The sequence below is a fragment of the Bacteroides sp. QWL-09 genome, from assembly GCF_058683585.1.
In genome coordinates this window covers 2537082-2594752 of the sequence record NZ_CM178748.1, presented here as the reverse complement: position 1 = coordinate 2594752, position 57671 = coordinate 2537082, and the positions used below count along the sequence as shown (strand labels likewise).

The following is a 57671-nucleotide window of genomic DNA, read 5'->3' as shown; positions in this document are numbered from 1 at the left end:
ATCGAAAGGTTATCAACATTCTTATTATGGTTCACCTGTTTATAACTCATTTAAATATCATTTTAGATATTCTGACCATCTTTACTTAGGATGGACGGCTGAGAAAGATAAAGGTGAACCGTTTGGGAAGATGGTTAATAGGAGTGGATTTGATTATAACTCTTTCCATTTGTTGATCCAAAATGTGGGGCGATTAAAAAGTCTTTGTTTGGGAAATTATAAGTTAGCTTTCGGCCAAGGATTAGTTATAGGAAATTGTTTTTTCAATGAGAAGGGAATGCCGCTGACTTTTTTTGATTTGAAAAAGGAAGGGATCAATAAACACGCTTCAACAGATGAGTATAATTATCATTCGGGAATAGCGACTTCTTATCAGCTAACTTCAAAAATAGATCTGTCAAGTTTTTATTCCAATCGGCTGTTAGATGCTACAATTGATAATTGTAATATAATTTCTATATCAAAGACCGGACTTCATCGTACCTTGAGTGAGATGGATCATAAAGAGAAAGCTCGTTTACAATTATTAGGTTTTCATTGTGGATTTAAGAGGAATAAAGTAGGGGTGGGGCTGACTGGCATTTATTATTGGTTTAACGCTCCTTATGCCCCCGCTATCAGAGATTATTCGCGATATAATCTTCGTGGACGTAACTTTTATAACTTGGGAGCAAATTACAATTATCGTTTTCGCCGTCTTTCTTTACGTGGAGAATTGGCTTGTGGAAAAGAAGGAATAGCAACCCTGAATTTGATGAAGTACTCTGCGATAAGTGGATGGGAATTGATGATTTTACATCGTTATTATGCTTATAATTATTGGGGATGGTTTGCTCATTCTTTCAGTGAAGGAGGAAATATACAGAATGAAAACGGCTGGTATTTGGCTTTAGAATGTGATCCTTTAAGAAATATACACGTTTTTGTTGCTGTTGATTGCTTTGCTTTTCCTTGGAAAAAAGCATACATTAATAAACCCTCAAAAGGAAATGATGCAATAGTAAAATTACATTACTATGTATCAAAGAGAATTGGAATTGATCTGAAATATCGATTTAAGAAAAAAGAGAGAAATTGTACTTTAGAAAAAGAAAAAATAACCTCACCTACATACCATCATCAGTTGAGAGGACAGTTTGATTATTCTTTACTACATGAGTTGGAGTTGCGTACGCTCATTAATTGGAACTGTTTTTCTGATCAGCGAGATTCTTTTAAGCAAGGTTGTATGATCACCCAAAGATTATCGTATCAATTTGCAAGATTACCTTTAAATATGAAAGGACAATTTGCCTATTTTAATACCGATGATTACGACACGAGGATATACGCTTTTGAACCGGGGTTATTATATCAATGGTCTATACCTTCTTCTTCCGGAAGAGGAATAAGATGGACTGCTGTGGTCAGATGGGACTTGAATAAACATTGGATGTTTGCAGCCAAGATTGGTCAAACCATTTATGATGATCGTCGCTCCATTGGCGTTGGTCGCGATTTAATTAACGGAAATAAAAAAGCGGAACTTCAGATGCAGCTTCGTATAAAATTTTGAGTTATCTTTGAATACAATAAAAACAAAAAATTATGTCTGTTACATTTCCTTCGCCCATTTTTGGACCCATTCATTCACGCCGTTTAGGAATATCTTTGGGAATAAACCTATTGCCCGGAGATGGTAAACTCTGTTCGTTCGATTGTATTTATTGCGAATGCGGCTTTAATCACGATCACCGTACTCGTCAGGCTTTGCCAACACGAGAAGAGGTTTACACTGCTTTAGAAAAGAAACTGAAAGAGATGAGAGTTGACGGAACGGCTCCTAATGTTCTGACTTTTGCCGGTAATGGGGAGCCGACTGCACATCCCTCTTTTGATCTGATTATAGAGGATACGATAGAACTTCGAAATAAATATTTTCCGGAAGCTAAGGTTAGTGTGTTGAGTAATTCAACCTTTTTGCATCGTCGAGCGGTGATTGAAGCTTTAAAGAAGGTTGATAATAATATACTCAAGCTGGATACGGTCGACTTAGACTACATTAAAATGGTGGATAGACCTGTCGGGTCGTATGATGTGGATAAAATAATTGATTATATCAAAGAGTTTAATGGTAAGTGCATTATTCAAACCATGTTTATGAAGGGCACATTCGATGGACAGTCTGTCGACAATACGACGGATAAATATGTGTTGCCTTGGATCAGTAGAATAAAAGAGATTGCTCCTCAACAAGTCATGATCTATACGATTGACCGTGAGACTCCGGGGCGTCATCTTGAAAAAGCCACTCACGCGGATCTTGATCGGATTGTCCGATTGTTGGAACAAGAAGGTATCCAAGCTTCAGCTTCATATTAGGAAGGCTACCAAGATAAAAAAAATCCCATTTCAATCCTGCGACTGAAATGGGATTCAAATATATAATAGGTTTGAAAAGATAGTTTAAACTAACTCCTGTGCTCGTTTGAGCGCTTCATTTATATTCGGACAGATATCTTTCTCGTCCAAAATATTGTAAAAGCCCGATTTTTCTAATGTCTCATGCACTTTGCTGTTAACTCCGGATAGGATAACATTTATCTTCTCCTTTTTCGACATCTGGCACAAGGTCGTTAAGTTGTGAATACCGGTCGAGTCAATGAAAGGAACATGCCGCATGCGGATGATGCGCGTCTTAGGGCGATCGTTTAAGATTGCCATGGTTTCTTCAAATTTCGTGGCAATTCCAAAGAAATAAGGGCCGTTTATTTCGTAGACTTCTACATCCTTAGGAATAGAAAGATGCTCCTCGCTAGTTACCATATCTGTTTCTTGATCGAACCGTAATTGATTTTTGATCACTGAAATTTCTGTCGTCTCCATGACACGTCTCATAAAGAGTAAGCAAGCAATCACAAGTCCAACCTCTATGGCTATCGTTAAGTCGAAGATGACGGTTAAGGAAAAAGTGATGAGTAGGACAGCAACATCCGACTTCGGACTTTTAAGTAGAGCATGGAACACTCTCCAGCCACTCATATTATAAGATACAATCACCAATATTCCGGCTAAGCAAGCCATCGGAATGTATTGTGCCAGTGGCATCAAGAATAATAGGATGAGTAAAAGTACGATTGCATGAATAATTCCTGCAACAGGAGTTTTACCACCATTATTAATATTAGTCATTGTACGCGCAATAGCTCCTGTGGCAGGGATACCACCAAATAATGGAGTGGCTATGTTGGCTACTCCTTGAGCAATAAGTTCCGTGTTAGAGTTGTGGCGGTCCCCAATTACACCATCGGCAACGGTAGCGGATAATAACGACTCAATAGCTCCGAGCACGGCGATGGTAACTGCTACCGGGAATAAGTTTCTAATGGCTTCCCAATCCAGGGCCGGAAATGCAGCTTCCGGTATTTGTGATTGAATTGTAAAACGATCACCAATAGTCGGTATGCTGTCGATCCCGCCATATTGTTTCATTAAATAGACAACGATGGTGATGACAATGATTGAAATTAATGATCCCGGAATCTTTTTTAGAAACTTAGGAGTGATGATGATAATCCCAATACTCGCTAAACTGATGATGGTATTCCACCAATTAATCGTATCAAAGTGCTGAAAGTAGATCATCCATTTGCCTATAAAATCTCCCGGAACCTTTTCACCTCCGAAAGATAATCCAAAGATGTCGGCGATTTGGGTTGTAAAAATAGTGACGGCAATACCACTTGTAAATCCCACAACGATAGGATAGGGTATAAATTTGATGACGGCTCCCAACTTGAATATTCCGAGAAGTATCAGTATGACTCCGGCCATTAAGGTGGCTGCTATCAATCCGGATTCGCCATATTGTTGGATGATACCATAAATAATTACAATGAATGCTCCGGTCGGTCCACCAATTTGGATTTTACTTCCTCCGAGTAAAGAGATGATAAATCCTGCAATAATAGCAGTGATAATACCTTTTTCTGGTGATACTCCGGACGCAATTCCAAAGGCGATGGCTAGTGGTAGGGCAACTATACCGACGATTACTCCCGCCATTACATCTGAAATAAACAGATCTCTTGAATAGTTTGTTAAACAAGAAATGAGCTTGGGTTTGAATTCGAAAAGTTTCATGTTGTTATATCAATCTTTTATATGTTATTCTGCAATGTAGAGATTGCAAAATTACAAATAAAAAAGCACAAAGCATGTTTTGTGGCAGGTTATTTGCTTGTTATTGATTTTATCTATTGGGAGATGGATATTCTTAATCGCTTTTTTTCGGTTATTCTCCACGAAAAAAGTATTTTTGTAAATAAAGTTAGATCATTTTTTTAACTATTATATTCTCTTAATTATGACTAAAAGTATTAAAGGAACTCAGACAGAGAAGAATCTGCTGACTTCATTTGCCGGTGAATCACAAGCAAGAATGCGTTACACTTATTTTGCTAGCGCAGCTAAGAAAGAAGGTTACGAACAGATCTCGGCCATTTTTATGGAAACAGCCGAACAAGAGAAAGAACACGCGAAACGAATGTTTAAGTTTCTAGAAGGCGGTATGGTTGAAATAACAGCCACTTATCCTGCCGGAGTGATCGGGTCGACTTTGGAGAATCTTTTGGCAGCAGCTGAAGGTGAGCATGAAGAGTGGTCTTTAGATTATCCTCACTTTGCAGACGTTGCCGATCAAGAGGGTTTCCATTCTATCGCTGCCATGTATAGAAATATTGCGATTGCAGAGAAGGCTCACGAAGAACGGTATCGTGCTTTTGTGAACAACATCGAAAATGCTTCGGTCTTTGCTAAAGAGGGTGAAGTGATCTGGCAGTGTCGTAACTGTGGTTATGTGCATGTTGGCAAGGAAGCTCCTACGGTTTGTCCGGCTTGTCTCCATCCACAAGCTCATTTTGAAGTGATGAAGCAGAATTTCTAAAAGGAGGTTCTAAAGACAACAAATGCCCGAGATCAGTCGATCTCGGGCATTTGTTAGTTATAATCTGATCATGGTCTATTTTTTAGTAGAGTGGGGGTAGTCTATGGTATAGTGTAACCCTCTGCTTTCCTTTCGTTCCATGGCTTGACGCATGATGAGGTATCCCACATTAATCATGTTGCGTAACTCGCAAATCTCTTTTGAGGCCACACTCCGTTTAAATAAACTTTCGGTCTCTTCATACAAGATATCCAGACGATCCCAAGCCCGTTTAAGTCGCAAGTCGCTTCGGACAATGCCGACATAACTACTCATGATCTGATTCACCTCTTTCATGCTTTGGGTCACCAATACCATCTCTTCCGGCGAACGTGTTCCTTCATCGTTCCATTCCGGAATGTTTTCATTATACGTATATTGATCGATGGCTTTCAAGCTATGTTTTGCGGCTGCATCTGCATATACAACGGCTTCAATCAATGAATTTGAAGCCAATCGGTTGCCGCCATGCAAACCGGTACAAGCACATTCTCCTATGGCATAGAGGCGTTCGATGGAAGATTGAGCATCAAGGTCGACTTTAATTCCACCACACAGATAGTGGGCAGCCGGAGCCACCGGAATATACTCCTTCGTAATATCGATCCCCAAGCTCAAGCACTTCTCGTATATATTCGGAAAATGTTTCTTGGTCTCTTCCGCATTTTTATGGGTAACATCGAGATAAACATGCTCATCCCCACGGTTCTTCATCTCATTGTCAATCGCCCTAGCGACAATGTCTCTGGGGGCTAATGAGAGACGTGGATCGTATTTCTGCATGAACTCCTGACCGTCAAGGGTGCGGAGCACCCCACCATAACCGCGCATGGCTTCGGTGATTAGGAATGACGGACGATCGCCCGGATGATAGAGAGCCGTCGGGTGGAACTGAACAAATTCCATATCCTTCACGGTACCTTTAGCGCGATAAACCATTGCTATTCCGTCTCCTGTAGCCACTAATGGGTTGGTGGTCGTCTGATATACCGCACCGACTCCACCGGTTGCCATTAACGTGACTTTGGCCAGATAGGTATCGACTTTGCCATTAGAGGGGTCTAGGATATAGGCACCATAACACTTAATGTCGGGGGTCTGCCGGGTTACGGTAACGCCCAGATGGTGTTGGGTGAGTATTTCCACCGCAAAATGATTTTCAATAACGGTGATATTGGGATGTTTTTGAACCGCTTGGATCAAGCTGTCCTGGATCTCAGCTCCGGTATTATCTTTATGATGTAGAATACGAAACTCGGAATGTCCGCCTTCTCGATGAAGATCAAACTCCCCTTTCTCATTTTTGTCGAAGTTTACTCCCCAGTTAATCAGGGCTTTTATCTGCTCCGGAGCCTCGCGAATCACTTTCTCAACCGCATCTCTGTCGCTGATCCAGTCGCCCGCAATCATGGTATCCTCAATGTGTTTCTCAAAATTATCGACCAGCAGATTGGTCACCGAAGCTACTCCACCTTGAGCGAAATAGGTATTGGCTTCCTCTAATCCACTTTTGCAAATCAGGGCCACTGTCCCTTTGTGTGCAACTTTGAGAGCGAAGCTCATACCGGCTATTCCTGAGCCGATCACAAGAAAATCAAATTTTTTGATCATAACGCTAATTGTTTCTCGTCGCAAAACTACAAAATAAGTGACTTCGTTGTGCATTTGATTGTCATTAATTGATAAAATTATTACCTTGCACACCAAAATAAGTACTGAGAATCGGGCGTTTTCGTTTCTGATGATGAGATAGAGAAATCGTTTCTCAGTCTTCTGTTTTTTGATGAGTATGCATCAGAAAACGTCCCCCTTTAATCTAGAAAACCATTAATGAAAATACTATTAGACCATGAAAAACTATCAACTTATTATTATTGGCGGAGGACCGGCCGGATATACGGCTGCTGAAGCTGCCGGAAAAGCCGGATTGAGCGTATTGCTCATTGAAAAGAAAAACTTAGGCGGAGTTTGTTTAAACGAGGGATGTATCCCGACGAAGACGTTGCTTTACTCTGCCAAAACGTATGATGCGGCTAAGCATGCCTCAAAATATGCAGTGACGGTGACGGAAGTCACCTACGATCTTCCTAAGATCATTGCCCGTAAGAGTAAGGTTGTACGGAAACTGGTTTTGGGTGTAAAGGGGAAGTTGACAGCTCACCAAGTCGATATCCTCAATGGTGAGGCACATATCGTCGACAAGCAGACCGTTCGGTGTGGTGAAGAAGAATATGGTTGTGAGCACCTGTTGATTTGTACCGGGTCGGAAACGTTTATCCCGCCGATTCCCGGAGTCGATCAGGTCAGCTATTGGACGCATCGTGAGGCACTCGACAATAAAGAAGTTCCACAATCTCTAGTTATTGTGGGCGGAGGAGTGATCGGGATGGAGTTTGCTTCATTCTTTAACTCCTTAGGCGTTGAAGTGACCGTTGTTGAAATGCTGGATGAGATCCTTGGAGGGATGGATAAAGAATTATCCGGTTTGTTACGACTGGAATATGCAAAACGTGGAATAAAGTTCTTGTTAAGCACGAAGGTGACTCATCTGTCGGAAGCCGAAGGGCAGTCGACCGTTTCCTTTGAGAATGCCGAAGGACCGGGTTCGGTGGTAGCCGACAAGCTGTTGTTGAGCGTGGGGCGTCGACCGGTCACCAAAGGGTTTGGCTTAGAAACGTTAGGCTTACAAACCACAGAGCGCGGATCGATTGTGGTGGATGAGCATTTGCAAACCTCTGTTCCGGGCGTTTATGTCTGTGGCGATTTAACCGGCTTCTCTTTGTTGGCTCATACGGCTGTTCGTGAAGCGGAAGTTGCTGTCAATCATATTCTTGGCAAGGAAGACGCGATGAGCTATCGGGCGATTCCGGGCGTGGTTTATACGAACCCTGAGATTGCCGGAGTCGGAGAGACCGAGGAATCGGCTTCAAACAAACAGTTGGATTTTACTGTTGTTAAGCTACCCATGGCTTACTCCGGACGTTTTGTTGCTGAGAATGAAGGGGTCAATGGGGTTTGTAAACTGTTGATCGATCATCATGGAGTGATCCTTGGAGCTCATGTGTTAGGTAATCCGGCTTCTGAGATTATTACTCTGGCCGGAATGGCTATTGAAAAGCAGTGGACTGCCGAAGAGTGGAAGAAGATTGTTTTCCCTCATCCGACAGTGAGTGAAATATTTAGAGAAGCGTTGTAAAGGTTCATCTGATGAACTGATCGACCGCTCTCTTTGAACGAAAAAATAAGAGATGAAGAAATTTATTTTAGTGGTGATTTTATCTGCCTGTTTTTCTCAGATCTGGGGACAGGCAGATCATCAAGAGATCGGTTCATTAGTGACTCATATGCTTCCTCAGTCGTCGGAAGTCGGGGTTTATGCATACGATCTGACAGCCGATAAGGTGGTCTGTGCCTATCAGCACCAAAAGCTTTGTCGCCCGGCTTCGACCCTAAAACTGTTGACGGCAGTTACGGCACTTTCGGAATTGGACGATGATAAAAAGCCGTTTCGTACGGAAGTGTGGACCAATGGGGTGATTCGTAACGATACGCTTTACGGCAATTTGCATGTGGTGGGTGGCTTCGACCCGGAGTTCGACGACCAAGCGATGGATCTCTTGGTTCGTGATCTCTCTACCCTTTCTTTCTCGGTGATCACCGGGAAGGTGTATGCGGATATCAGCATGAAGGACTCTTTGTATTGGGGCAGTGGTTGGGCTTGGGACGATAATCCTGAAGCCTTTCAGCCCTATCTTTCACCGTTAATGTTCAATAAGGGAGTGGTTAAGGTGACTGCTATGCCTTCTGCGGTGAGCGGGCGCCCGGCAAAGCTTCGTTGTGTTCCTCAATCGTCTTATTATGTGGTGCGCAATCGTACCTTGACACAATCGCCCGATGCCGGACGGTTTACTGTTTCGCGCGATTGGTTGAAAAACGGCAATACCATTACCGTCTCCGGTAATGTGGATCGACCAACGGTCGGGTGGGTGAATGTGTATTCTTCTTCCGATTTTTTTATGGAGACGCTTCTCGAGCGCTTACGTGCTAAGGGCATTCGGGTACCTTCGTCGTTTGTTTACGCCCCATTGGGGCGACGTGACCATATTCGTTGCCTAGCTTCACACGACACCTCACTGCAAGAGGTGGTCAACCAGTTGATGAAAGAGAGCGATAATTTGAATGGACAGGCTTTGCTTTGTCGTTTAGGTGTAGAGGGAAGTCGCAAGAAAGGGGTGAGTGATAAGGATGGGATTGTGGAACTGCAGAAAATGATTCGTCTTTTAGGGCATGATCCGGCCGATTACCAAGTGGTCGATGGCTGTGGACTGTCGAACTACAACTATATCACTCCGCAGTTATTAGTCGATTTATTGCGATACGCCTATTCTCGTGAAGAGTTGTTTGCCCGATTATCTCTTTCTTTACCCATAGCCGGAGTGGATGGAACGTTGAAGAATCGGATGAAAAACAGTCCCGCTTATAACAATGTACGTGCCAAAACCGGTTCTTTTACGGCGATCAACACGTTAGCCGGTTATCTGAAAAGGGGGGATGGGCATGTGATTGCTTTTGCTATCATGAACCAAAACATCCTTTCGGCGGCTAAAGCGAGAGCTTTTCAAGATCGGGTGTGTATCTCCTTGTGTAAATAAGTCCGAGAGAATTGACTATTTCTTCCTCCTAGATGTTTGATTTTGAAAAAGATCTACCATCTGTCACCAAAAGAGCGTTAGGCGACTGATTATCAGCCTAAAGGTGGGGTTGCAGATCGTGTTGCAGATCGATGGTAGATCGGAACATCTATCACCTGCCGTTGATCGTTTTGGGGAGGATTGTTCTTCTTATTAAGCGTAGATCGGTTTCATATTCAAAAAGGCTTATCTGAGATTTGTTGAAGCACGGTCGCCTTTCTAGTTTCCACGGTGGAGACTTTTGTGCCACTGTACGACACTCTAGTTATTACTGTGCGGCACTTTAGTTGCGACCGTACGCCACTCTAGTTGCGACTGTACGGCACTCTAGTTATTCCTTGCCACTTGAGTTGCGACCGTTTGAAACTCACCTTACGACATTGCATGAGAAAAATGGTAGCTGACTATTGTCATCGGTTATGCCTCATTTCATTAATAAGCCCTTTGTGATCCGCATGCTCTTTAGTGATAAATAAAAAAGGCACTCTTTCAAGAGCGCCTTTTTTATAACGATGTAAGTGGAGTCATCGATTATTTAGTATAATCTGCCCAATTAACGTTCTTCATATCTCCGCTTTTGCCAAGTTCGACATGCATTCCCAAAGCTGCTTGTAGAGCATGAGGCGTTTGAGCTTTATGTCCGGCTAAGTTGAGGTATTCTCTTAAGATCGGTCTGTAGTCCGGATGTGCGCAGTTTTCGATAATAGCTTCTGCGCGTTCTTTTGGACTCTTACCACGTAAATCAGCCACACCTTGTTCGGTGATGACCACATTAACAGAGTGCTCGCTGTGATCTTGGTGAGAAACCATTGGGACGATGGCACTGATCTTACCTTCTTTAGCTACAGAAGGACAAGTGAAGATGGAGATATAAGCGTTACGAGTGAAGTCGCCCGATCCGCCAATACCGTTCATCATTTTTGTTCCACTAATATGTGTAGAGTTCACGTTACCATAAAGATCGACCTCAATAGCTGTGTTGATGGCAACAACACCTAAACGGCGTATCACCTCAGGGTTGTTTGAGATTTCTGATGGACGTAACACTAATTTATCTTGGAAGAAATCCATATCATCATAGATACCTTGTAGACAGTCGTTGGTGACAGTCAACGAACAAGCACTACCAAATTTGATACGACCTTCACGAATAAGATCGATAACCGAATTCTGGATCACTTCAGTATACATTTCAAAGGCAGGGATGGTCTTATCACGGCCAAGTGCACCTAATACTGCATTTGCAATATTACCCACTCCCGATTGTAAGGGTAAGAATGAAGAAGGGATGATGCCGCGTTTCATATCGCTTGCCAAAAAGTCGGCTACGTTTTGTCCAATCTGATCAGTCAACGGATCTGAATCGGCAAATGAACGAGCTTCATCCGGCCAGTTCGTTTCTACGACGCCAATAATCTTTTTCGGATCCACTTGGATATAAGGTAATCCGATGCGGTCACTTGCTTTGTATATTGGTATCTCACGACGGTATGGAGGGTCTTGCAGTTCGTAAACATCGTGCATACCCATCATTCTTTTGCTGTGAGCACTATTGAGTTCGACAATAATTTGGTCGGCAAGGTGACAAACGGTTGGAGAGATTCCTCCGGCAGCAGTTAAATAGATCTTGCCGTCAGGAGTCACTTCGCAAGCTTCGATGATGGCCACATTGACTTTACCCATAAAGCCGTAGCGTACTTCTTGAGCCATTTGTGATAAATGGATATCATTGTAAGCGATCTCACCATTATTTACCGCCTTACGGAAATCGGAGTTTGTGGTGTAAGGAGCACGGTAGCGAATCGCTTTTGCACGTGTGAGTATACCATCACAAGAATCTCCGGTAGAGGCTCCGGTGAAGATTCCGATTTGGAAAGGATTGCCTTTTGCATGTTCTGCTTCTGCAATTTTTGCAAGTTCGGCGGTTACGGCTTTTGCTGTTCCTGCCGGTGTAAATCCACTCACACCGATATTATAGCCGTTTTTGATGAGGCTTGCAGCTTCTGCTGCTGAAATTAAATTGAATGACATAAAATGATTTTCGTGTTAAAAAACAGGTTAATATTTTCGTTGTAGTATTTCTCCTAATATAATCGCTTGACGCGCTTCTTCAATGGATTGAATTTTGAAATCTTGTTCCACTTCTTCCGGATTGGAGAGTGTAGCATTCGTTTTATCGTCTTTTTTTTGTCCTGTTTGTTTTGTTTCTGAAACGACTGTCCTTTCCGGTTCTTTTGAAGCCGGAGTGAATCTATTGAGCAATCGATCTTTCATATCGGTATGATTCATCTTCTGAAGAGGTTCTTTAGACAGGGGGGTGCTTTTGTTTAGATTGGGAGTGGTCTGAGGTATCGGGCGAGGTTGAATATCTCTTGGCTTTAAGTCCTCAAATGCTTTTTTCTTATTCGCCTTTTTGTTTGATTCTCTGACAATTCCAATAATAATAATTCCCACTATAAAAAGAATTCTTAAAAAGTCTTCCATAACTTTTTTTATTAAAATGTTTTCGCCAAAGGTATAAATTAAATCCGAATTCAGGCCAAAATTTTGATATGAAAAAAGGGCAGCTTCACAGCTCCCCTTGTTTTTTAACCTAAACCTTAACTATGAAAAAATCTAATGTTTCTTTCATTTCACAAAAATCTTCATTTAAATCATAAGTAGCAAGTTTTAATCTTTTTTTTATTTTGTCTATTAACATTTATTATGAGTTTTATTTTCTTAAATGGCTTTTTATGTGATTTAAAGGTTTGATTTATGATCATTTGGAATCAATGACGTATCTTTGTGGCCTGAAAACAAGACTAACTCTTTTATTCTTAGGCGCAATATTGGCGGAACAGAGACGATGGAGGGAGTCATCAAATGAATAATAATTTAATTTATGGGAAATGAATTAACAGGAGCGGACTTTAAATCCGTAACTGCAGAAGAAAACAAGAAATTGTTTATCGAGACTTATGGTTGCCAAATGAATGTGGCCGATAGTGAAGTGATTGCATCTGTTATGGGAATTGCCGGTTATGAAATGGCGGATTCTATAGACGAGGCTGATGCTGTCTTTATGAATACCTGTTCTATTCGTGATAATGCCGAACAGAAGATCTTTAATCGTCTGGAGTTTTTTCATTCGTTGAAGAAGAAAAAGAAACACCTCATTATTGGTGTGTTGGGCTGTATGGCTGAGCGTGTTAGAGAAGACTTGATTGAAAATCATCATGTCGATCTTGTGGCCGGTCCGGATGCTTACTTAACCCTCCCGGAACTTATTGCTTCGGTTGAAGCCGGACAGAAAGCGATGAATGTTGAGCTTTCGACGACTGAGACCTATCGGGAAGTGATCCCGGCACGTATTTGCGGTAATCATATCTCTGGATTTGTATCGATTATGCGAGGTTGCAATAATTTTTGCACGTATTGCATTGTGCCTTACACTCGGGGGCGTGAACGAAGCCGTGATGTTGAAAGTATCCTGAATGAGGTTGCCGATCTTGTGAATAAGGGGTATAAGGAGATTACGTTGTTAGGACAGAATGTGAATTCTTACTGTTTCGAGAAGGAATCGGGCGAAAAGATCACTTTCCCGATGTTGCTCCGTATGGTGGCTTTATCGGCTCCTAAGGTTCGTATTCGGTTTACGACTTCTCATCCGAAGGATATGAGTGATGAGACGTTGCAAGTTATTGCAGAGGTACCCAATGTCTGTAAGCATATTCACTTACCGGTTCAGAGCGGTAGCTCACGGATCTTAAAGTTGATGAATCGTAAATATACACGTGAGTGGTATTTAGACCGTGTCGCCGCGATTAAACGTATTGTTCCCGATTGTGGGTTGTCGACCGATATCTTTTCCGGTTTTCACTCTGAGACCGAGGAGGATCATCAGGAGTCGCTTTCTTTGATGGAGGTTTGTGGCTACGATGCGGCTTTCATGTTTAAATATTCCGAACGTCCGGGTACTTATGCGTCGAAGCATTTAGTGGATGACATCTCTGAGGAGATTAAGGTCCGTCGTTTGAACGAGATCATCGCTCTTCAGAATCGATTGTCGTTGGAAGCTAACCAGCGTTGCATTGGCTCAACTTATGAAGTCTTGGTCGAGGGTGTTTCTAAACGGTCGCGTGATCAACTCTTCGGACGAACAGAACAGAATCGTGTGGTGGTGTTTGATAAGGGAAATCATAAGATTGGTGATTTTGTTCCTGTCCGTATCACTGAGGCTAGCTCAGCGACTCTCAAAGGAGAAGAGGTGCTATAAGCGTTATCTCATAATTTACCATAGGCGTTGTTTGCGAGTCTTAGAATGAGCAAACAGCGCTTTTTTTGTGTAAAGAGTATGGTGTGGGCGATAAAAAAAGCAGGAGAGAGTTGATCTCTCTTCCTGCTTGGGGGGTATTCTAAAGTTGTCAACTGACTGTTTCTAGAAAACTATTGTAATCGTGTTTGTGTTATTTGTCAATGCTAATCTTTAATGGCTTACGCAATTGTTCTGAGAAACTGGTTAAGTACTCTTCCCAAGCGTTGAATGTCTTAATTTTAGCCTTATTCCATGCTGAGCCCCAATAATAGGTATAGGTTTTTTTTGGGTGATAAGTCCCGATAGCTAGGACATGTCCGTAGGCTCCGCCGCGTAATTCTTTTCTTTCTTTTTCGCTGAATAAATCGACTTTGGTTTCCTTTAGTTTTTTAGGGAAAACAGCACCGATATAGATCTTCCCATTATCCCCCTTAGGGTTTGTGGTCGGATCTTCGTAAGCAATGAAACGCTTTTGGGTGTTTGTGCTGCTCTTTCCGTCGGCCTCGTGTAACACCAGTCCGGTTGCTATGGGGGTCTTCCGATCTAAATGAGTATAGGTTATCTCTGTCTTATTTAGATAAGAACCGGCATCTAATGTGATGATGCGTGTTTCAATGACATCCGATGAAGGGCCAACGACCAATGGGGTAAAGACGAGCTTCACAGTGAATCGTAATGGGCCATTGTCAAGGATCTCATAGCTCTTATAGCAATACGGATAAACGATGGTGTCGTTATGCATTAAAGCAGAGGTTCCTCCACCTAGTGTCGGACCTACAGCATAGCAGTCCATTCCATTTCCGTGATCCACATGATAAGAAATCTCTTTGGCCAATCGATCGGCTTCTGCCGGATCGGTCTTCTTTAACTCCGCAATTTTTGCCCGTTTTTCTTTGCTGGTTTCATTAGCATACCGAGCTTCGAGTACGGGGTCCGGGGTGTTGTATTTGGTAAAGACATCATAGCCAAAAGCTTTTTCTCCGCGTGTCTGTAAGGTGGGACCGTATGCCCGGAAAGCGACTAAATCATTTTCCCAAGCCATATCGTCCATACGTTCGGGGAATTGTCGTCCATAAGCCCTTGTAGGGAATTGGGCGGGAGTTCCCGTTTTTATGGTATACTTTTGAGTGCTTTTAGCCTTTACAGTTACAGGGAAAATCAATTTCTGATCATAAGTGATTTGATAAGGAACTTGTTGATCCTGATCATTCAAAATCACGAGTTTAGAAGTGTCGGTGAGCCGTAATTCCTTTTTTATTTGGCTTAATTCTATTTCGCCCATTTCCGAATGGCGTTCTATCGAAAGAGAATTGTGGACGTTTACGGTCATAACCGTCTGCCCTCTCATGGGTAATGAGAAAGAGGTGAGGACGACTAATAGCGTGATGAGTAGTTGTTTCATGATCGATAACTTTAATACATCAATGTGCTGAAAACTCTTTATGTCATAAGGTGACCCAAGAGCTGTCAGCACATGGTGATTAATGATTTATTTAGGTTGTTTGCCGATATAAGCTAAGATACCGCCGTCAACGTATAATACGTGACCGTTAACGAAATCTGATGCTTCTGATGCTAAGAATACAGCTGGTCCCATCAAATCTTCTGGCGTTCCCCAACGAGCTGCCGGAGTTTTAGCAATGATGAACTGATCGAATGGATGGCGAGAGCCGTCTTCTTGAAGTTCACGTAAAGGAGCGGTTTGTGGAGTCGCGATATAACCTGGGCCAATACCATTACATTGGATGTTGTGTTCGCCATATTCAGAAGCGATATTGCGAGTTAACATCTTTAAACCACCCTTAGCAGCAGCATAAGCTGATACGGTTTCGCGGCCAAGTTCACTCATCATTGAACAGATGTTGATGATTTTACCGTGGCCTTTTTTAATCATTGCAGGGATCACCGCTTTAGCTACGATGAATGGTGCGTTCAAGTCTACGTCGATCACTTGACGGAATTCTGCTGCGCTCATCTCGTGCATTGGGACACGTTTGATGATTCCGGCATTATTAACTAAGATATCAACGGTTCCGACTTCTTTTTCGATTTGAGCAATCATACCATTTACTTGATCTTCGTTGGTAACATCGCAAACATAACCTTTAGCTTCAATACCATCGGCTTTGTAAGCTTCAATACCTTTGTCCACCAATTCTTGTTTGATATCGTTGAATACAATTCTTGCTCCGGCTTTAGCAAAAGCACTGGCGATTGCATAACCGATTCCGTAAGATGCGCCTGTTACAAGTGCGACTTTACCTTCTAATGAAAAGTTTACCATATGATTAAAATTTTAAGCTTGCTGCCCGACTGATCTTTTTTTTTGAATCTGTTGGACGGCAGATGTTCACTAATTGTTTCATGTCTGTTCGACAAACCCAATAGAGCGATTGTCCTTTGGTTTTGTCTACGTCTCGCAAAGAGCTTTTGGGTCTTAATTGGGGTTTCGTTTTGGACGATTACCTCATTTGAACGACTCTGTTTGCGTACACAATGCAAAAATACGAAAATGTATTGGTGAAGGATTGCAATTTTGTTCTAATTATCCGTCAAAATTGTCCATTATCTTGGTTTGCCTTTCTTTTTAAGGGAGGAATCCGATAAATGGAAGCTGAATAGCTGCTTGTTATTATTACATAAGAAGTGGGTGATTTAAGCGAGGAAACACAACCTGTATTTGAGAGTGTAGGGTGTCTTCTGATGAGAGTCGATTCGAGTTTTGAAATTCCTACTCTAGCAGATTGGATCGAATGATTAAAAATGACTGCTCCTGGTTGCTTATCTTTTAATTGGTTGTAGCAACGAAATAGAAAAAGATAAATGGGCTCCGCTGTTTTTCTTTGGGCACCTAAAATGGCACCTAATAGGTGTCAAAGTATGAGAAGTGTATCCCCTTAGCAAATAAAAAAATCCCGCTAAATAGATCATTTAACGGGATTTCTGTTTCATCTAATTCTTAGATTTGTTGGGCTACCAGGATTCGAACCTGGACAAACAGAACCAAAACCTGTTGTGCTACCATTACACCATAGTCCAAACTTGAATTGCTTTCTCTTAAAAAGCGGTGCAAAGATATGGTTTGTTTTCCATACTTGCAAGTAATTCCTTAGTTTTTTTTAGATTTTCTTGATCTGAAATCTTCCAATCTAAAGAAAACTAAGGAGTATTTTGTTTCAATTATTTGATAATGAGTAAATAATAGTTCTTCTTTCCACGTTGAACTAATAAGTACTTATTATTAAGTAAATCGGCATCAGTGATCACTTGATCGAAAGTGCCAAGTTTTTCTTTGTTTAGAGAAACACCGCCGCCTTGAACAAGTTTACGCATTTCGCCTTTCGATGGGAATACTGCAGCGTGATCAACAAGCAGATCTACGGCTTTAACGCCTTCCTTTAAAAGGTCTTGTGAAACCTCAAACTGAGGTACTCCTTCAAATACAGCCAATAGAGTGTCTTCGTCTAGTTTGTGTAGCATCTCGGAAGTCGCATTACCAAATAGAATGTTTGAAGCATCTACAGCGGCATTATAGTCTTCTTCTGAGTGTACCATGATGGTTACCTCTTTGGCTAAGCGTTTTTGAAGGGTGCGTAAGTGTGGAGCAGCTTGATGTTCGCTGATTAAGGCGTCGATCTCTTCTTTCTCAATAGAAGTAAAGATCTTGATGTAGCGTTCTGCATCGGAATCACTTACGTTCAACCAGAACTGGTAGAACTTGTAAGGAGTGGTGTAGCGGGCATCAAGCCACACGTTTCCTGATTCGGTCTTTCCGAACTTTCCACCGTCGGCTTTAGTGATTAACGGACAAGTTAAAGCAAAGGCTTCTCCTCCGTTGGTACGGCGTATAAGTTCGGTACCGGTGGTGATGTTACCCCATTGGTCGGAACCACCCATTTGTAGTTTACAGCCTTTGGTGTCGTAGAGATGAAGGAAGTCGTATCCTTGCAGCAACTGATAGGTAAACTCGGTAAAAGATAGACCATCGCGTGCTTCGCCGTTCAAACGTCTTTTTACAGAGTCTTTCGCCATCATATAATTCACTGTGATGTGTTTGCCGACTTCGCGTGCGAAATCGAGAAACGTAAATTCTTTCATCCAATCGTAGTTGTTGACCAACTCTGCGCGATTAGGAACTTCTGATTCAAAATCAAGGAATTTAGCCAATTGCTTCTTGATGCATTCTTGGTTATGATGGAGGGTTTCCTCGTCAAGAAGATTACGTTCTGCTGATTTTCCGGATGGGTCTCCAATCATACCTGTAGCGCCTCCGATCAAAGCCAATGGCTTGTGTCCACAACGTTGTAAATGACGCAACATCATTACGCCGCAAAGGTGGCCGATATGAAGCGAATCGGCTGTTGGGTCAATCCCAACATAAGCGGTGACCTGCTCTTTGTTTAATAACTCTTCTGTTCCCGGCATGATGTCATGCAACATACCTCGCCATTTTAATTCTTCTACAAAATTCATCGTATTATGTTGTTTTAGTTTTTATTATCTATTTAGAATGTTAGTCGGTGATTGACCGGTTGCTCTCTTGTGAGAGCCGGCAGAGCCAAAAGGCAAAATTACGACTCTTTATTTGAAGAAGCAACTCTTATCTCTTAAAAAAGACTTTTAAGATGTTATCTTCTAATTTGGATCGTAGTTCGTCAATCTCTATAGCTTTAATTTTTGCAGCCTTTCCTAGTAACTCGTTGATGTTGATATCGGCTTCGTCGGTCTCTAAAAAAAGCCGGTCGATTGGGATTTCTTTCATACAGTCTTCATGGTAGCGGACTCCGAAAGATAGATAGAATCCATGCTTGAGAAGCTGTTCCATTTGAGGTTTTTTACCTCTGAAGCCGTGTATGATCCATGGGGTCTGAGAAAGATTCTCTTTTTTTAGGCTTAAAAGTTCGTCTATGGCTTTAACGCAGTGTATCATTAATGGAAGTTTGAGTCGGTTAGCCAAGTCGACTGTCGCTTTGTAAACGTCTATTTGAAGAGATAGGGGGGAGTTAACTCGTTTGTCCAATCCTGATTCGCCAATGGCTATGATAGAACTGTGGGAAGCAACAATGCTTAGCCGTTCGAGTTGCTTTTGTGAGTCTTTCTCATTAATGTCTTTGGGATGTATGCCAACGGAATAATAATAGTTCCCGTCTAAAAAGGGTTCCTCCGTATAGCTTAGTGCTTCCGGTGGTAGATTTAGGATGGCCTCTTGAGTCGGCTTTCCTTTTTTGGAGTGTGTATGTATGTCTAGTAAAGTCATAATGGAATGACTAAGGTACCGGATCATAACCTGATCCTCCCCATGGATGGCATCTGAGGATTCTTCGGATGGTGAGATAAAGTCCTTTGAAGGGACCATGCTTTTTTAGGGCTTCTACGGCATAAGCCGAACAGGTTGGCGTAAATCGGCAAGAAGGAGGTAAAGCTGGAGATATAGCCATTCTGTAGATGTAAATGGGCACAAGCAGAATATAAGATAGAAGCTGCTTTAATGCTTTCCAGCCCAGAATGATATAGTTCTTCATGCGGTTCATTCCATCTTCTCTTTAATGCGGGTTAATGCCATCTTTACTTTTTCCTCTAGTATATCGCTTTTTGTTAGATCGTTCGATAAGTAGATAAAAGCAATGGCTAAGTGTTCCGATTTTGTTTGGAGTAGGTCGGTTAAATCGTGTTTGTTCTTGCGGTAGGCTTCCCGTATCTGTCGTTTGACTCGATTACGCTTTACCGCTCGTTTGAAGTGTCGTTTTGATACGCTAATGAGAATGGATGCAGGGGCATCGTTTGCGCTAATTGGCATATATACTATGCGTAACGGAAAGATGGAAAACGATTTGGATTGTCCGTTTTCAAACATCTTTCCGATAATAAGTTTTTTATTCAGCCTTTCGGCTTTACACAAAGTGTTATGCACCTTTATTTGTTATTTTCCTTTATAAATAGTTCCAATGCAGCTGTCATTGAAGGCGCTTTTACCGTTGGAGCTTCTAGGTCCAATCGGAATCCGGCATCGCGAACAGCTTGTGCGGTAGTTGAACCAAATGTGCCTATTCTGATGTCTTGTTGATCAAAATTAGGGAAATTCTTTAATAATGATTGCACACCTGAAGGGCTAAAAAACAATAACATATCATAATCAAAAGCTTCATCGGCAGCAAAGTCGTTGCTGACTGTCCGATACATAACCGCTTCAGTGTGTTGAATGTTGTTTTTATCTAATAGATTCTTAATATCATCATTATGTACATCAGACATTGGAATGATATATTTTTCATTCTTATGTTTGGTGATAGATGGCACTAAATCTTCTATTTTTCCTGTTCCACCAAAGAATATTTTCCGTTTACGATATTGCACATATTTCTGTATATAGTGGGCTACAGCCTCTGTGATGCAGAAATATTTCATCGTTTCAGGGATTGTTACACGTAATTCTGTGCACAAATGGAAGAAATGATCAATAGCATGGCGTGAAGTAAATATCACGGCTGTATGATCCAGAATAGATATTTTCTGCTGCCTAAACTCCTTCGCAGAAAGGCTTTCGACCTTTATAAACGGGCGGAAATCTATTTTTACGCCATACTTTGTGGCAATATCGTAATAGGGAGATTTCTCAGAGGCAGGCTTGGGCTGCGATACAAGTACTTTCTTTATTTCCAATGTCCTAAAGTTTTATTAGCAATATTTTGTTGATTTGAAATAAACCTTGATATAGTAATAAACAAGGTACTATTTCAAGGGCACAAAAATACAAAATTAAAAAGAAAAGACCATGAGTTTGTCTGAAAAAAAACCTAAACCATTTGTAAAGCATCAATATTTTTGTCGATAGGATCAAAAACAAAGAAAATATAATGCATTGAAACGTGCTTAAATTTAAATAAATCAAAAGTAAAGAGAGCAAAAATAATAGAAAACCTAAGTAATAAATGAGGGTAAAATAGGATTCTAGGTAACTTCTTACCACTGTTTTGTTGAAAAAAATCCATCCAATAAAATGATACATTAACCACTTTATGAGAATATATCCTAAGCAAACGCCAATATAGGTCAATAGAATGGTTTGCGGTGGGGAATAGTCGATTAATTGTGGTGAGGTTTTTAGAAAGAAGTAGAAAAAGACGACTCCTGCCAATATGGAGGTTTGAACCGTTAAGGCAATGGAAAAACGAATGTCACTTATAGTTGAGGTATTGAAAATGCTACTTCGTTCCCTATGGTAAAAGAAATCTTTGATTCGTTGCGATAAAAACTTTTTCTCCTTTGATAAGATATACGAGGTGATCAAGAAACAAAGTAATAAGATCACTCCTATTGCATTGTCCTTTTCTAACGAATAGGGCCTGGCTACTCCATCCACTTCATGAGAGTTGGCCTGTGAAGTGTGAAGCGCAGAAAAGTCAATTTCTCCTTTAGGAGCGTAATGCTCTTTATAAAATAGGGGTAATATGGTGCTTTTTTCTGTGGTCATATAGCAGCAAACTTGCGAATAGAGGCATCCCAAATTGGAGTAGAGTGAATTAATGAAATCGCTTCTTCAGGGGTTTGGGCAACTTGCCATATTTTAGCATGCTGAGGGCGCATAAAGTTCTCTTCAATGGCTTTTTCAAGCATCTCTAGTAAAGAGTCGAAAAAGTGATTCGTGTTTAGGATGATAATGGGGTTGAAATATAATCCAAGTTGTTTCCAAGTGATGATTTCCAATAACTCTTCTAGGGTGCCACATCCTCCCGGTAGGGCTATGACAGCATCGCTTAAATCGGCCATTAGTTGTTTGCGTTCATGCATCGAATCTACTGTGATCAACTTGGTTAATCCTGAGTGATGCCAATTTTGTTCGATCATGAAGTGTGGGATGACCCCTGTGACTTCACCGCCATTGGCTAGTACTGCATCGGCTATGGATTGCATCAAACCGATTTTCCCTGCTCCATTAATGAGCCGAATGTGATGTTCGGCTAATAAGCCACCTAAAGTTTGTGCGGCTTCAAAATAAATGGGAGCTATTTGGGTGCTTGATGCGCTATAGACGCATACAGAATTGATTTGATTCATTGCTTTTTGACGTTTATCCATTATTGGTGTGCAAAATTACAAAAATAAACCTTTTGCCTATGGATAAATAGGGCTTTTTACTTTTTTAAGACGTGATTTAAATATTCTGCAAATAATCGGTCAGATCTTCTTCTGACGATAAGTTCAATGCTTTACGTAGCCGATATCGGTTCATATTGACTGTTTTAGGGATGGTACCTGTCAACATGGAGATGTCTTTCGTCGATAAATTGGCTCTTAATAGGGTGGCGAGATGCTTTTCTCCTTGTGTCAGATTGGGATGAAGCTCGGATAGCCGTTGTAAGAAGGCTTGATTTTTCTCCTCCACATTGAGCAGAAAGGTGCTGTTGGTCTTATCGTTGCTCTGGCACTGTCCGATAAATGCATTGATCTTTTTAAGATGCAAGACGAGATCTTGTTCTTTCATCTTGTACCCTTGTTTGATCATTTCTCTGATTTTTTCGAGGAGATCATTGCGGCTCTGTAAGAAAATGGCGAAACTTACTGCTTCTTGCCGACTGTCGCTCAGTGCGTTTTGAGTGGCTTTTAGTTCGAGTTCTTGCTGTCGAACTTTTAACTCTACAAGTTTATGCTCCGATTGTTCCAATTGATATTGGGCACTCATCAATTGCATGTTCTTTTTGCGTTTGTACCATTGACTGAAAAGGGCTATAAATACAATGAGCGATAGGAGTATGATAAGAGTTAATATGAAGTTACGTTTAAACAGTTCGGCTCGATAGGCTTGCTCTTTCGATTCCGTTATTCGTTGTTGCTCACGAATTTTCTTGTAAGAGATCTCTTGTTCAATGTTACGTAGTTTACTTCCGTTTTGTAGATCTTTACTCAGAGTGTACAACTGTTGTAAGCAGTGATAAGCCTCTTTATGTCGTCCTAAAGCAGCATAGACCCAGGACGAATATTCATAGTTGTCGCAGATAAGCTCTTTAGCTCCAATTTGAGTTGCGATCTCGTAAGCCGTTTTTAAGGCGTTTAGGGCATTCTGGTAGTGTTTGGCATAATAGGACTGTTTAGCCATATTATTATAATTCTCTGCCAAGGACCAATTTGATTTTAAGTTTTTATTGATGATAATCGCTTCATTGATATAGCCTAGTTTCTCTTCACTGTTTCCTTCATATAGGCATAGATTGTTAAGATTGGCGGCTACTTTTTTTAAATTTTTGAGCGACCGGTTAATTTTAAGTGCTTGTTGGAAGAATTGCTCGGCCGTGTTAAACTCATTCAGATAGCAATGAATGATCCCTCTATCATTGAGACAGATGGCTAATGCAGCGGAATCACCTGAAGCTTTAAAAATGGAAGTGCCTTTCTCGTTTAATTCAATAGCTTTATTATAATCGGTCAGGCTACAATAGAGCATACTCATAAGGCTGTACAGTTCACCTCTGAGCATTTTGTTGTCTGGGGTGATGTATTTTAAAGCATCGAAGGCGATGTTGATGCTTAAGTCGAAGTTGCCAAGCAGTTTTTCGGACTGGCTATAGGCCAACATTGCTCTTGCTTTTAGATCGTTTGGTTGTTCCTCCGGAAAAAGTTCAATGGCTTTTGACGCATAAAACGAGGCTTGTTTGGGATGACTATAAAGTAAGTCGAACGACTTATCGATATACTCTTGTGCTTCTTTTTCTTTGTTTTGGGCGACAACCGTTGAACTTGAAAACAGGCCGTTTAAAATAAAGAATATGAATAGGAGGTTTTTCATAGGTTTACTTCTTTACCTGCAAAAATAGCATTTTTTTTTCATAAGTCTGTTATGATGTTCTCGGGAACCATCATCGGCTTTCTGATTGGTTGCATGAATAAAGGCATTGCAAAACGCAATGCCTTTATTTCCGAACAGATGTTAATTGTTTTTTAGTTGTTTCCCGTAGTCCTGATAAAGCATCAAGAGGTGTGACGAGCTCCAGCTAAAGTGTGGAGCTTTGAGCCGTTCGCCGGTATGAGTACCATAGTTTTCGTGAATGGGGGCACCATTTTTTAGCCCTTGAAGTCGGTCAAAAACTTGTAAGGTGTACTGGTCAGCTAAGTCATGATAGCCATAATTCCTCAATCCTCGGATGGCGAAATAAGTTTGGTCGAGCCAGATTGGTCCTCTCCAATATCCCTTTGGATTATATTTAGGATTATTTGCTGCTATGGTAGGGAACGGAATATAAGTTGAAAAGGTCGTACTGTCGGTCAGCAATGGCAACATCTGTTTCACTTGCTCAGGGCTAGCTATTTGTGTCCATAACGGAGTATAGGCTTCACATCCGGGTTCTTCTATGAAATGACCGTTTGAAAGTTTCCGGTCGAAAAAGAAGCCTTTCTGACGATCAAAGAAATAGTTCGCAACTTGTTCTCTATGATCCGGTCCATCGAATGGAACGTTTAAAAGTTTGGCGAACTTTTTTAATAACGTACATTCTAAAGCGAGATAAGCATTCAAATCTACACTCTCTTGATCCATGCTCCAAGCATCGTTGAATCCTTCGTTCTTTAACATTTTTGTGTCATCAAACCGAATGGCATTGTCCATACCGCTTTCCCATGCTGCCGCTTCCAATGTGCCATCGGTCGAACCATATTCGCAGATTCCATTGCGGTTATGATCGCGCTTAACATACCACCAACGGTAATAAGCCATGAGCTGTGGATACATCTCACTGACGAAAGCGGTATCGTTGGTATGTTCGAATATTTCGTTTACAGCCCATGATACGAGGGGAGGTTTACTGTCTCTGGCATTATTCTCTGCCGGGTCAGTGTAGATGCAATCGATAATCATGCCGTCCGGCTGTTGATAATCGAACATCGCCCGAATATTATCTTTAGCAAGTTCTGGATCAAAAAGTGCAAGGGCTGCTGAGAACCGCCAGCTATCCCAAGCCCAAAAACCAACAAAATAACCTACGGCATGACTGGGAACAACACCGGCATGAAGTAACCCTCCACGATGAGTTCGCCAATTGCTGATAAGCGTCACAATGGCTTTTACGGCAATTCGATCATATTCGGGTTTCATGTCTTGTCGCAACGCTTTGTTGAGATAGGTCTCCCAGCGCTGAGCATTCGCGTCAAGCGCCTCTTGCGGCCGATTGAGTAGGCTCAATGTTCTTTGTTGTCCCGCTAATAACTCTTTCTCCGAAGTGAAAAATGATAGGGCAACGGTGACTTCTTTGTGTTTAGGTGTACAAATGGCCTGATAATTATTTCCTTGTTGGGTGATTGTGGCATCCGGGCTGAAAGTTAGCATGACAATCTCTCCCGAGGGATGACGCGCGATAACCATATTTTGTTCTACAGAAAGGCGGATCGTTTCCACCCATTTTTCTCCGTGAAAACTCAATGGCTCATTATGGTCCGATCTAACAGATAATAGAGTGGTGGAAGCATCTATAAAATGAAGACGTTGAATGAGTTTTCCTTCTTTAGAGTGAGACGATAGAAAAAGTTCTCCGGGGAAATAGGCTGTGGAGTCGGGGGTGAACGTGCTTTGTGGGTGATTAGCGTAACCAACCACTGTAGCCGACTGAGCCATCCACTCCCGACGTTTCATATCGAGACTGAACGGACCACAAAACCCATTTATCCAGTGCTGTGTCTCGGGTAGAGTAAATCCCATCCACGATCCGGCATCTGTAAACCACCCAGAGCATCGATGTGTAGAATCGGGAGTATAGGAGACCTCTAATATGCGGGCAAACTGGTATCTTTTTTGCGAGAGAAAAGGTTCCTCTTTAGGTTTACAAGCACTTAAAGTAATTATAAAAATGCTTAAGAAAGAAAGGATTCCAATAATTTGTTTCATAGTCTATCTGTTTTAGTCAAACCAATGTTGATGTGATTGTTTCGCAGGATCATCTTTGCTACTGAGGGGAAGAATCATGAAGCTGTATTGACTCTTTTGCGGAGTAATTGTGTATTCGGGATGAACCTGAGCTCCCCAAGTGTTATCTCCTCCGACTCCCATAAGTTGATGATCGATGTTGAGCCAGATCATCTCTTTAGGTGCGATACTTCCTCCGTGGCGACGTTCACTGTTGAATGGGATATAATCAATATCTTCTTGTGGAAAATTCCAAGCACTGATATTGAGCGGCTGTTCTCCTTTGACCATTAAGCCATCGCCCGAAGCATCACGTAGGGTGACCCAACGCACATCACATTTATTTCCGCTCTCTTGAGCCCGTACATAAGGATGAAATTGCTCCCATACGGTCGACTGATAGAGTCCGATGAGTGCACTTGATTTTCGATCGGCATAATTCTCATGCGGTCCTCTTCCCAACCAACTCATCTGGTTGTAGGTCTCATTCAGAATCAGACGTAATCCTAAACGTGGCAGTTCGGGTAATGCTTTTTTCCCTGGTGTAAAAGTGAAGTTGACTTTTATTGCTCCGTTTGAGGCCAAGCGATAAACGATCTGAAGATCACAATCTTGTTCTTCTAATCGATAATTGGTGGTGACAATGGCCTGTTGATGATTAGCGGTTTCTTCGACAGTGATCTGTTTTAGTTTAGCCTTCTCTCCGGCCTGCTTCCATGTGGCGCATCGTTTCAGATGTCCGTTGGGAACGTCGTTATCCGTTAGCGGACGCCAAAAGTTTGGTCTTAACCCTTCTTTAATCATCGGTTTACGGTTGTAAACCAATTTGGTCATTTCTCCCGTAGCCATTGAGAAAGAGGTCTCGAAGGTTTCATTGCTAATGGTTACGATTTCCGGAGAACGATCGAGTCTGAGGCTCTTTTCTAGCGCTTCAATGTGCTGTGTGGTTGATTGGGTCGGTAATAACCACTGTTCAACTGCCACAATGTGGCCTTGTGGTACGAGAGGACTCTCTTTTCGGGTTATGGCTTCCAAGGTTAGGAAATACTCCCGACCATCGTTGGGACAAGGCTGAAAAGGAAGATCCATGCATCCTGAGGTACGAGCTTCTATAGTAGGGAAAGGCTGTTGACCTTCTTGCACCACCTGCCCGTCGACTTCTATTCTCCAACGAAGATCATAATCGTTTAAGGCGATAAAGTCGTGTCGGTTGGTCACCTTAATCCGGTTAGTTGTCAGCGGAAGTGCAGTGAATTGTAGAGGTTGATAAACCTTTTTGACTTCCCAGATATGCGGGTGAAGAGAACGATCGGCGGCTACCAATCCATTCGCACAGAAGTTGGAATCGTTTGGAATGCCGACAAATCCCATGTCGCCGCCATACGCCCAAATGTCACGTCCTTTTTTATCTTTTTTTCTAAAAGTTTGGTCGACCCAGTCCCAGATAAATCCTCCTTGGAGTTGGTCGTATTTGTAGATCAGTTCCCAATAGTCGGCGAGATTACCCACACTGTTCCCCATCGCATGCGCATATTCACATAAGATGAGTGGACGAGCTTCACGTTGATTGACATGTCGGCGCAGCATCCATACTCGAGCATACATTGGACAGTAGATGTCGGATAACCCTTCGTAACCACCGCCTTCATACTGTACGGGACGGGTTGGATCCATGGCTTTGGTCCAGTGATACAAGGTCTCAAAATGTTTTCCGTAACCCGATTCATTGCCTAACGACCAAGTGACGATTGCTGTGATGTTGCGGTCGCGCATCACCATGCGACTCATGCGCTGCATAAACGGAATCTCCCAGTCGGGATGATTGGCCAAGGTTCCGTCGGGATGAGCTTGCATACCGTGGCTTTCAATGTTGGCCTCATCAACAAGATACAACCCGTATTCGTTGCATAAGGCATACCATTCATAACGGTTAGGGTAGTGGCAGGTACGTACTGCGTTAATGTTGAACTGCTTCATCAAACGGATATCTTTCACCATGCTTTCTACCGTGATCGTACGACCGTTTTTAGGGTCATGTTCGTGGCGGTTAACTCCCTTGAATAGAACCGGAACGCCGTTGATGAGTTGCATGCCGTTCTTCATTTCTACGGTACGGAAGCCGAAAGGTTGAGTGAATGATTCCAATGGGTTTCCTTTAGCATCGAATGTATTGATGACTAAAGTGTATAGATAAGGCGATTCTGCGCTCCAAGGGTGAACCTTAGGATAGACGTGCTCTTGGGTGAAGATGGAGTCTGTAAGATCTTTAATCACTTTCTCTTGATACTCGATAACGGTCGCCCCATCCATGAGTTTCGTTTCTATCCGATAACCCAATTGGGCATGGTTGGTCTTCACCTGAAGTTGAAACTTCCCGTGTTGATAATTCTCTATCAGATCGGCGGTGAGCTTAAAGTCTTTTACCCGAAAATTTGGGCGTGCATAAAGGTAAACACTACGTTCTATCCCGCTATATTTCCAATAGTCTTGATCTTCCAAATAGGAACCGTCACTATATCTAAAGACTTTGACAGCCAACTTATTATTTCCTTTTTTCAAGAGCGAGTTGATCTTGAAATGAGCCGGTAGACGACTATCCTCGCTGTAACCGGCCAGCTGACCATTTACCCAAACATAAAAAGCCGATTCGACGCCTTCGAAATCGAGAAAGATGTCCATGTCTTTCCACTCGTTGGGAATGGTGAATGTCCGGATATATGCCCCAACAGGATTGTAATCGGTGGGAACATGAGGAGGGTTGGCCGGAAACGGGTAAGCCACATCGGTATAGATGGGGGCATCAAAACCTTGTAATTCCCAGCTACCGGGTACTTGAATTTCTTTCCATCCTTTGGGATGATACTCTTTGAGGTGAAAGGTTGGTGGACACTCCTTCGGAGTCTTCGAATAAAGGAACAACCATTTTCCGTCTAGAGAACGTCGACGCTCGGTTTGGGGGTTTACCTCAAATCGTTGCTCAGGAGATCGGCGTTGTTGGTCTAAAGCTCCTTGTTCGGTCTTGAACGGGATGAAGTGGGCGTGTGCTGCTTCGCGATTGATTTCGTTGACACGTGCATTTTGCCATGGTTCGTTGTCTGCAAAAACCATGGATAGAGGTGCTAAGAGTAATAATATGGAATGAAAAAGCGATTTCATAGATAAACAGTTTAAATAGAACAGAATAGGGTGACTAGGAAGGGGACACTAAAGTCCACAACAAACCCATGGAAGATAGAGACCACCACGTAGTTTTGTCCGCTGTATTGTGTAATAATAGGCAAGGTGGTATCCATTGTAGTTGCTCCCCCTGCCGATATTGGAGCCAGTTTACTGAAATAACGAACTAAAAGAGGAGCCAACAATAAGGTGATGATTTCCCTCATAATGTTCGATAATAGAGCAATGGTTCCGAGTTCAGCTCCTTTATATTCGGTGATAAAGATGCTTGATAAGGAGTAATATCCGAAGCCGGAACCCACAGCCATACAATCGGCCATTGAACGGTGCGATAGCATGAGACTAACGACTGCACATCCGGACAGCGTACCTAAAATGGTCATGACCGGTAGAAAAAGCAATCGGGGATTCAGTGAACGGAAGTTTCGTAAGGTCTGCGGATCATTACCAATGCTTATTCCTACACAAAACATCAGTCCGCAAAGCGCGTAAAAGCTGAGTTTGCTGTCACTCAAATCGTATGGGATCAGTTGGAAGACCCCACAAAGTGTTCCGATGATAAAGAACGATACAATAAGTAGACTTCCTTTCATGCGCCTTGTTTTTTATGGATGATTTGCCACAGGATACGTGCTGCAATGACACTGCCTAATACTGCTGCTACGGTGATGACGAGAGCCTCTAGTCCGATGTTGTATAACCCATTGATAATTTTAGGATTACCTCCGACATCAATGCCTAGTAAGAAAAGAAGCAACCAGATGAGCAGGGTAATGGTTTTGTGTATCCAGGTCAGTTTACGCTGACGCAACAAATAGCCGACGAGAATGCCGCCGAACATTAATCCGATGATGATGAGCATAAGCAATGGTTTTCCGCAAATATACATATTAAATAAAACAAGGCGGAGTTGCGATGAGGCAAAACCGCCTTGTGATCATTTATAAAGAGAGAATCAGCCTATTGAAGCGCTTCGTTTGCATTAATCTCAACGAGTGGAACAGGATAGAATGCGTTTTTCTCATCGCTGTAGTTACCACGACCGGCTGCAGTTAATGCGGTTTTGAGTTTGCCCCAACGGCGCAAATCGTACCATCTCCAGTTTTCGAGCGGGAACTCGATCATGCGCTCGTGCTCAATCTGCAAGCGAACTTGTTCTTGAGTTGTGCCACTCATAGCCGGCATGTCACCGTGCACGCTACGGATCTGGTTGATTAATGGGATGGCCTGATCAGGGTGACCTTGCTCGTTAAGGGCTTCTGCCTTCATCAGTAAGACATTGGCATAACGCATCAATGGAATATTGATGGCACAATAGTTATTACCCAATCCCTCTAAATCGCTTGGCATAAACTTACGGAAAGCCGGGCGGTCGTATGCTCCGTCTTTGTTCTTGAACCAATCATCGTAGTTTTTGCCATAAACCTTTCCAGTGCCATCGTTAAAGTAAGGACATTGGAAGAAGATACTACCATAAAATCGAGAGTCATAACGGCCTTCTGTTGAAGTTTCGCCCTCTTTCTTAAACTCATTGACTAAGAAGGTACTTGGTAAAATTTCATCCCATCCCCATAGTTCGCCGACTCCGATCCAACGATGAAGTTGTGTGCGATAATTAGCGCCGTTGGCCGTATTCATAGACGTCTGAAGTTCGAAAACAGACTCTTTCGAGTTTTTGTTACTGCCATCGAAGAGACTAGCATAGTTTTTAACGAGTTCATATCCGGTGACCTTATTAAGGGCATCTAAAGCTGCAGTCAAGTATTCATTTTTCTTCGTTGGTTCTTCGTAAGCTCTAGTAAGATAAGCAAATCCGAGGTAAGCATTTGCTGCTCCACTAGTAGCACGACCGATATTATCCGCATCGTGTGTAGCCGGTAGGGCAGTTGCCTTTTTCAGATCTTCGATAATGAAATCCCAAGTTTCAGGGCGTGAAGAGAGTGTTTTGCTTAAGTCGGCCTGACTCGTAATATACTTGTCGCGAATGATGATTTCTTTCCAGTTCAACAACAGTTTTAGGTGATAATAAGCCCGTAGGAAGTGAGCTTCGTTCACAATCTGTGTACGAGTGGTCGGGTTGATCTTCTCATCCGGAATGCCTGCTGCCTTTTCAATGACCTGATTGGCAAAGCTGGCTCCTTTATAGTTGTTGGTCCAATAGCTACTGAATTGCGAGTTTCCGTTGGTATAACTATAATTATATAATTCCACCCAATTGGAGTAGTTGCGAGCATCATCACCCATCTCGATGATATCTTCACGATAGGCTTCCACCGGCCATTTTACTTCTGCAAACTCCCAAGTGTCAATGTAGTATTCGAGTTGTGAGTAAGCAGCTGATAGACCGGCTTCCGCGTCCGCTTGGTTGCGCCAGAAACTGTTTGAGGTGAGTTGATCGGGCGATTCCACCGTGAGGAAGTCTTCGCAAGAGCTGGTGCCTAATGCAACGGCACACAAGCTAGCGATATAGAGGTATGTTTTTAATTTCATAATCATTTAATTTTTTAGCTGGTTAGAAAGTTAATTGGGCACCGATGGTGAACGAACGTGTAAATGGATAAATGAGTTTGTCAATACCCGTGTTCAGTACACTTGAACGTGAGAACTCAGGATCTACGCCGTCATATCCGGTCATGGTGAATAAGTTTTCGCCACTCACGTAGAAACGTAGTTTTTCGATGTATACTTTTTCCATGATATTTTTAGGTAAGGTATAGCCGAGTTGTAGTTGACGCATGCGGATAAAATCCCCTTTTTCTAAGAAACGATCCGATTCTTTGAGGTTACCATTCGGGTCATTGTAGATGGCACGAGGCACATTCGTCGCGCGATTTTTTGGTGTCCAAGCTTGAAGAGATGATTTTAAGAAGTTTGAAGCCGAGTTCATGCCTTCGTAGAAATATTTATTTCCATTGTATAGCTTATGTCCCCAAGCGCTACCCAAGACCATCGTGAAATCAATTCCTTTATAACTAGCACTGAAGTTCAAGTTCGCTTCCAAAGTCGGGATACCCGATCCGGCATAAACCTTATCATCGTCTGTGATGCTACCGTCGCCATTGGTGTCGATAAAACGAATGTCACCGGCATCGGCAAACGGTTGTAGTTCTTCGCCGTTAAGATTTCTATAAGCACGGGCTTCTTCATCAAATTGGAAGATACCGGCTGTTGGGTACAGATAGAATGCACCGATAGGTTTGCCCACGCGTGTTTCTGTTGGGAAGTGTTCGGTGTTAAATTTCAAACCTTCTCCTTTTAGGACCTGACCTTCGTTCGCCAATGAAACCACTCTATTCTTAGTGGTAGTCATGTTGACACCGACGTTATATTCGAAATCCCCTTTTTTATCTGCCCAGTTCAGTTCGAGTTCGAATCCTGAGTTACGGATCTTTCCAACATTAAGAATTGGGTTGCTCAACCCTGCTGATGGAGGTAATACCTTCGTGATGAGCAATTCTTCGGTTTGGTTATAATAGTAGTTCAAGGCACCGGTCAGCTTGTTGCTGAGCAACCCAAAATCTAATCCGATGTTTTTAGTATCTGTGGTTTCCCATTTCAGAGAACGGTTCTCTAGTCCGCGTGCAATACTTCCGGCCCAAGGATTGTCGCCATTACCTTTGACATAACCTTGCCACTTGTTATTATAGGTGCTGATTAACGCTTGGAAGTCGTAATATCCTAAAGCATTCTCATTACCCAAGCGTCCCCAGCTGGCGCGTAACTTTAAGTTAGTCAGCACGTCATTTTTAGGGAAGAATTCTTCTTCGCTGATTCTCCAACCTAAGGCTACAGAAGGGAATGATCCCCAACGGCTATCGGCACCAAATTTTGAAGAACCGTCGTAACGTAAAGTGGCTTGAAGTAGATAGCGGTTCGCATAATTATAGTTGACCCGTCCGAAGAATGAAGCTCGGGTATATTTCCATTTCGATCCGTCTCCGTCGAATGTTCCGCCTGTTCCTGCGCCAATCGTAGAGAAGTTTGGATCGAGAAATCCGCCCGGAATCTCATTTGTGACTAGTTTTCCATCTTCCACTTTGTATACTGTCGTTTTGCCTTCTACGCCAACTGAATTCCAAGTATATCGACGATCGGTAATGGAAGTACCCGCAATGGCATTGACGGTATGTTTACCGAACGATTTGTTGAAACTTAAAACATTGTCCCAAACTTGTTCTTGCCAGTAACCCGTCGTCTCACTATGGTAAGTGTAGTCACGTTTGGCTTTAGTGTCGGCCACATACGGAGGGGTGTGGAAGGTTTGGCGTTGATGTTCGCCAAGGTAGTTATAACTTGTTTTGAAACTTAGCCAGTTGGTAAAATTCATCGTTAAAGCAATATTTGCTGTGGTATGATACGCTTTATTGCTGGACTTCTCATAGTGATTGTCCGCCATGATGTTGCGGTTGTTAGGTAGACCGTCGAAGTTAGTTAAACCGTAACCATACTCTTCTTGATCGTTATAGATCGGAACCAGAGGTGAAATCATATACATCTCTTTGAGGGAGTATTGAGGTTGTTTGCTATCGGTAAACTTGAACGCTAAGTTTGCATCAATGTCGAAGATGTACTTTTTTGCATGTAATTTTAAACGGGCATTGTCTTGTCGGAAGTTGTTGCCAAGGAAGATTCCTTCTTCATCAGCATGGTTGTACGATAATGAATATTGTGCGATGTCGCTACCTCCTCTGACACTCACCATATAGTTTTGAGCGAGTCCTTGACGGAGTACAGCATCTTGCCAATCGGTATCTACGCCCGTTGCATTAGTGATATAAGCCGGTAGGCTGACTTGTTTGGAAGCCCATGAGCCATCACCCTTCGGGTCATAAATGTCTTGATGGTTTTCTACATGTTGATTCCAGTTCTCGTACATCTGCTTATGCATGTCCTTATATTCTTGTGCATTTAAGGTTTCCATTTGTTTGGCTACCGTTGTGAAGTTCAGATAAGTGCTGAAATCGATTTGTGTCTTACCACTTTTTCCATTCTTTGTGGTTACGATAACCACACCATTAGCTGCTACCGAACCATAAATGGCTGCTGCAGCACCGTCTTTCAACACTTCCATTGAAGCGATGTCTTGAGGGTTGACCGTATTGATATCTCCGGGGAAGCCATCAATGATGTAGAGTGGTTCGTTATTGCCGAATGTTTTTACACCACGGATTTTGACTTGTATGCCTGCGCCGGCATTACCTCCCGATTTGGTGATGTTCACACCTGCAATTTTGCCTTGCAAAGCTTCTGCCGGATTGGTTGTGGCCAATTTGGTCAACTCTTCGACGTCGACGGAAGAAATGGCACCGGTCATATCGCTTTTCTTCATGGTACCATAACCGATCACAACGACCTCGTCAAGCGTTTTTGTATCTTCTTTGAGAACAACATTAACTGTTCGGCGACCATTTAATGCGATTTCCTGAGTTTCGTACCCAACGTACGAGATCACGATAGTTGCTTTAGAAGAAACGGATAAAGAGAATTTTCCATTGAAATCGGTAATCACCCCGTTCGTGGTTCCTTTTTCAATGACGCTGGCTCCAATGATTGGTTCCTTGCTGTTGTCGACAACAGAACCAGTTAGTTGGATGTTTTGTGCGAAAGCCTTCCAAGGGCCAATGAAGACAAAGAGTAAAAGAAGTAATAGCACTCTTTGCTTACAGAATGTTGTTTTGCTCATCTGTATACTGTTTAAGGTTAATAATGTGTTTTCCTATCGCAAATCAAAGAAGAATGTAGCGCGGGACCTAATATGGTTGATCTATATTTGTTCTACATTTCTGATTTTTAGAGGATTTGATATCTATAATCTGGTTTTTAGATATTTGATATCCAGTGGTTTATCTTTTTATTGTGATCTACAATTGTGCTTATTGTGATTAATTCCCTCTTCTTATTTCTCTGCTCTGTTACTTACGAACGGACAAAAGTGATTTATCCACTTTCTGATGTCTTAAGACGGTAGAGTGGTGTGAGATTAAAATCGAGAGATAATATTTAAAATAGTTTTATTTATGAGGTGTGCAAATGATAGAAGAATGAGTATAACTATAACTATTGTGATTTTGTAAGCGGAATACCATGTATTTTTATTTAACATTGGACTGGATTCTTCTATCCACATTGCCTGTTTGAGTTTCTACGGACGAAACCGGATTTTCATTAGGCCGACACTAAAATGTCCTCCATGGAAACTTTCAGTTGTACCGTATGGCACAATTTTATTGACTGTGCGATAATTTATTTTCTTGCGGTGAAACTTTTACCCTCTATAGGCTATTCATTTTTCTTTAAGAATCAAGCTAAAAAAAGAACCGCCAAGAGGTTAAAGTCTTGACGGTTTCTATAAAATAAATAGCTGTAAAACTATCTGCTGATTTTAATGGTTTTTAGAGATTAAAAGCGGCTTTGATTTGATCCACATAGTCTAATTTTTCCCAAGTGAACAATTCAACTTCTATCTCCTTATCTCCTTCATAACGTGAAGTAAAGTGCTTCTTAACGGTTTGTGGCTCACGTCCCATGTGACCATAAGCGGCTGTTTCCTGATAGATCGGGTTGCGTAGTTTTAAACGCTCTTCAATCGCTTTTGGACGAAGGTCGAACAACTCGTCAATCTTTTTAGCAATCTCGCCATCGGTCATGTTCACGTGTTTGCGTCCATAGGTGTCGACATAGATATTGATTGGACGGGCTACGCCAATAGCGTATGAAACCTGAACTAACATTTCGTCGGCTACACCTGCAGCAACCATGTTTTTTGCAATGTGACGTACCGCATAAGCTGCACTACGGTCTACCTTGCTAGGGTCTTTACCAGAGAAAGCGCCACCACCATGAGCACCTTTACCACCGTAAGTGTCGACAATGATCTTACGACCGGTTAGACCGGTGTCGCCATGAGGACCGCCAATCACAAACTTTCCGGTTGGGTTGACGTGGTAGATGATTTGGTCATTGAATAGCGCCAATACTTTGTCGTGGTGGATCGAAGCGATCACGCGAGGCATCAAGATCTCAATCACATCTTTACGGATGATTGCCAACATCTTCTCATCAGCCTCCAATTGGGCTTGTTGAGAGTCGTTTGCCGGTTGGATGAAATCGTCGTGCTGTGTAGAGACAACGATCGTATCGATGCGTACCGGGCAACCGTTGTCATCGTATTCGATAGTTACCTGACTTTTAGCATCCGGGCGTAAATAAGTCATCACTTTTCCCTCGCGACGAATCTCTGCCAAAGTGATCAGAATGCGATGCGATAGATCGAGTGATAATGGCATGTAGTTTTCTGTTTCGTTAGTAGCGTAACCGAACATCATGCCTTGGTCGCCTGCGCCTTGATTCATAGGGTCTTCACGTTCTACGCCACGATTGATGTCGGGGCTTTGTTCGTGAATAGCCGAAAGTACACCACAAGAGTTACTTTCGAACATATATTCGCCTTTGGTATAGCCAATCTGACGGATCACATCACGAGCAATCAGTTGGAGATCAACGTATGCTCTTGTTTTCACTTCACCCGCAAGAACTACCTGTCCGGTAGTTACCAATGTTTCGCAAGCTACTTTTGAACTGGGATCGTAAGCCAACAGTTTGTCAAGTACAGCGTCCGAGATTTGATCGGCCACTTTGTCGGGGTGTCCTTCAGACACCGATTCGGATGTAAATAAATATCCCATTGTTGTTGAGATTAGATAATGAATACTAATAAGTTCTGAAACTTAGGAATGGGATGACGTTGTTGGCGCCAAGAGATGAGTAATTTGCTAAATGGATAAGCCCATAATGTGGTTTTAGCATTTTTTTCTGTGGTTGCAAGCTACTCAAATCTGTCCACTCTTAGTTTTCGACTGCAAAAATAATAAATATCAATGGATCGTCACGCTCTTTTAGTGGTGTTTAACACTTCTTTTCAATTTTATTAGGGCTTTCTCTTTGGTTCGGCAGAGCGCCGAATGAGATCGTCGGTCAGCTTTTTCAGGGTTTCTTGCCAGACGGGATGCACCACTTGAGGCGCAATTTCAGCCAAGGGTTCCATCACGAAAAGGCGTTCAGTCATCAGGGGATGGGGGAGTTTGAGTTCTTCCTCGTTTAGGATCAGATCATCGTATAGGAGTAAATCGATATCGATGAGGCGATCGCTATACTTGCCGTCGACCGATTTGTGGAGACGCCCCAGTTGTTTCTCAATGAGCTGAGTTTGTCGGAGGACGTCGTGTGGAGATAAAGAGGTTTCGACACATAAGGCCGCATTCAAAAAAGAATGGGTCGACTCGAACCCCCAAGGAGCGGTCACATAAAAAGCAGATTGGGAAAGTACTTTCCCAATCTGCTGCTCAATTTCGTGTATGGCTTGACCAAGGTTGTTTGCTTTATCTCCCAGGTTGGTTCCTAGGCTTAGATATAGTGTTGACATTGGCTTAATTCTACATTTAATTAGTCGATGATTAACATGGCATCGCCATAGGTGCCGAATCGGTAGCCTTCTTTAAGTGCAATGTCGTAGGCATTCATCACTTGATCGTAACCTCCAAACGCTGCAACAATCATCAGTAGGGTAGAGAGTGGCATGTGGAAGTTGGAGATCATCGCGTTGGCTACTGTAAAGTCGTACGGAGGGAAGATAAACTTATTGGTCCATCCTTCAAACTCTTTCAGATGTCCGTCGGTGCTCACGGTGCTTTCGATGGCTTTCATCACCGTGGTTCCTACGGCACAAACCTTACGGCCGCTATCTTTCGCTGTATTGACCATTTTCACCGCTTTCTCTCCGACATGAACTTGTTCGGAATCAGTCTTATGCTTTGTCAAGTCTTCTACATCAATGTCGCGGAAGTTGCCTAATCCGGCGTGTAGGGTGACGTAAGCAAAATCGACGCCTTTAATTTCCATACGTTTCATCAACTCACGGCTGAAGTGTAAGTTGGCTGTTGGAGCAGTCACTGCACCTTCATTGGCTGCGAATATGGACTGGAAGCGTTCAGCGTCTTCCGGCTCTACCGGGCGGTTAATGATGGTATGAGGTAATGGGGTTTCACCCAACGCATATAGCGCTTTCTTAAACTCCTCGTGAGGGCCGTCGTAAAGAAAACGAAGGGTACGTCCTCGTGAGGTCGTGTTATCGATCACTTCGGCAACCATTGAGTCGTCTTCTCCAAAATAAAGTTTGTTTCCGATACGAATCTTACGAGCCGGATCAACCAAAACATCCCATAAACGGAGTTCTTCGTTGAGTTCACGCAACAAAAAGACTTCGATGCGCGCTCCGGTCTTTTCCTTGTTACCATAAAGGCGGGCAGGGAATACCTTTGTATCGTTGAATATGAAGACATCCTTGTCATCAAAATATTCCAAAATATCTTTAAATACTTTGTGTTCAATCTCACCGGTGCGGCGATGCAACACCATCAAACGCGATTCATCCCGATATTTCGTTGGATGTAATGCGATTCTCTCCTCAGGTAACTTAAATTTGAATTGTGACAGTTTCATATCTATATTCTTATTACGTTAATTATTCTCTTTATCTGTATCTACTTCAATCTCTTGCTTATCGAGCCATTCTTTGAACTGCTCCGGGTCAAGACAATCTTCCAAGCGAACGTCACCTACTCGTGTGCGAATAAGCCCTGTAAGATGGGCCCCGCTCTGTAACGCTTCGCCAATGTCGCGAGCTAATGCGCGGATGTAGGTTCCTTTACTGCAAACCACTCGAATTTTAATCTCCGGCAAGTTACACTCTAGTAATTCGATCTCATCGATGACCAGAAGCTTTGGTTTCAAAACAACCTCTTGCCCTTTGCGCGCTAAATCGTAGGCTCTGGCACCATCGACTTTGCAAGCCGAAAAAGCGGGAGGAATCTGCTCTATGGCTCCGATGAACCGCTTTAACGTTTCTTCTACGAGCTCCTTGGTGATGTGCTCCGTTGGGTAGGTGGCGTCGATCTCATGTTCCAAGTCGAACGATGGGGTGGTTGCTCCTAACTGCACGGTTGCAATATATTCTTTGGTCTGGTATTGAAACTCTTCGATGCGTTTAGTGGCTTTTCCTGTGCAAACAATCATCACTCCTGTAGCCAACGGATCGAGCGTGCCGGCATGTCCGACTTTTAGTTTTTTCTCATTAATCTTGCGGCTCATGAGATAACGCACGCTGCCGACAAGTTTGAAAGAGGTCCACCCTAGGGGTTTATTAAAGTAAAGTACTTCTCCTTTTTTAAAATTCATTGATTAAATTTCCAAGTTATGGCCCAACATCAACAGTACTAAAATAACTCCTCCTACAATGATTCGATACCAACCAAATGCTTTAAAGCCGTATTTAGTAACAAATTTGATGAAGAATTTGATCGCTAGCAAGGCCACAATAAATGCAACGACATTACCAATGATCAGTGTGGATAAGTTATTTTGTATGAGATCTGTGCCTCCGTCTAAAATAAGTTTTAATAATTTGTATGCCGTTGCCGCAAACATGGTTGGCACGGCTAGAAAGAAGGAGAACTCCGCTGCTTCTTTACGGGTCATCTTTTGAGCCATACCTCCGACGATGGTGGCCATCGATCGTGATACCCCTGGAATCATCGCAATACACTGGAATAAACCAATGTTGAAGGCCTTTTTCTCGGTTAGCTCTAACCCTTCCTTTCCGGATTTAAAGAGTTGGTCGCAGAAGAGCATAAAGACTCCTCCGACAACAAGCATAATAGCCACCACAAGTACGCTCTCGAGCATTTCGTCTATCTTATCGCTAAATAAGAAGCCAAAGAAGGCAGCCGGAATAAAACCAACAAAGAGTTTCCAGTAGAAATCGTATTTCATCAAGGTGCGTTTGGTTAGAATCGCCAAACGACTGAATCCTTTTTTCCCTGCGATGGCTTCTGAATCGAAGATCTTAACCGGTTTAAGTTGGAAGAATCGCTTCTTGTATAGCCAAACAACGGATAGGATGGCACCGAACTGAATGATCACGGTAAAGGCTTTGACAAATTCGGTACTTTCGACACCAAGAATGGTTTGAGCGATGATCATATGTCCGGTTGATGATACCGGTAAAAATTCGGTCAGCCCTTCAACAATAGCAATGATAATGGTCTCTATTAGGGTCAAGTCGCTCATTCTTTATTCGATTTTGGTTGACGCAAAACGGCGTATATCATGAATAAGAACCCAAATAGACAAACTACCGGAGCCACTTTTATGCGTCGCACACTGAAGATATCGGGCTCAAAAGCCGTGATGGACGAGGAAGGACCGGTCATCAATAGGAAGCCGATAAGAACAATAACCATCCCTATGCCTAGAAGGATGAAGTTCTTTTTATCGAAAGCGAATTTTTGTTTGTTTTCAGACATAATTGACTAATATTTTTTTGTTAATGAGGTATCTGGCTTAGATATAATATAATGAACTTGCTTTCATACGCAAATATTTGTTGAGAGAAAGATAAGCGCAGAGCCAAGTAATCAAGATGCCAAAGGCTAAAACGCTAGAACAAACCACAAACATCACATTGAGAGTGATGACGTTTTGTAGGTCGGTTTCATAAGTTAGTAGCCAATAAGCAACGCCCGAAAGGATGCTGTCGGCTAAGATGCCCGCTAACACGCCGCTCCAGATATGCTTTCTAAGAAACGGTCGGCGAATAAATCCCCAACTGGCTCCAACCAATTTCATCGTGTGTATTAAGAATCGTTTGGAATAGATGGCCAAACGAATGGTGTTGTTGATGAGTGCAAAGGAGATGAAAGCCAGTATACCCGCCAATCCTAGTAATAAGAGGCTGATGTTACGAATATTTTCGTTGACGGCATCAATCAACTCTTTCCGGTAGAGAACGTCTTGAATATTACTGTTTTTACGAATGACTTTCTCTATTTTTGCGATGCTGTCCGAGTTTGCATAATCGGAGTTGAGCTTGATTTCAAGTGAAGCGGTGAACGGATTGTACCCTAAAAATTCCTGGGGATCTGTTCCCATGGCTTCTGTTTGTTCTTTTAAAGCTTGTTTCTTGGAGATGTACTCCGATGATTTCACAAAAGCTTCTTTGTTGAGTTTCTTTTGGAAACTTAAAATTTCCGCCTCTTTCATATCATCGCTGATTAATACGGAGAAGCTAATATTTTCACGCACATAGACGGAAAGATTATGAGCCGTGAGCACAAAAAAGACGACTAACCCCAAGAGTAAGAGTACTAAGGTCGTACTGATGCTTGAGGTGATAAATTGCATATCTAAAAGTTTCTTTTTGCTTTTGCTTCTTGTTTTCATAACGCTTTGCTTCCTATTATAAACGATTGTGCTTATTTTTTGCGAAAAACATAGATCATCGAACTGCTTTGATCTTTCTTGGATAATGATCGTAACCAAGCTAAGGTGCCCACGTACATACCCTTTAAAAAGCTATACGAACATCCGCGTTGCTTTTCACTTAAGATGGAGATGTAAAACGCATCCAATGGCATCGGGTATCTTGCTGTCATGATAAAGCCATGACGGGTAGCCAGCTGTTGCATGGTCGATGGTGTGAAATGCCATAAGTGGCGAGGGACATCGTAAGCGGCCCATTCGTGCTGATAATAGTGGGCATCGAATGAAGCAGCATTAGGTACAGCCACAATTAATCGTCCTTTTTCAGTCAGCAACTCGTTCAATCGGTCCCATACGGTGTGTAGGGGTTCAAGGTGTTCCATGACGTGCCAGAGTGTGATGACATCAAAACTTCCCGGTTCAAACGTACTTAACGCATTTTCTTCTTTAACTTTCAGATCAAAATGCTCCAAAGCAAAGGCCCGCGCTTGGGGGCTCTTTTCTATGGCTTCGACTTCCCATCCTTTGTTGCCCATGGTGTAAGGGAAATATCCGGTGCCGGTGCCGATGTCGAGTAGCCGACCGGTTTTTCTGTGTGCCTCTTTTACGACTAATCGTGCTTTTCGTTGTAGCATATACGAACGCATGATGTGATAAATGGCGTTCATCAGACCCTTTCGGGTGTTGGTATGCGAGATGTAGTCGGGTGTTTCATAATACTTTCCGATTTCAGCTTCTGAAGGAAAGTCTTGTGTAAAGATGAATCCACATTGATGGCAAGAATAGAGATCGAAAGACTCTCCTGAAGCATAGTTGTCTTTGCAGGTCATAACCTGTTTGACTTCTTCATTCCCGCATAACGGACAAGCTTTTATTGTGAGTTTATTCATTAGTTTGCACAAAATTAAATGTTGCTCTCTTGCATGAGGCAACATTATACCCAAATTTGGTGCAAAGAAACAAATAAAATGTGATGTTATAGGCTTTTGTTAAGTACTTTTAATAGATAAACTTTTTTTATGAGGTAAAGTTGCTCTTTATCGTTCTTATTCCTCTGAGAGCTCCTCTGAGGGAAGGGAGGAATGGGGCGATTTTTGCTTTTGAACGATCCTAATATTTCGCATTAATCCGTCGTATTTTGCCCGTTTCACCGCACTGCCCTTGAAGAGCATACGGTATTTTTCTACGCTGAGTTCGTTCCAATCCGGTTGGGTCATCTGGAGAAAGGCATCCGAGGGAGCAAGTTCCGGGGTGCGACAAGGGGTGGAGAAACGATTCCATGGACAAGCTTTTTGGCACTCATCGCAACCATAAATGGAGGTGCTGTCTTGAGGGATAAGTGCTTCTGGAAATGACCCACGATGTTCGATGGTCAGGTATGATAAACAACGGTTGGCATCTAGGGTGTACGGAGCAGTTAAGGCTTGTGTGGGACAAGCGGTTAGGCATCGGGTACAATTTCCGCAACGTTCCGGTTGTGGGGTGTCATACTGATCGGCCGGTTGATCAATGATCAATTCGCCCAAAAAAAAGCAAGAACCGGCATGGGGAATGATTAGTTGGGTGTTCTTACCAATCCAACCTAACCCGGCACGCCAGGCCCAATAACGCTCTAGAACAGGGGCTGTGTCGCAAAACACGCGTCCATTGACGCCGTATCGATCTTGTAGAAACTCCAGAAGACGGATTAGCTTTGCTTTTACAATATCGTGATAATCTTTTCCATAGGCATACCAAGCAAACTGATACTCCTGTGGAGGAAGGTGTTTCTCTGGGTAGTAGTTGAGAGCTACGCTGATCACGGTGTGTGCGTGGTCGACTAATTGCCTTGGGTCGAAACGCTTTTCTTCATAATTCATCATGTAATCCATTCCTGCTTGGCAATGATTGGCGATCCATCGCTTGAAATGATCGATGATTGGTTGTTCGACGCCCTCTGCAGGAGCTAACCCACAGGCAGAAAAGCCGAGGCGTTTGGCTTCGGCTTTTAGTTCTTGTGAGTGAATATAGAGGTTCATAACTTGCTAGTTGACGGTTAGCCGAATTAGAAGACCTTGAAGGTATAACCTTCATTGAGCAGGTATTCTATCGATCGTGGCAACGCATATTGTAGATTGCCGTTATTCCACGATTTTAGCGAGTCGTGGAAGGTGATGATAGAGCCATTTCTGACGTAACGTTTGACGTTGCTGAACACTTGTTGTGGGGTGAGGCACTTACTATAGTCGCGGGTCACGAGATCCCACATGATGATTCGATAATGGTGGCGCAACGTGTAATACTGGCGAAAACCCATGTGACCGTGTGGGGGACGGAAAAGTTCGGAATGAATCATCTCGTCCACCTTACGGGCATTGGCTAAGTAATCCGGGTTAGAGTATTCAAATCCACGGATATGGTTATAGGTGTGGTTGCCGATGCAATGTCCGTGATCGACAACCAACTGATATTCGTCAGGATGTTTATGAATGTTATCACCAACCATAAAGAACGTGGCCTTTATGTCATAGTGGTCTAACTGTTCTATAACCCAAGGGGTGACTTCAGGTATGGGCCCGTCATCGAAAGTCAGGTAAATGGCTTTGTCATTAGGGTCCATGCGAAAAATCGCTTGAGGATATAAAGCGCGAAAGAACCATGGAGGTTGTTCTATAAACATGTTTCTTGCTTATTTTTTCATTCGCGTCACATACTCGTTATACAGCTGATCAAGTTGTTGAGAGTAGTGCGGTGCTAATTGCGATTTGTATTTCTCCATTAATCTGATTTCGGCATCCAAGACACTAGCGTTGTACATGAAGTTTTCACCCGAAACAGATAGTTGGTTATCGCTCATGCTTAAATACCAAATCATGTACTCGACTGATTTATTAGCAAGGTCGTCCATAATCTTGTCGGCTTTTGCTTTTTGGTTGAGTTGATAGTAAGCCTCAGCAAGCTGATAAGCGCCATTTGCCCAATCATAAGGAACGTTGTACGCCGGTACTTTCTTTTCAACATAAGCTAAAGCCTTGAGGGCTTTCTCCTTTTTGTTTTCTTTGATCAGCTGACCAACCAGTTGAGAGAAGATCCGACGGTGGGTATAACACATTCTCATCAAGTTCTCGTCAATATATATCCCGGGTTGGTCTATACCTCCGAATTTGAATTTATGCATCAAGTTGTCGTACATCTTTTCGGAGTCGATTTTACTATTAAGTTTCTCGGTATCAAATGGCGTAAATCGATACGCTAATCCTTCTTGGACGAAATGGTTGTCCATGCCCAAGTGACTCTCTGAGCCGACTGTGATGGCCATATATAATGGACGTTCCCAATTGGAGTTAGCCAGCATTTCCAACATCATCAAATCGCTCTTATAAAGGGCGCGTTTATTCTTTAATGAAATATGCATATAATCGGGAATAGAATCTCCTAAAGCCTCTGGAATTTTCATCCCGGAGCGTCGTACCGCTTCTTTGTCGATTTTAATCACAATGCTGTCCGTCGGGATGACATGAAGTCCTTCCTTGTCGGAGCGTACCCAATATTTGAGTATGTTTTTGAGTTCATAAGGGTTCTCACCAAATTGCGCTTTCAGCTGATTCTTAATCTCAGGATTTCCTCCTTTGAGAGCACTATCGGCTTGAGCATACATCGCATCAATGCTTCCTTTGATCTCCGGACGTATGGGGACATATTCGTTTTGTCCTTCGGCATACTCTAATCGATCCCAAGTGATGGGTAAGGAAGGAGAGTTATAAGCGGGACGTTTCATTTGATCAATATACCAGTCGGTCTGAAGGTAGCTCAGATTACAAGTTCGTGTATCGGTGCGGAATCCTTCTGTCTCTTGATTGTACCACAATGGGAAAGTGTCGTTATCTCCATTGGTAAAGATGACCGGACTACCTTGTTCTTGCAACGTCATCAAGTAGTTTTGACCAAAGTCGCGTGCTACATAGCGCCCGCTTCTGTCGTGATCGTCCCAAGTCTGTCCCGCCATTTGAATGGGCACGAGCAGGCAAAGGACCGAAGCTGAAATCGCTGCGACCTCTTCTTTGACTTTTCGTTGTTTTAAGAACTCTGCCAATCCGGCGACTCCCATACCAATCCATATGGCAAAGGCGTAGAACGATCCGGCATAAGCGTAATCGCGTTCACGAGGTTGAGCCGGAGTCTGGTTGAGGTAGAGCACAATGGCTATACCGGTCATGAAAAACAGGAAGAAGACCACCCAGAATTGCTGGATACCCTTCTGACTATGGTAAGCTTGCCAAAATAGTCCGATGAGCCCTAATAATAAGGGTAAACAGTAAAAGACGTTATGTCCTTTATTGTCTTTAAGATCTTGAGGGACTAAGTCTTGATTGCCTACTAAGACGTTGTCGATGAATTTTATACCGGTGATCCAGTTCCCATGTTCGATCTCTCCACTGCCTTGTAGGTCGTTTTGGCGTCCTGCAAAGTTCCACATGAAGTATCTCCAGTACATGAAATTCAACTGGTAAGAAAAGAAAAACTTAATGTTTTCCCATTGAGTAGGTAGGTTGACCATAACCATTTCTCCACACTTCTCAAAGGGAACATTACTTCCTTTGACATCTATCCATTGTTTGTATAGTTCTGTATGTTGTTTGCTATACATTCGAGGGAAGAACATGTTTTGGGCATATTCGTAATCGATCCGTCCAGGCAATTCGATATAAGCATCTTTTTCGTCTGGAGATTGTTTCTCTTTTCGTACGTATTTGGTCGTCGTCTCGGTTTGTCTCGGAACGCAATAACCATCTTTAACATCCAATGCAATTTCTGACGAATAAGCCGGACCGTAAAATAACGGGCGGGTACCGTATTGTTCACGTCCCAAATACTCTCCTAGAGTAAAGATATCTTCAGGGGAGTTCTGGTCCATTGGAGTGTTGGCTGTAGAGCGGATAACAATCACTGCATAAGAGGAATAACCAATCATAATCATCATGGTACACAGTAAGGCTGTGTTCATGGTGCGTGCAGAAATACGATATTTCTCTTTGATCTTTTCTTGAGTTTTAGGTGAAAGGTAGAGCCCTAATGCTACTAGGACGAGAAGACCTATGATTAGGCTGCTTGCCCCATGTCCATAAAATGGTATGCCGAGTAAGGCGATCGTTAGGATAAAAGAGATTCCCATGCGATTTTTGCTCTTTTCGGTGTAGCTTTCATAGATTCCCCATACGATGGAAAGGACTAAAATGAAGATATAAACCACAACACCTGTATTAAATGGCATGGATAGAGTGTTGACAAACAAGAGTTCAAACCAACCTCCAACTTTGACGACGCCGGGAACAATACCGTAGAGTACTGCTGCAACTAACACCATTGATCCCAAAAGTGCAAGTAGTGATCCCTTGGCGTTAGCGTTCGGGTTCTTCTTGTAGTAATAGACGAGTACAATGGCCGGTAGGCAAAGCAAGTTAAGTAGATGGACACCAATACTTAATCCGGTCAGGTAGGCGATCAGGATGAGCCAACGATCGGAATGTGGAGCATCGGCTACATCTTCCCATTTAAGGATGAGCCAAAAGACCACCGCTGTAAATAAGGAGGAGAAAGCATAAACTTCGCCTTCGACAGCAGAGAACCAGAAGGTGTCGCTAAAGGTGTAGGCTAATGCTCCAACTGCACCACTTCCCATGATGGTGATGAGCTGACCTCTCGTGATTTTATTCTCATCATTTACAATGAGCTTTCTAACGAGGTGGGTAATGCTCCAGAAAAGGAATAGAATACAAGCTCCACTCATTAAAGCACTCATGTAATTAACCATTTTGGCTACTTCGGTTGCATCTGATGCAAATTGAGTAAAGAGGTTAGCCACGAGCATAAAGAAAGGGGCGCCGGGCGGATGGCCGACTTCCAGTTTATAGCCGGTAGTTATAAACTCGGGGCAATCCCAAAAGCTGGCAGTCGGTTCTATTGTTAAACAATAGACGGTTGCTGCAATAATAAATATAATCCAACCCGTGAGGTTGTTGATGAACTTGTACTGTTTCATTAACCTTATCTTATCGTAGTTTATTCGTTAAAAACACATTACGTGGCCGCAAAGATAATGAATTGCAACAACAAAGCGACAGATTGATAAGATTAATTAATAGAATGTCTATTTCTTGTTTGGGTTTGGACTAGGGCCTTTTAGAAGCAACACTTGGTCTGCTTTGGGTATGAATTGAGTGGTCTTATGGAATAGTTGAAGTTCTTTTCTAACCAATCTACCGCATAAGTCATGTCCGGACAGTAACTGATGGATTCATTGATATAAGCTATGGAGTGTGCGTGTTGCAAGATGGAGTTAATGTCGTGGCTGACTAATAGAATGGCACAACTTTGATTAATTTCTTTCAGCAATTCATAAAGTTTACTTTCGAAATGCTTATCAATATAGGTGTTGGGCTCGTCTAAAATGAGGACAGAGGGGTTCGAAATCAACGCCCGTCCTAATAAAGCTCTCTGTAGCTGTCCACCGCTCAATTCTTCTATTGACCGTTTCTCTAATCCATCTAACTCAACTTTGGCTAAGATCTCGTCAGCTTGTAAAATTTGCTCTTGGCTGTACCTCCCGGTTAACGACTTTCTTAGACCAGACAAAATAACCTCTTTTACGGATATTGGAAACTTTTTATCAATACTGTTATACTGAGGGAGGTATCCAAGCGTAAAGGAAGGGTCGCTGGTGTAGATAATTTCCCCTTTCATTGGTTTAAGTAGTTGCAGCATGCACTTGATCAACGTGGTCTTACCTCCTCCATTTGGCCCTATGATGCCTATAAAATCGTTTTGATAGATATTCAGATTGATATCATGAAGGACAACGGAATGACGGTATCCTGCTGAGAGGTTTTTGACTTGAATGAGTGGCTGCATGAGGGGACTTATTTAAAGGTTGGAAGATAGGGCTTTTGCAATATGGATCATCTCTTCCTTCCAATTGTAGCTTAATGGGTTGATCGGACATAAAGTTAATCCACTTTGTTCGGCAATGATCTCGGCGTGACGCTTATCAAATTCCGGCTGTATGAATAAAATGGAGATCTGTTCTTTCCGGCAAGTGGCTATTAATGACTCTAAATGTGAAGGAGAAGGTTCTTTCCCGTCTTTCTCGATGGTTAATTGGTGCAGACCGTAATCACGTGCAAAGTAAGTTAGGGCCGGATGATAAATCATAAAGGCATGCGATGCGCCGTTACGACTCAGTTGTTCCCTGATAAGACGGTCGACCTTATTGATTTCTTCACAGAGCTTATTATATCGCTGCATATAATACGATTCGTTATTTTTATCTAGTGTGCATAATGCTTCTAATGTATTTTTTGCAATGATCAGTGCATTACTTGTTGAGTTCCAGATGTGTGGATCAATCGCATGCTCATGTTCGTGTTCACAATGTGCATGGCCTTCAATGAGGTTGATGTGGTCTGATAGATTATAAACCTGAAGGTGTGGCGCATTATGTATGAGCCGATCCATCCAGTTTTGTTCGAAGCCAATGTATCCGATACGGAAATAGGCTTTACTTTCACTTAGCGCAACTAATTGCTGGGGAGTTGCATCGTAGGTCTCCGGATTTGAACCTTTTGGGACCATACTGATCACTTTAAATTTATCTCCTGCAATCGCTTCAGTAAAATAGCGCTGTGGCTCTATGGTTACAGTAATCAAGGGTAGGCCTTCTTTGTTGCCTTTTTCTTTTCTTCCCTTGCAGCCACTTAGGAGCAAAACTGCAGTTAGAATCAAGAGGTTAAGTGCGATGTGTTTTTTTTGCATATCAATCTGTATGTTACCATTAATGATTTCGTGTGGCTCGTAGAATTTCTCTTTTTCCATTTGGAGGGCCGGGGAGGCGTTCTACTGTAAAGCCGGCACCTTCTAACATTCTTCTCACAACGCCTTTTGCACAATAAGTGGTCATGACGCCTTTGACGTTGAGTCGATGATATAATGCGTTGAAAAGTTCCGGGGTCCATAAGTCCGGTTGCTTTTCAGGCGAGAAGGCATCGAAATAAATAAGATCGAAGATCTCTGACGTTTCATGATTGAGCCATTGATTAAGATCTGCTTTTATTTTCTGAAGGCTAAAAGAGGGAGTGAGGACTATAGGGGTTTCCCAGCACGACTGATGTAAGCCCTCTATCCATTTCTCTATCTGTTTAATCTGTCTTTCCGAATCGGCCTCATTGCTGTTAGAACAAGTAATGAGCGGTAAATGTTGATAATCCAATTGTTGAACAGCTTCAAATGCCAATGGATAAAGCTCAATGCCGGTATATTCTATAGAGCGTTTGCTTTTCTCGGCTTCAATAAGGGTGAGTAGTGCATTTAGCCCGGTGCCAAAGCCGACTTCTAATATCTTTATCGGACTTTTGTGGACGACATTTAGCCCCATATTGATGAAAATATGCTGGGATTCGGCATAAGCACCTTTTGTGGAATGATAATGTTCATCAATCTCAGGGACAAAAATGGTACGACTTCCATCGTCTGTTTGTGTAATGATCTTCTTCATGGATCGTTAGCTTATAATCATATTGATGGTTTCCTGCAAAACCCATACCATAATGATGTATCGGACGAGTTTGCCCGTAAACATTGAGCTGATCGTTATCCATATATTGCTTCTCATGAGCCCTAAAGTGATGGCAATCACTTCTCCAAAGAAAGGAAGGAAGGTAAAGAAAGCCATCATAGATCCTTTTCCATGCAGGAACTGTGCCATTTTGTCTATTTTGTCTTTTTTTACTTTGAAGACTTTTTCTATCCAGTTCATTTTCCCGAGGTGCCCCATGTAATAGCAAGTCATTCCCCCTACGGTATTTCCTAGAGAAGCGGCAATGATGCATGAGATCGGTTCGAATCCTAATTTTATCAGTGCAACAAGGACTAACTCAGAACTGAATGGTAAAACACTACCAGCCAATAATGCGGCCATGAATAATCCCGGTAACCCCCATGCAATGAGGATTTCTGATACTTGTTCTATGATAACGTCCATATATTAAATGCGAATAAAGTCATTGCGTAGATTAATGAGAAAATAAACAGTCCGTTTGATACTTTTGTTTCTGTCAGCGCAAAGAAATGAGCGGTAAGAATACTCGTATTGATAATCAACAGAGATAGTAACTCTAGCTTATACTCCGGCTGCATTAATAGAATGAGAAAGAGAAAAAAAGAAAAAGTAATAAGGACGTTCAGATAGCTTCGTGTCTTTATTTTATCTTGATAGCTGGTGAACAGTGCATGGATGGCACTAATGAGGAATAGAAAGAGTAGAAAGCCAGCCGATAAGTAATCCGCTGTTTGCCAAGTCTGAAAGTCGAAAAATGGCTTGAACTGAGCGAGTTCTTGAAAGGGTTGGTAAAAGAGTGCCATGTTGTGGTGATAAAAGGCGTGTCCCAAAAGAAACCAATAGGGTAAGAGAAAGCCTAACACGGCTGCACATATGCTTTTAAGGTTTAACGACTGTAACTGGTATGCTCCTATTATCCAGAATAAGCTAAGAAGAATCAACGGTGGAAAAATAAGGCTTCCTAACCCGATGAAAATGAAACAATAAAACAAGTCGTTTGGAGCTCTCTTTTGGTAACTTTTAAATAAAAAGTAAAGGGAGATTAAATAGGTGATGGATAGAACGGTCTGGGGCGACAGCACATGAAACTCCGGTAAAATGGTGATTAGAGTGAAATAGATGACCGATTGTATGGAGGCTCTCATACGAATAAGAGCGAATGCACTATTAAACTCTAGTAAAAGATAAATGATGGCTATGTGTAGTAAATAGCTGATAAAGCGGGTTAACCCATTGGGAAGCAAGAGAAGAAAATCTCTTGCTTCAGATGGGATGATAGTACTGGTCTCGACATTTAACTGAGGTAAAAAGAAATAGGTCATGATCCAACAGAGTGTTCCTATAAAAACTGCAACAGGTAACGTCCACTGTCCTGTTATTACTATCCTTTGTAACCTTCGTTTTGCCATTATAAATCAAATCCTATATCATGGCGGAAGTTCTTCTTATCAAAAGAAATCTGTTCTGCCAGTTTGTAACTTTTACTTAATGCCTCTTCTTTGTTCTCTCCGTAAGAGCTGATAGCGATGACACGACCGCCATTTGTTACGGTTTGTCCATCCTTAACCATTGTCCCTGCATGGAAAATGATACTGTCCGGATGAACCTCTACATCTAATCCGCTGATCGGGAATCCTTTCTGATAGGCTTCCGGATAACCTCCGCTAACTAACATGACACAAGCTGCGGTACGTGGGTCAAGTTCCATTTCAACTTGATTCAAGCAACCTTTGTCTGTTCCTTCCAGGAGATCAACCAAATCACTTTTGATACGAAGCATCACACTCTCTGTTTCTGGGTCTCCCATACGAACGTTATATTCGATGACCATTGGTTCGCCTTTAACTTTAATCAATCCGATGAAGATAAAGCCTTTATAGATTATTTTTTCTTCTTTTAAACCATTGATGGTGGGCTGTATGATTCGTTCGTCTACCTTTTTCATGAAGCTCTCATCGGCAAATGGGACGGGTGTTATACTTCCCATACCTCCGGTGTTTAGGCCGGTGTCTCCTTCACCAATACGCTTATAGTCTTTAGCAACAGGAAGAACTTTGTAATTTTCGCCATCACTTAAAACGAAGACCGAGCATTCGATACCGGACAAGAACTCTTCAATGACAACGGTTGCAGAAGCATCTCCAAACATACCATTGAGCATGGTTTGCAGTTCTTTTTTGGCTTCTTCAAGAGTCGGAAGGATGAGTACTCCTTTTCCGGCACACAGACCATCGGCTTTTAAGACATAAGGAGCCTCTAACGTTTCAAGAAAAGCCATTCCTTCTTCTAGATTTGAAGCAGTGATGCTTTTATAACGTGCTGTTGGAATCTGGTGACGTTGCATGAATGCTTTAGCAAACTCCTTGCTTCCTTCCAAACGCGCTCCTTCCTTAGAAGGGCCGATAATGGCAATGTGTTGAGTTTCAGCATCACCTTTAAACCAATCGTATATGCCTTCCACTAATGGATCTTCTGGGCCTACCACAATCATATCAATGCATTCTTTTAATGCAAACTGTTTTAATTGTGGGAAATCTGTAGCTTTGATCGCAACGTTTTCCCCTACGGATAGCGTACCCGCATTACCGGGAGCGATAAATAGTTTCTCAACTTTTGGACTTTGAGCAATTTTCCATGCTAATGCATGTTCTCGACCACCTGATCCTAATAGAAGTATTCTCATGTTTGTAAAAGTTATAGATTGTTTTCGAAATAACGGGTTATCTTTTCATATAAATGTACTCTATCTTTTCCTAAAACATTGTGTTTGTGTCCCGGATAGATGAATAGGTCTGGATAAGTACGTGCATCTACACAAGCCTTGATGAATGAGAGCGTATGTTGAGGGACACAAGTATCGTCGTGATCATCATGAATGAGTAGTAAATGTCCTTTAAGTTGTCCCGCCAGATTCTTTAAATTGCAGGTCTGATATCCCTTGGGATTGGTTTGTGGAGTATCCATATAGCGTTCGCCATACATCACTTCGTAGTATCCCCAGTCGATAACCGGGCCACCGGCAACACCTACCTTGAATAGATCAGGATAACGTAGCATCAGAGCTGTTGTCATATGTCCACCGAAACTCCACCCATGTACTCCAATACGATTGGCATCAACGAACGGTAAGCTTTTTAAGAATTTCACGCCTTTGACTTGGTCTTTTCCTTCCTCGATGCCTAGATGACGGAAGGTCGCGTTCTCAAAGGCTAATCCTCGGTTAGAACTTCCTCTGTTGTCGAGTGTAAACATGATATAGCCTTTATTGGCCATATAGATATCCCACCCGCGTGCTCCATTTAACCAACCGTTATCAACGAGTTGTGCGTGAGGACCACCGTACACATAAATAATAACAGGATATTTCTTGTTCGGGTCAAAATTGGCAGGTTTCACTAAGCGGTAATAAAGATCAGTGGTCTGATCGTCCGCTTTAATTGTACCTGTTTCAATCGATGGCATTTCAAATCCTTTGTAAGGACTTTCTGCCGTTAGAAGATTAAACCCTTTTCCTGTCTTTATGTTGAGAACATCAATGGTGCGAGGGGCGGTAGGAGTGGAGTATCTGTCGATGAGATAAAATCCTGATGTGCTTAATAGACCCGAATGAACCCCATGGCTCTGACCTTTTAAGCTCAATGCTGAGCTGATTTTACCTGTTTGAATGTTAACGCTGGCATGATAGCTCTCAATGCCTGTGTTAATGGTAATTACAGCTTCTTTCTTTTTGGAATTGAACCCTAAAAGTTCGCTAACTAACCACTTCCCATCGGTCAACTGTTTGACTAATTTGCCATTGGTGTCATACAGGTAAAGATGGTTAAATCCATTCCGCTGACTTTGGTAGATAAAGCGAGTCGCATCCCAAGGCAAGAAGGTAATTGCTTGTTGTGGCTCTACATATTTGGGATCAGTTTCTTCTAATAGAACGTTCATCAGTTCTCCCGTTTGAGCATGATATTGACAGAGCTTAGAGTGGTTCTGATCACGATTTAACTCAATAAGGAAAAGCGATTGCTCGTCGGGTGCCCAACTGATATTTGTAAAATAGCGATCTGTTGGGTCGCCTGTATTCAAATAAACGACCTTTTCGCTATGGGGGTTGTAGATGCCGACTTGTACTTTATGACTCGTCTGTCCGGCCATGGGGTAACGGATATTATTAACCGTTCCAATTGGGGCTGTGATATCAACTAGCGGATATTGAGCCACCATGCGCTCGTCCATCCGGTAAAAAGCTAACAGGTTGCCGTTAGGACTCCAAAAGGTTCCTTTGTGAATGCCGAATTCATTGCGATGAACCGATTGTCCACAGACGATTCCTTCCGGCTCGTTGGTTACTGCCTTGCCATTTACCAGCAGATTGTTGCCGATGGTGTAGGCTAAAGATTGATTAGCTAGGCAAAAATCTCTATTGGCCGCTTTCTTGTCAAAGGAGATGGTTTCGACAATCTGCTTGGTTTTAAAGTCGAGGATAACATATTTTCCCGGCAACGTCAGCATCACCTGAGGTTTGTTTGCAAAGCAGAACTCTATGTTATACAAACTCCTAACTTTTGCGAGTTGCTGATCTTCTAGAATCTTATTGATCTCATCGAGCGTGAAAACAAGACGTTCTTTTCCATTCTTAGGATCAATTTGGTATACTTTGTCTAATTCAGGCTTGATACAAGAGTCTCCCCACCATTGTAGCCCATAAATGTTCTGGGCATAACGATAAGTCTCACCTCCAGGAAGTAAGTCTTCTAACGTCGGTTTTTTAAGCTCTTGTGCCATAGTTGTCATTGCTAAAGGAAATATAAGTAAAGCAAGGATGAATGCTTTACCTCTTCTCCTCATCTCTTTTTTTTCCATATGATTAGGTTTTGTCATTCTATTTTGACTCTTCTGTTTCTTTGCGCCTAGTAAATGTTTTAGGTTCTCTTGGCTCTGTCGTTTCTCTGCGCTTTCTGAAAGTCTTAAATTCTCTCATTCCTCCCTCTTCTCTAGGCTTTCTAAACTCTCTAGGTCCTCTTGCTTCTCCCTCTTCTCTAGGCTTTCTGAATTCTCTAGGTCCTCTTGCTTCTCTCTCTTCTCTAGGTTTTCTGAATTCTCTAGGTCCTCTTGCTTCTCCCTCTTCTCTGGGTTTTCTGAACTCTCTAGGTCCTCTTGCTTCTCCCTCTTCTCTAGGTTTTCTGAATTCTCTAGGTCCTCTTGCTTCTCCCTCTTCTCTAGGCTTTCTGAATTCTCTAGGTCCTCTTGCTTCTCTCTCTTCTCTAGGTTTTCTGAATTCTCTAGAGTTTCTTGCATCTCCTTCTTCTCTAGGCTTTCTAAACTCGTTTTGGAATGATTTTCCTTCTGCGTTAGGTTCGCCCTCTTCTCCTTCAGCTTGTTTAAAGGCTTTGTATTTCCCATCGAAAATTTCATATTGACGGAATTGGCACTCTAGAGCTCCATTGAACAATTCGATTTTCTGGCTGGCCTTAAGTCCGATCTGATCAAAACACTCATCGCGATAGGAGAGCACCCAAGCTTCATTATTAACGAAAGCATGTTTCAAACGTTCACCGATCATCTTGTATAATCCGAGCAGGTCGTTTGTTGAGATACGTTCGCCATAGGGTGGATTGGTAATAATAATCGCTTTCTCTTGAGGTTGTTCGAATTGTTGGAAAGGTTGCATCTTTAAGATCACATCTTTCGTTACTCCTGCTGCTTTAACATTGTAAATAGCGATTTCGTTGGCCTGTTTCTGATTATCGTATCCGTAGATCTTATGTTCAAATTCACGCTCTTGGCTGTCGTCGTTGTAAATTTCATCAAATAAATCCGAATCAAAGTCGTTCCATTTTTCGAAAGCAAATTCTTTTCTGAAGATACCTGGGGCAATATTTCTAGCAATTAATGCCGCTTCAATAGGAATGGTTCCTGATCCGCACATCGGGTCTATTAGATCGCATTCACCCTTCCATCCGGTCATTAAGATCATTCCGGCAGCTAAGACTTCATTAAGAGGCGCTTCAACAGCTTCTTGTCTATAGCCACGTCGGTGTAGTGATTCTCCTGAAGAATCGATCGACAAGGTACACGTGGTCTGTGCAATATGAATATTTAAGGATAAGTCGGGCTTGTTGATGCGTACAGAAGGGCGTTTCCCGGTTTTTTCACGGAAGTAGTCCACAATTGCATCTTTAACCTTGTATGACACGAATTTAGAGTGACGAAATTCATCACTGAAGACGGTTGCATCAACGGCAAAGGTCTTGTCAGTATCCAAATAATCTTCCCATTGGATCGATTGGATCTGTTGATACACCTCATCGGCATCTTTTGCTTTAAAGTGTTTAATTGGTTTTAAAATGCGGATGGCTGTACGCAAGCAAAAGTTTGCTTTATACATCATGCGCTTGTCGCCGGTAAAAGACACCATACGACGACCGATTTCAATATCGTTTGCTCCTAGTGTAGTTAACTCCGTTGCAAGAACTTCTTCCAATCCCTGGAAGGTTTTAGCGATCATTTCAAATTGTTCACTCATAAAAATAAGAGAATGTGTCTATATGCTATTTATTCTCGTAAAGATAGCTACACATCGAAAAATGGTTAATATATTATTTTTTTGCTTTTGTTTGTACCACTCTGGCCCCTGCCGGAATGTTTTCTGTTACCCAAATATTACCACCAACAGTTGCCCCACGTCCGATGGTAATACGGCCTAATATCGTGGCGTTAGAGTAGACAATAACTTTATCTTCTAAGATGGGGTGACGAGGGATACCTTTGATCGGTTTCCCGTCAGGATCTAATGGGAAACTCTTGGCTCCAAGCGTAACTCCTTGATAGAGTTTAACATGGTTGCCAATGATGCTGGTGGCCCCGACAACAACTCCGGTTCCATGATCAATAGTGAAGTGCGTACCAATTTCAGCGCCTGGATGGATATCAATCCCGGTCTCGCTATGTGCCATCTCTGTAATCATGCGTGGGATAAGAGGTACCCCAAGTTTTAAGAGTTCGTGAGCTATTCGGTAATTGCTGATTGCTTTTATGGCAGGGTAGCAGAAGATAACTTCTCCGATACTTTTGGCAGCGGGGTCACCGTTATATGCCGCTTCCACGTCTGTGGCCAACAACGTTCTCATGGCAGGTAGTTGACTGATAAATGTCGCTGCTAACGCGGCCGATTTCTCCTGCTTAGATTCAGAAGAACAGGTTGCTGCATTTTCAAAGCATAGTCCGGCTAGGATCTGTTCACTAAGAATCCCAAATAGTTTTTCAATGTTTACCCCAATGTGGTAGTTGATGGTCCGACTGTTGACTGTGGAGTTCCCATAATAACCAGGGAAAAGGATGGAACGTGCCAGCTCGATAATTTGATGTAGCTTTTTTGCAGAGGGCAAAGGCTCACCATCTTTGTGTTGATGAAACAGTCCTTGGTAAGATTCGCTTTCCGATAGCTCATCGACTGCTTGTGTCAGAATGTGGGTGAAGTTTAGTGGACTCATTAAATAGATTCCTTATGATACTAAAATAATTGGGTACAAAGATAACAATAATGGTCTAAAATACAAATGGATATTGGTGACAATATAGGGGTGGAGTTGGAGTTTGTTTCACGTGGCACAAAAAAATGAAAGGCATGCGAATTTCTTCGACACACCTTTCATCTAATGTTATATAGTTAAGTTAAGAGAGCAAAAGAGTATTTTAGAGGTTAGGATTATCCATTGTGATCGTCATCTCCGGAACCAATACATAAGTTTGTTTTCTAT

Annotated in this window: 47 protein-coding genes and 1 tRNA gene (2 of these 48 cut by a window edge); 6 read left to right on the top strand and 42 right to left on the bottom strand. The window is 42.4% G+C overall.

Annotated elements, in window-relative coordinates:
• Positions 1-1555, top strand: the 3' portion of a protein-coding gene (locus AC4PG5_RS10315) for a helix-hairpin-helix domain-containing protein (RefSeq protein ID WP_492028804.1). It extends 425 nt beyond the left edge of the window; only the last 1555 of its 1980 coding nucleotides appear in the window; its start codon lies beyond the left edge, outside the window; the stop codon is at positions 1553-1555.
• A 32-nt stretch (positions 1556-1587) separates the two neighbouring features.
• On the top strand, positions 1588-2361 hold the full coding sequence (locus tag AC4PG5_RS10310; protein ID WP_492028803.1) for a radical SAM protein: 774 nt from the start codon (positions 1588-1590) through the stop codon (positions 2359-2361).
• Positions 2362-2445: 84 nt separating this feature from the next.
• Here AC4PG5_RS10310 and AC4PG5_RS10305 read toward each other — a convergent pair whose 3' ends face one another.
• Positions 2446-4122: a SulP family inorganic anion transporter gene (locus AC4PG5_RS10305; RefSeq protein WP_492028802.1), complete on the bottom strand. Its 1677-nt coding sequence runs from the start codon at positions 4120-4122 to the stop codon at positions 2446-2448.
• A 223-nt stretch (positions 4123-4345) separates the two neighbouring features.
• On the opposite strand from AC4PG5_RS10305, the gene rbr reads away from it, so the two are divergent.
• Complete coding sequence (gene rbr, locus AC4PG5_RS10300; protein ID WP_492028801.1) at positions 4346-4924, top strand: rubrerythrin; 579 nt, start codon at positions 4346-4348, stop codon at positions 4922-4924.
• Between the two features lie 75 nt (positions 4925-4999).
• Here rbr and nadB read toward each other — a convergent pair whose 3' ends face one another.
• Complete coding sequence (gene nadB, locus AC4PG5_RS10295; RefSeq protein WP_492028800.1) at positions 5000-6574, bottom strand: L-aspartate oxidase; 1575 nt, start codon at positions 6572-6574, stop codon at positions 5000-5002.
• A gap of 238 nt (positions 6575-6812) precedes the next feature.
• Between nadB and lpdA the strand changes: the two genes are divergently transcribed.
• Together lpdA and dacB are read left to right on the top strand one after the other, a co-directional pair.
• Positions 6813-8159, top strand: coding sequence for a dihydrolipoyl dehydrogenase (gene lpdA, locus AC4PG5_RS10290; RefSeq protein WP_492028799.1), 1347 nt, complete (start codon positions 6813-6815; stop codon positions 8157-8159).
• Positions 8160-8211: 52 nt separating this feature from the next.
• Positions 8212-9615, top strand: a complete 1404-nt coding sequence (gene dacB / locus AC4PG5_RS10285) for a D-alanyl-D-alanine carboxypeptidase/D-alanyl-D-alanine endopeptidase (protein ID WP_492028798.1) — start codon at positions 8212-8214, stop codon at positions 9613-9615.
• Between the two features lie 570 nt (positions 9616-10185).
• On the opposite strand, the gene AC4PG5_RS10280 is transcribed toward dacB, so the two are convergent.
• Both AC4PG5_RS10280 and AC4PG5_RS10275 read right to left on the bottom strand, forming a co-directional pair.
• Positions 10186-11685, bottom strand: coding sequence for a butyryl-CoA:acetate CoA transferase (locus tag AC4PG5_RS10280; protein WP_492028797.1), 1500 nt, complete (start codon positions 11683-11685; stop codon positions 10186-10188).
• A 27-nt stretch (positions 11686-11712) separates the two neighbouring features.
• A complete protein-coding gene (locus AC4PG5_RS10275; protein ID WP_492028796.1) occupies positions 11713-12138 on the bottom strand; it encodes a hypothetical protein in 426 nt (141 codons plus the stop codon).
• Positions 12139-12538: 400 nt separating this feature from the next.
• Between AC4PG5_RS10275 and miaB the strand changes: the two genes are divergently transcribed.
• On the top strand, positions 12539-13912 hold the full coding sequence (gene miaB / locus AC4PG5_RS10270) for a tRNA (N6-isopentenyl adenosine(37)-C2)-methylthiotransferase MiaB (RefSeq protein WP_492028795.1): 1374 nt from the start codon (positions 12539-12541) through the stop codon (positions 13910-13912).
• Positions 13913-14102: 190 nt separating this feature from the next.
• On the opposite strand, the gene AC4PG5_RS10265 is transcribed toward miaB, so the two are convergent.
• From AC4PG5_RS10265 to AC4PG5_RS10080, 38 genes are all read right to left on the bottom strand, one after another.
• A complete protein-coding gene (locus AC4PG5_RS10265; protein WP_492028794.1) occupies positions 14103-15353 on the bottom strand; it encodes a BT3233 family polysaccharide utilization protein in 1251 nt (416 codons plus the stop codon).
• An 87-nt stretch (positions 15354-15440) separates the two neighbouring features.
• Entirely contained in the window at positions 15441-16235 is a 795-nt protein-coding gene (locus tag AC4PG5_RS10260; protein ID WP_492028793.1) for a gluconate 5-dehydrogenase, read from the bottom strand.
• A gap of 684 nt (positions 16236-16919) precedes the next feature.
• Positions 16920-16990, bottom strand: a tRNA-Gln gene (locus AC4PG5_RS10255).
• Between the two features lie 141 nt (positions 16991-17131).
• Positions 17132-18424: a tyrosine--tRNA ligase gene (gene tyrS / locus AC4PG5_RS10250; protein ID WP_492028792.1), complete on the bottom strand. Its 1293-nt coding sequence runs from the start codon at positions 18422-18424 to the stop codon at positions 17132-17134.
• 127 nt (positions 18425-18551) lie between these two features.
• Complete coding sequence (locus AC4PG5_RS10245; RefSeq protein ID WP_492028791.1) at positions 18552-19208, bottom strand: TatD family hydrolase; 657 nt, start codon at positions 19206-19208, stop codon at positions 18552-18554.
• Positions 19209-19218: 10 nt separating this feature from the next.
• Positions 19219-19473, bottom strand: coding sequence for a membrane protein insertion efficiency factor YidD (yidD, locus tag AC4PG5_RS10240; RefSeq protein WP_492030741.1), 255 nt, complete (start codon positions 19471-19473; stop codon positions 19219-19221).
• Positions 19474-19478: 5 nt separating this feature from the next.
• A complete protein-coding gene (gene rnpA, locus AC4PG5_RS10235) occupies positions 19479-19862 on the bottom strand; it encodes a ribonuclease P protein component (RefSeq protein ID WP_492028790.1) in 384 nt (127 codons plus the stop codon).
• 2 nt (positions 19863-19864) lie between these two features.
• Complete coding sequence (locus AC4PG5_RS10230) at positions 19865-20611, bottom strand: uroporphyrinogen-III synthase (RefSeq protein WP_492028789.1); 747 nt, start codon at positions 20609-20611, stop codon at positions 19865-19867.
• Between the two features lie 4 nt (positions 20612-20615).
• Positions 20616-21422 (bottom strand): DUF4271 domain-containing protein, encoded by an 807-nt coding sequence (locus AC4PG5_RS10225; protein WP_492028788.1) that lies wholly within the window; start codon positions 21420-21422, stop codon positions 20616-20618.
• Positions 21419-22006, bottom strand: coding sequence for an LOG family protein (locus AC4PG5_RS10220; protein WP_492028787.1), 588 nt, complete (start codon positions 22004-22006; stop codon positions 21419-21421). Before AC4PG5_RS10220 ends, AC4PG5_RS10225 begins: the two co-directional genes overlap by 4 nt.
• 97 nt (positions 22007-22103) lie before the next feature.
• The gene (locus AC4PG5_RS10215; RefSeq protein WP_492028786.1) at positions 22104-23732 is read right to left on the bottom strand and encodes a tetratricopeptide repeat protein; all 1629 of its coding nucleotides are present in this window, start codon (positions 23730-23732) and stop codon (positions 22104-22106) included.
• 141 nt (positions 23733-23873) lie between these two features.
• Positions 23874-25820 (bottom strand): MGH1-like glycoside hydrolase domain-containing protein, encoded by a 1947-nt coding sequence (locus tag AC4PG5_RS10210; protein WP_492028785.1) that lies wholly within the window; start codon positions 25818-25820, stop codon positions 23874-23876.
• 12 nt (positions 25821-25832) lie between these two features.
• Positions 25833-28994 (bottom strand): beta-galactosidase, LacZ type, encoded by a 3162-nt coding sequence (gene lacZ / locus AC4PG5_RS10205; RefSeq protein ID WP_492028784.1) that lies wholly within the window; start codon positions 28992-28994, stop codon positions 25833-25835.
• An 11-nt stretch (positions 28995-29005) separates the two neighbouring features.
• Entirely contained in the window at positions 29006-29608 is a 603-nt protein-coding gene (locus tag AC4PG5_RS10200) for a LysO family transporter (protein WP_492028783.1), read from the bottom strand.
• Positions 29605-29877, bottom strand: a complete 273-nt coding sequence (locus AC4PG5_RS10195) for a LysO family transporter (protein WP_492030740.1) — start codon at positions 29875-29877, stop codon at positions 29605-29607. The genes AC4PG5_RS10200 and AC4PG5_RS10195 overlap by 4 nt, the downstream gene beginning before the upstream one ends.
• A 98-nt stretch (positions 29878-29975) precedes the next feature.
• Complete coding sequence (locus tag AC4PG5_RS10190) at positions 29976-31505, bottom strand: RagB/SusD family nutrient uptake outer membrane protein (protein ID WP_492028782.1); 1530 nt, start codon at positions 31503-31505, stop codon at positions 29976-29978.
• A 22-nt stretch (positions 31506-31527) separates the two neighbouring features.
• Positions 31528-34698, bottom strand: coding sequence for a SusC/RagA family TonB-linked outer membrane protein (locus AC4PG5_RS10185; RefSeq protein WP_492028781.1), 3171 nt, complete (start codon positions 34696-34698; stop codon positions 31528-31530).
• Positions 34699-35407: 709 nt separating this feature from the next.
• Complete coding sequence (gene metK / locus AC4PG5_RS10180) at positions 35408-36700, bottom strand: methionine adenosyltransferase (protein WP_492028780.1); 1293 nt, start codon at positions 36698-36700, stop codon at positions 35408-35410.
• Positions 36701-36942: 242 nt separating this feature from the next.
• A complete protein-coding gene (gene folK, locus AC4PG5_RS10175) occupies positions 36943-37437 on the bottom strand; it encodes a 2-amino-4-hydroxy-6-hydroxymethyldihydropteridine diphosphokinase (RefSeq protein ID WP_492028779.1) in 495 nt (164 codons plus the stop codon).
• Positions 37438-37457: 20 nt separating this feature from the next.
• The gene (queA, locus tag AC4PG5_RS10170; protein WP_492028778.1) at positions 37458-38513 is read right to left on the bottom strand and encodes a tRNA preQ1(34) S-adenosylmethionine ribosyltransferase-isomerase QueA; all 1056 of its coding nucleotides are present in this window, start codon (positions 38511-38513) and stop codon (positions 37458-37460) included.
• Positions 38514-38531: 18 nt separating this feature from the next.
• On the bottom strand, positions 38532-39248 hold the full coding sequence (truB, locus tag AC4PG5_RS10165) for a tRNA pseudouridine(55) synthase TruB (RefSeq protein ID WP_492028777.1): 717 nt from the start codon (positions 39246-39248) through the stop codon (positions 38532-38534).
• A gap of 3 nt (positions 39249-39251) precedes the next feature.
• A complete protein-coding gene (locus AC4PG5_RS10160) occupies positions 39252-40139 on the bottom strand; it encodes an undecaprenyl-diphosphate phosphatase (protein WP_492028776.1) in 888 nt (295 codons plus the stop codon).
• Complete coding sequence (locus AC4PG5_RS10155) at positions 40136-40375, bottom strand: DUF3098 domain-containing protein (RefSeq protein ID WP_492028775.1); 240 nt, start codon at positions 40373-40375, stop codon at positions 40136-40138. Before AC4PG5_RS10155 ends, AC4PG5_RS10160 begins: the two co-directional genes overlap by 4 nt.
• A gap of 37 nt (positions 40376-40412) precedes the next feature.
• On the bottom strand, positions 40413-41291 hold the full coding sequence (locus AC4PG5_RS10150) for a cell division protein FtsX (protein ID WP_492028774.1): 879 nt from the start codon (positions 41289-41291) through the stop codon (positions 40413-40415).
• A gap of 32 nt (positions 41292-41323) precedes the next feature.
• Entirely contained in the window at positions 41324-42220 is an 897-nt protein-coding gene (locus AC4PG5_RS10145) for a class I SAM-dependent methyltransferase (RefSeq protein ID WP_492028773.1), read from the bottom strand.
• A 156-nt stretch (positions 42221-42376) separates the two neighbouring features.
• Entirely contained in the window at positions 42377-43348 is a 972-nt protein-coding gene (queG, locus tag AC4PG5_RS10140; protein ID WP_492028772.1) for a tRNA epoxyqueuosine(34) reductase QueG, read from the bottom strand.
• Between the two features lie 26 nt (positions 43349-43374).
• Positions 43375-43989: a polysaccharide deacetylase family protein gene (locus AC4PG5_RS10135; RefSeq protein WP_492028771.1), complete on the bottom strand. Its 615-nt coding sequence runs from the start codon at positions 43987-43989 to the stop codon at positions 43375-43377.
• A 9-nt stretch (positions 43990-43998) separates the two neighbouring features.
• On the bottom strand, positions 43999-47349 hold the full coding sequence (locus tag AC4PG5_RS10130; RefSeq protein WP_492028770.1) for a glycosyltransferase family 117 protein: 3351 nt from the start codon (positions 47347-47349) through the stop codon (positions 43999-44001).
• Positions 47350-47489: 140 nt separating this feature from the next.
• Positions 47490-48218 (bottom strand): metal ABC transporter ATP-binding protein, encoded by a 729-nt coding sequence (locus AC4PG5_RS10125; protein ID WP_492028769.1) that lies wholly within the window; start codon positions 48216-48218, stop codon positions 47490-47492.
• A gap of 12 nt (positions 48219-48230) precedes the next feature.
• On the bottom strand, positions 48231-49118 hold the full coding sequence (locus AC4PG5_RS10120) for a metal ABC transporter solute-binding protein, Zn/Mn family (protein WP_492028768.1): 888 nt from the start codon (positions 49116-49118) through the stop codon (positions 48231-48233).
• Positions 49119-49137: 19 nt separating this feature from the next.
• Positions 49138-49857: a tRNA (5-methylaminomethyl-2-thiouridine)(34)-methyltransferase MnmC2 gene (mnmC2, locus tag AC4PG5_RS10115; RefSeq protein ID WP_492028767.1), complete on the bottom strand. Its 720-nt coding sequence runs from the start codon at positions 49855-49857 to the stop codon at positions 49138-49140.
• A gap of 6 nt (positions 49858-49863) precedes the next feature.
• On the bottom strand, positions 49864-50343 hold the full coding sequence (locus AC4PG5_RS10110) for a YqaA family protein (protein ID WP_492028766.1): 480 nt from the start codon (positions 50341-50343) through the stop codon (positions 49864-49866).
• Positions 50328-51242 (bottom strand): hypothetical protein, encoded by a 915-nt coding sequence (locus tag AC4PG5_RS10105; protein ID WP_492028765.1) that lies wholly within the window; start codon positions 51240-51242, stop codon positions 50328-50330. Before AC4PG5_RS10105 ends, AC4PG5_RS10110 begins: the two co-directional genes overlap by 16 nt.
• Positions 51243-51328: 86 nt before the next feature.
• Positions 51329-52603 carry a phosphoribosylamine--glycine ligase gene (gene purD / locus AC4PG5_RS10100; RefSeq protein WP_492028764.1) on the bottom strand — a complete coding sequence of 425 codons (1275 nt, stop codon included), beginning with the start codon at positions 52601-52603 and terminating at the stop codon, positions 51329-51331.
• 11 nt (positions 52604-52614) lie between these two features.
• Complete coding sequence (locus tag AC4PG5_RS10095; RefSeq protein WP_492030739.1) at positions 52615-54759, bottom strand: S9 family peptidase; 2145 nt, start codon at positions 54757-54759, stop codon at positions 52615-52617.
• A 34-nt stretch (positions 54760-54793) separates the two neighbouring features.
• Positions 54794-56437 (bottom strand): THUMP domain-containing class I SAM-dependent RNA methyltransferase, encoded by a 1644-nt coding sequence (locus AC4PG5_RS10090; RefSeq protein WP_492028763.1) that lies wholly within the window; start codon positions 56435-56437, stop codon positions 54794-54796.
• 73 nt (positions 56438-56510) lie between these two features.
• Positions 56511-57404, bottom strand: coding sequence for a serine O-acetyltransferase (locus AC4PG5_RS10085; protein WP_492028762.1), 894 nt, complete (start codon positions 57402-57404; stop codon positions 56511-56513).
• 202 nt (positions 57405-57606) lie between these two features.
• Positions 57607-57671: the final stretch of a DUF3836 domain-containing protein gene (locus tag AC4PG5_RS10080; protein WP_492030738.1), read on the bottom strand. It continues 298 nt past the right edge of the window; only the last 65 of its 363 coding nucleotides appear in the window; its start codon lies beyond the right edge, outside the window — the gene reads right to left on this strand; the stop codon is at positions 57607-57609.

Coding starts and splice junctions, on each gene's coding strand:
- AC4PG5_RS10210 (WP_492028785.1), bottom strand. CDS start 25,820: ATGAAACAAATTATTGGAATCCTTTCTTTCTTAAGCATTTTTATAATT.
- miaB (WP_492028795.1), top strand. CDS start 12,539: ATGGGAAATGAATTAACAGGAGCGGACTTTAAATCCGTAACTGCAGAA.
- AC4PG5_RS10245 (WP_492028791.1), bottom strand. CDS start 19,208: ATGACTTTACTAGACATACATACACACTCCAAAAAAGGAAAGCCGACT.
- AC4PG5_RS10185 (WP_492028781.1), bottom strand. CDS start 34,698: ATGAGCAAAACAACATTCTGTAAGCAAAGAGTGCTATTACTTCTTTTA.
- AC4PG5_RS10310 (WP_492028803.1), top strand. CDS start 1,588: ATGTCTGTTACATTTCCTTCGCCCATTTTTGGACCCATTCATTCACGC.
- AC4PG5_RS10260 (WP_492028793.1), bottom strand. CDS start 16,235: ATGGTAAACTTTTCATTAGAAGGTAAAGTCGCACTTGTAACAGGCGCA.
- rbr (WP_492028801.1), top strand. CDS start 4,346: ATGACTAAAAGTATTAAAGGAACTCAGACAGAGAAGAATCTGCTGACT.
- yidD (WP_492030741.1), bottom strand. CDS start 19,473: ATGAAGAACTATATCATTCTGGGCTGGAAAGCATTAAAGCAGCTTCTA.
- queG (WP_492028772.1), bottom strand. CDS start 43,348: ATGAACCTCTATATTCACTCACAAGAACTAAAAGCCGAAGCCAAACGC.
- AC4PG5_RS10135 (WP_492028771.1), bottom strand. CDS start 43,989: ATGTTTATAGAACAACCTCCATGGTTCTTTCGCGCTTTATATCCTCAA.
- AC4PG5_RS10125 (WP_492028769.1), bottom strand. CDS start 48,218: ATGCAGCCACTCATTCAAGTCAAAAACCTCTCAGCAGGATACCGTCAT.
- folK (WP_492028779.1), bottom strand. CDS start 37,437: ATGTCAACACTATATCTAAGCCTAGGAACCAACCTGGGAGATAAAGCA.
- AC4PG5_RS10225 (WP_492028788.1), bottom strand. CDS start 21,422: ATGACCACAGAAAAAAGCACCATATTACCCCTATTTTATAAAGAGCAT.
- dacB (WP_492028798.1), top strand. CDS start 8,212: ATGAAGAAATTTATTTTAGTGGTGATTTTATCTGCCTGTTTTTCTCAG.
- AC4PG5_RS10155 (WP_492028775.1), bottom strand. CDS start 40,375: ATGTCTGAAAACAAACAAAAATTCGCTTTCGATAAAAAGAACTTCATC.
- AC4PG5_RS10220 (WP_492028787.1), bottom strand. CDS start 22,006: ATGAATCAAATCAATTCTGTATGCGTCTATAGCGCATCAAGCACCCAA.
- queA (WP_492028778.1), bottom strand. CDS start 38,513: ATGAAACTGTCACAATTCAAATTTAAGTTACCTGAGGAGAGAATCGCA.
- AC4PG5_RS10085 (WP_492028762.1), bottom strand. CDS start 57,404: ATGAGTCCACTAAACTTCACCCACATTCTGACACAAGCAGTCGATGAG.
- AC4PG5_RS10160 (WP_492028776.1), bottom strand. CDS start 40,139: ATGAGCGACTTGACCCTAATAGAGACCATTATCATTGCTATTGTTGAA.
- AC4PG5_RS10275 (WP_492028796.1), bottom strand. CDS start 12,138: ATGGAAGACTTTTTAAGAATTCTTTTTATAGTGGGAATTATTATTATT.
- AC4PG5_RS10120 (WP_492028768.1), bottom strand. CDS start 49,118: ATGCAAAAAAAACACATCGCACTTAACCTCTTGATTCTAACTGCAGTT.
- AC4PG5_RS10105 (WP_492028765.1), bottom strand. CDS start 51,242: ATGACCTATTTCTTTTTACCTCAGTTAAATGTCGAGACCAGTACTATC.
- AC4PG5_RS10090 (WP_492028763.1), bottom strand. CDS start 56,437: ATGAGTGAACAATTTGAAATGATCGCTAAAACCTTCCAGGGATTGGAA.
- AC4PG5_RS10200 (WP_492028783.1), bottom strand. CDS start 29,608: ATGAAAGGAAGTCTACTTATTGTATCGTTCTTTATCATCGGAACACTT.
- AC4PG5_RS10095 (WP_492030739.1), bottom strand. CDS start 54,759: ATGAGGAGAAGAGGTAAAGCATTCATCCTTGCTTTACTTATATTTCCT.
- tyrS (WP_492028792.1), bottom strand. CDS start 18,424: ATGAATTTTGTAGAAGAATTAAAATGGCGAGGTATGTTGCATGACATC.
- AC4PG5_RS10110 (WP_492028766.1), bottom strand. CDS start 50,343: ATGGACGTTATCATAGAACAAGTATCAGAAATCCTCATTGCATGGGGG.
- AC4PG5_RS10195 (WP_492030740.1), bottom strand. CDS start 29,877: ATGCTCATCATCATCGGATTAATGTTCGGCGGCATTCTCGTCGGCTAT.
- AC4PG5_RS10145 (WP_492028773.1), bottom strand. CDS start 42,220: ATGAATAAACTCACAATAAAAGCTTGTCCGTTATGCGGGAATGAAGAA.
- AC4PG5_RS10130 (WP_492028770.1), bottom strand. CDS start 47,349: ATGAAACAGTACAAGTTCATCAACAACCTCACGGGTTGGATTATATTT.
- nadB (WP_492028800.1), bottom strand. CDS start 6,574: ATGATCAAAAAATTTGATTTTCTTGTGATCGGCTCAGGAATAGCCGGT.
- AC4PG5_RS10215 (WP_492028786.1), bottom strand. CDS start 23,732: ATGAAAAACCTCCTATTCATATTCTTTATTTTAAACGGCCTGTTTTCA.
- AC4PG5_RS10190 (WP_492028782.1), bottom strand. CDS start 31,505: ATGAAATTAAAAACATACCTCTATATCGCTAGCTTGTGTGCCGTTGCA.
- lacZ (WP_492028784.1), bottom strand. CDS start 28,994: ATGAAATCGCTTTTTCATTCCATATTATTACTCTTAGCACCTCTATCC.
- lpdA (WP_492028799.1), top strand. CDS start 6,813: ATGAAAAACTATCAACTTATTATTATTGGCGGAGGACCGGCCGGATAT.
- AC4PG5_RS10280 (WP_492028797.1), bottom strand. CDS start 11,685: ATGTCATTCAATTTAATTTCAGCAGCAGAAGCTGCAAGCCTCATCAAA.
- mnmC2 (WP_492028767.1), bottom strand. CDS start 49,857: ATGAAGAAGATCATTACACAAACAGACGATGGAAGTCGTACCATTTTT.
- AC4PG5_RS10150 (WP_492028774.1), bottom strand. CDS start 41,291: ATGAAAACAAGAAGCAAAAGCAAAAAGAAACTTTTAGATATGCAATTT.
- truB (WP_492028777.1), bottom strand. CDS start 39,248: ATGAATTTTAAAAAAGGAGAAGTACTTTACTTTAATAAACCCCTAGGG.
- metK (WP_492028780.1), bottom strand. CDS start 36,700: ATGGGATATTTATTTACATCCGAATCGGTGTCTGAAGGACACCCCGAC.
- AC4PG5_RS10305 (WP_492028802.1), bottom strand. CDS start 4,122: ATGAAACTTTTCGAATTCAAACCCAAGCTCATTTCTTGTTTAACAAAC.
- AC4PG5_RS10265 (WP_492028794.1), bottom strand. CDS start 15,353: ATGAAACAACTACTCATCACGCTATTAGTCGTCCTCACCTCTTTCTCA.
- purD (WP_492028764.1), bottom strand. CDS start 52,603: ATGAGAATACTTCTATTAGGATCAGGTGGTCGAGAACATGCATTAGCA.